Origin of the sequence: Pseudomonas sp. UBA6562, from assembly GCF_002434265.1 — a bacterium.
In the GTDB taxonomy this organism is placed as follows: domain Bacteria; phylum Pseudomonadota; class Gammaproteobacteria; order Pseudomonadales; family Pseudomonadaceae; genus Aquipseudomonas.
In genome coordinates this window covers 798,957-855,570 of record NZ_DJJS01000006.1, presented here as the reverse complement: position 1 = coordinate 855,570, position 56,614 = coordinate 798,957, and the positions used below count along the sequence as shown (strand labels likewise).

At 61.9% G+C, this 56,614-nt stretch carries 50 protein-coding genes and 4 pseudogenes (2 of these 54 only partly in view); 33 read left to right on the top strand and 21 right to left on the bottom strand.

Annotated features, from left to right (window positions below; all coding sequences use genetic code 11):
* Both B4M43_RS11355 and B4M43_RS11350 read left to right on the top strand, forming a co-directional pair.
* Positions 1-407, top strand: the 3' end of a protein-coding gene (locus B4M43_RS11355) for a DUF637 domain-containing protein (RefSeq protein WP_296267047.1). 8,014 nt of this gene lie to the left of the window's left edge; 407 of the gene's 8,421 nt are visible here — the last part of the coding sequence; its start codon lies beyond the left edge, outside the window; it ends in the stop codon at positions 405-407.
* The gene (locus B4M43_RS11350) at positions 407-712 is read left to right on the top strand and encodes a DUF3630 family protein (protein ID WP_296267046.1); all 306 of its coding nucleotides are present in this window, start codon (positions 407-409) and stop codon (positions 710-712) included. Before B4M43_RS11355 ends, B4M43_RS11350 begins: the two co-directional genes overlap by 1 nt.
* Before the next feature lie 1,049 nt (positions 713-1,761).
* Here the strand turns inward: B4M43_RS11350 and B4M43_RS11345 are convergent.
* Positions 1,762-2,022, bottom strand: coding sequence for a hypothetical protein (locus tag B4M43_RS11345; RefSeq protein ID WP_296267044.1), 261 nt, complete (start codon positions 2,020-2,022; stop codon positions 1,762-1,764).
* 271 nt (positions 2,023-2,293) lie between these two features.
* On the opposite strand from B4M43_RS11345, the pseudogene B4M43_RS11340 reads away from it, so the two are divergent.
* Together B4M43_RS11340 and B4M43_RS11335 are read left to right on the top strand one after the other, a co-directional pair.
* Positions 2,294-6,880, top strand: a pseudogene (locus B4M43_RS11340) (hemagglutinin repeat-containing protein); the annotation flags it as partial.
* The gene (locus B4M43_RS11335) at positions 6,877-7,362 is read left to right on the top strand and encodes a pentapeptide repeat-containing protein (protein ID WP_296267043.1); all 486 of its coding nucleotides are present in this window, start codon (positions 6,877-6,879) and stop codon (positions 7,360-7,362) included. The pseudogene B4M43_RS11340 and the gene B4M43_RS11335, both read left to right, overlap by 4 nt.
* A 134-nt stretch (positions 7,363-7,496) precedes the next feature.
* On the opposite strand, the gene B4M43_RS11330 is transcribed toward B4M43_RS11335, so the two are convergent.
* A protein-coding gene (locus tag B4M43_RS11330) for an IS5 family transposase (protein WP_296267041.1) occupies positions 7,497-8,350 on the bottom strand; the annotation gives its coding sequence in 2 pieces (ribosomal slippage) (positions 7,497-8,002 and positions 8,002-8,350; 855 coding nt in all).
* A gap of 60 nt (positions 8,351-8,410) precedes the next feature.
* Between B4M43_RS11330 and B4M43_RS11325 the strand changes: the two are divergent.
* The 9 genes and pseudogenes from B4M43_RS11325 to cfaB all read left to right on the top strand — a co-directional run.
* Positions 8,411-8,890 (top strand): annotated as a pseudogene (locus tag B4M43_RS11325) (IS5 family transposase); the annotation flags it as partial.
* A 46-nt stretch (positions 8,891-8,936) separates the two neighbouring features.
* Complete coding sequence (locus tag B4M43_RS11320) at positions 8,937-9,503, top strand: hypothetical protein (protein ID WP_296267039.1); 567 nt, start codon at positions 8,937-8,939, stop codon at positions 9,501-9,503.
* An 888-nt stretch (positions 9,504-10,391) separates the two neighbouring features.
* Positions 10,392-10,661, top strand: a pseudogene (locus B4M43_RS11315) (IS5/IS1182 family transposase); the annotation flags it as partial.
* Between the two features lie 334 nt (positions 10,662-10,995).
* Positions 10,996-11,253: pseudogene (locus tag B4M43_RS11310) on the top strand (hemagglutinin repeat-containing protein); the annotation flags it as partial.
* 40 nt (positions 11,254-11,293) lie between these two features.
* Positions 11,294-11,818, top strand: coding sequence for a hypothetical protein (locus B4M43_RS11305; RefSeq protein WP_296267036.1), 525 nt, complete (start codon positions 11,294-11,296; stop codon positions 11,816-11,818).
* Positions 11,819-12,497: 679 nt separating this feature from the next.
* Positions 12,498-12,803 (top strand): cyanide-forming glycine dehydrogenase subunit HcnA, encoded by a 306-nt coding sequence (hcnA, locus tag B4M43_RS11300; protein ID WP_296267034.1) that lies wholly within the window; start codon positions 12,498-12,500, stop codon positions 12,801-12,803.
* A complete protein-coding gene (gene hcnB / locus B4M43_RS11295) occupies positions 12,800-14,194 on the top strand; it encodes a cyanide-forming glycine dehydrogenase subunit HcnB (RefSeq protein ID WP_296267032.1) in 1,395 nt (464 codons plus the stop codon). The genes hcnA and hcnB overlap by 4 nt, the downstream gene beginning before the upstream one ends.
* Before the next feature lies 1 nt (position 14,195).
* A complete protein-coding gene (gene hcnC / locus B4M43_RS11290; protein WP_296267030.1) occupies positions 14,196-15,434 on the top strand; it encodes a cyanide-forming glycine dehydrogenase subunit HcnC in 1,239 nt (412 codons plus the stop codon).
* Positions 15,435-15,530: 96 nt separating this feature from the next.
* Positions 15,531-16,715 carry a C17 cyclopropane fatty acid synthase CfaB gene (gene cfaB / locus B4M43_RS11285; RefSeq protein ID WP_296267028.1) on the top strand — a complete coding sequence of 395 codons (1,185 nt, stop codon included), beginning with the start codon at positions 15,531-15,533 and terminating at the stop codon, positions 16,713-16,715.
* 2 nt (positions 16,716-16,717) lie between these two features.
* Here cfaB and cls read toward each other — a convergent pair whose 3' ends face one another.
* Positions 16,718-18,157, bottom strand: coding sequence for a cardiolipin synthase (cls, locus tag B4M43_RS11280; protein ID WP_296267026.1), 1,440 nt, complete (start codon positions 18,155-18,157; stop codon positions 16,718-16,720).
* A gap of 127 nt (positions 18,158-18,284) precedes the next feature.
* Here cls and B4M43_RS11275 point away from each other — a divergent pair, with 127 nt between their 5' ends.
* Positions 18,285-18,812, top strand: a complete 528-nt coding sequence (locus tag B4M43_RS11275; protein ID WP_296267024.1) for a DUF3617 domain-containing protein — start codon at positions 18,285-18,287, stop codon at positions 18,810-18,812.
* Position 18,813: 1 nt separating this feature from the next.
* On the opposite strand, the gene folE2 is transcribed toward B4M43_RS11275, so the two are convergent.
* On the bottom strand, positions 18,814-19,704 hold the full coding sequence (gene folE2, locus B4M43_RS11270) for a GTP cyclohydrolase FolE2 (RefSeq protein WP_296267023.1): 891 nt from the start codon (positions 19,702-19,704) through the stop codon (positions 18,814-18,816).
* A 25-nt stretch (positions 19,705-19,729) separates the two neighbouring features.
* On the bottom strand, positions 19,730-20,110 hold the full coding sequence (locus tag B4M43_RS11265) for a glutamine synthetase (protein ID WP_296267021.1): 381 nt from the start codon (positions 20,108-20,110) through the stop codon (positions 19,730-19,732).
* Between the two features lie 110 nt (positions 20,111-20,220).
* On the opposite strand from B4M43_RS11265, the gene zigA reads away from it, so the two are divergent.
* From zigA to B4M43_RS11250, 3 genes are read left to right on the top strand one after another with little or no spacing between them, the layout of a single operon-like run.
* Positions 20,221-21,429, top strand: a complete 1,209-nt coding sequence (zigA, locus tag B4M43_RS11260) for a zinc metallochaperone GTPase ZigA (RefSeq protein ID WP_296267019.1) — start codon at positions 20,221-20,223, stop codon at positions 21,427-21,429.
* Positions 21,426-22,058: a DUF1826 domain-containing protein gene (locus tag B4M43_RS11255; protein WP_296267017.1), complete on the top strand. Its 633-nt coding sequence runs from the start codon at positions 21,426-21,428 to the stop codon at positions 22,056-22,058. The genes zigA and B4M43_RS11255 overlap by 4 nt, the downstream gene beginning before the upstream one ends.
* A 40-nt stretch (positions 22,059-22,098) precedes the next feature.
* Positions 22,099-23,067, top strand: a complete 969-nt coding sequence (locus tag B4M43_RS11250) for a CobW family GTP-binding protein (protein ID WP_296267015.1) — start codon at positions 22,099-22,101, stop codon at positions 23,065-23,067.
* Positions 23,068-23,070: 3 nt separating this feature from the next.
* On the opposite strand, the gene B4M43_RS11245 is transcribed toward B4M43_RS11250, so the two are convergent.
* Complete coding sequence (locus B4M43_RS11245) at positions 23,071-23,475, bottom strand: DUF3301 domain-containing protein (protein WP_296267013.1); 405 nt, start codon at positions 23,473-23,475, stop codon at positions 23,071-23,073.
* 114 nt (positions 23,476-23,589) lie between these two features.
* On the opposite strand from B4M43_RS11245, the gene pdxY reads away from it, so the two are divergent.
* A complete protein-coding gene (gene pdxY / locus B4M43_RS11240; protein ID WP_296267011.1) occupies positions 23,590-24,462 on the top strand; it encodes a pyridoxal kinase PdxY in 873 nt (290 codons plus the stop codon).
* On the opposite strand, the gene B4M43_RS11235 is transcribed toward pdxY, so the two are convergent.
* A complete protein-coding gene (locus tag B4M43_RS11235) occupies positions 24,459-24,944 on the bottom strand; it encodes an acyl-CoA thioesterase (RefSeq protein ID WP_296267010.1) in 486 nt (161 codons plus the stop codon). The genes pdxY and B4M43_RS11235 overlap by 4 nt on opposite strands.
* 309 nt (positions 24,945-25,253) lie before the next feature.
* Here B4M43_RS11235 and B4M43_RS11230 point away from each other — a divergent pair, with 309 nt between their 5' ends.
* Entirely contained in the window at positions 25,254-27,017 is a 1,764-nt protein-coding gene (locus B4M43_RS11230; RefSeq protein WP_296267008.1) for a cation:proton antiporter, read from the top strand.
* Positions 27,018-27,065: 48 nt separating this feature from the next.
* Here B4M43_RS11230 and B4M43_RS11225 read toward each other — a convergent pair whose 3' ends face one another.
* The 3 genes from B4M43_RS11225 to uvrD form a co-directional block, all read right to left on the bottom strand.
* On the bottom strand, positions 27,066-27,473 hold the full coding sequence (locus B4M43_RS11225; RefSeq protein WP_296267006.1) for an SMI1/KNR4 family protein: 408 nt from the start codon (positions 27,471-27,473) through the stop codon (positions 27,066-27,068).
* A 116-nt stretch (positions 27,474-27,589) separates the two neighbouring features.
* A complete protein-coding gene (locus B4M43_RS11220; protein WP_296267004.1) occupies positions 27,590-28,438 on the bottom strand; it encodes a Tim44 domain-containing protein in 849 nt (282 codons plus the stop codon).
* Between the two features lie 154 nt (positions 28,439-28,592).
* Complete coding sequence (uvrD, locus tag B4M43_RS11215) at positions 28,593-30,776, bottom strand: DNA helicase II (RefSeq protein ID WP_296267003.1); 2,184 nt, start codon at positions 30,774-30,776, stop codon at positions 28,593-28,595.
* Between the two features lie 214 nt (positions 30,777-30,990).
* Between uvrD and hexR the strand changes: the two genes are divergently transcribed.
* Positions 30,991-31,857, top strand: a complete 867-nt coding sequence (gene hexR / locus B4M43_RS11210; protein ID WP_296267000.1) for a transcriptional regulator HexR — start codon at positions 30,991-30,993, stop codon at positions 31,855-31,857.
* 126 nt (positions 31,858-31,983) lie between these two features.
* A complete protein-coding gene (locus B4M43_RS11205; protein WP_296266998.1) occupies positions 31,984-32,199 on the top strand; it encodes a PA3496 family putative envelope integrity protein in 216 nt (71 codons plus the stop codon).
* Here the strand turns inward: B4M43_RS11205 and B4M43_RS11200 are convergent.
* Complete coding sequence (locus B4M43_RS11200) at positions 32,144-33,103, bottom strand: LysR family transcriptional regulator (RefSeq protein WP_296266996.1); 960 nt, start codon at positions 33,101-33,103, stop codon at positions 32,144-32,146. The two genes, B4M43_RS11205 and B4M43_RS11200, sit on opposite strands and share 56 nt — an antisense overlap.
* A 188-nt stretch (positions 33,104-33,291) precedes the next feature.
* On the opposite strand from B4M43_RS11200, the gene B4M43_RS11195 reads away from it, so the two are divergent.
* Positions 33,292-34,707: an acetyl-CoA carboxylase biotin carboxylase subunit gene (locus B4M43_RS11195; protein ID WP_296266995.1), complete on the top strand. Its 1,416-nt coding sequence runs from the start codon at positions 33,292-33,294 to the stop codon at positions 34,705-34,707.
* A 94-nt stretch (positions 34,708-34,801) separates the two neighbouring features.
* The gene (oadA, locus tag B4M43_RS11190; protein WP_296266993.1) at positions 34,802-36,610 is read left to right on the top strand and encodes a sodium-extruding oxaloacetate decarboxylase subunit alpha; all 1,809 of its coding nucleotides are present in this window, start codon (positions 34,802-34,804) and stop codon (positions 36,608-36,610) included.
* Between the two features lie 487 nt (positions 36,611-37,097).
* Here oadA and B4M43_RS11185 read toward each other — a convergent pair whose 3' ends face one another.
* The gene (locus B4M43_RS11185; protein WP_296266991.1) at positions 37,098-37,919 is read right to left on the bottom strand and encodes an amino acid ABC transporter permease; all 822 of its coding nucleotides are present in this window, start codon (positions 37,917-37,919) and stop codon (positions 37,098-37,100) included.
* Positions 37,916-38,737, bottom strand: a complete 822-nt coding sequence (locus tag B4M43_RS11180; protein WP_296266990.1) for an ABC transporter substrate-binding protein — start codon at positions 38,735-38,737, stop codon at positions 37,916-37,918. Before B4M43_RS11180 ends, B4M43_RS11185 begins: the two co-directional genes overlap by 4 nt.
* A gap of 105 nt (positions 38,738-38,842) precedes the next feature.
* Here B4M43_RS11180 and B4M43_RS11175 point away from each other — a divergent pair, with 105 nt between their 5' ends.
* Positions 38,843-39,742 (top strand): homocysteine S-methyltransferase family protein, encoded by a 900-nt coding sequence (locus B4M43_RS11175; RefSeq protein WP_296266988.1) that lies wholly within the window; start codon positions 38,843-38,845, stop codon positions 39,740-39,742.
* Between the two features lie 3 nt (positions 39,743-39,745).
* Here the strand turns inward: B4M43_RS11175 and B4M43_RS11170 are convergent, their stop codons facing one another.
* Entirely contained in the window at positions 39,746-40,192 is a 447-nt protein-coding gene (locus B4M43_RS11170) for a GNAT family N-acetyltransferase (RefSeq protein WP_296266986.1), read from the bottom strand.
* 12 nt (positions 40,193-40,204) lie between these two features.
* On the bottom strand, positions 40,205-40,834 hold the full coding sequence (locus tag B4M43_RS11165; protein WP_296266984.1) for an FMN-binding negative transcriptional regulator: 630 nt from the start codon (positions 40,832-40,834) through the stop codon (positions 40,205-40,207).
* A gap of 91 nt (positions 40,835-40,925) precedes the next feature.
* Between B4M43_RS11165 and B4M43_RS11160 the strand changes: the two genes are divergently transcribed.
* On the top strand, positions 40,926-42,455 hold the full coding sequence (locus B4M43_RS11160) for a PLP-dependent aminotransferase family protein (RefSeq protein ID WP_296266982.1): 1,530 nt from the start codon (positions 40,926-40,928) through the stop codon (positions 42,453-42,455).
* A gap of 139 nt (positions 42,456-42,594) precedes the next feature.
* Here B4M43_RS11160 and B4M43_RS11155 read toward each other — a convergent pair whose 3' ends face one another.
* From B4M43_RS11155 to aspA, 4 genes are all read right to left on the bottom strand, one after another.
* Positions 42,595-43,701: a polyamine ABC transporter substrate-binding protein gene (locus B4M43_RS11155; protein ID WP_296266980.1), complete on the bottom strand. Its 1,107-nt coding sequence runs from the start codon at positions 43,699-43,701 to the stop codon at positions 42,595-42,597.
* A gap of 2 nt (positions 43,702-43,703) precedes the next feature.
* Positions 43,704-44,747 (bottom strand): histone deacetylase family protein, encoded by a 1,044-nt coding sequence (locus B4M43_RS11150; protein WP_296266978.1) that lies wholly within the window; start codon positions 44,745-44,747, stop codon positions 43,704-43,706.
* 112 nt (positions 44,748-44,859) lie between these two features.
* Positions 44,860-45,852, bottom strand: coding sequence for an AraC family transcriptional regulator (locus B4M43_RS11145; protein ID WP_296266976.1), 993 nt, complete (start codon positions 45,850-45,852; stop codon positions 44,860-44,862).
* Between the two features lie 168 nt (positions 45,853-46,020).
* Entirely contained in the window at positions 46,021-47,445 is a 1,425-nt protein-coding gene (gene aspA, locus B4M43_RS11140; protein WP_296266973.1) for an aspartate ammonia-lyase, read from the bottom strand.
* A gap of 180 nt (positions 47,446-47,625) precedes the next feature.
* On the opposite strand from aspA, the gene B4M43_RS11135 reads away from it, so the two are divergent.
* The 5 genes from B4M43_RS11135 (at position 47,626) to B4M43_RS11115 (ending at position 51,256) form a co-directional block, all read left to right on the top strand.
* Positions 47,626-48,531 carry a LysR substrate-binding domain-containing protein gene (locus tag B4M43_RS11135; RefSeq protein ID WP_296266971.1) on the top strand — a complete coding sequence of 302 codons (906 nt, stop codon included), beginning with the start codon at positions 47,626-47,628 and terminating at the stop codon, positions 48,529-48,531.
* 216 nt (positions 48,532-48,747) lie between these two features.
* Positions 48,748-49,239 carry a 5-(carboxyamino)imidazole ribonucleotide mutase gene (gene purE, locus B4M43_RS11130; protein ID WP_296266970.1) on the top strand — a complete coding sequence of 164 codons (492 nt, stop codon included), beginning with the start codon at positions 48,748-48,750 and terminating at the stop codon, positions 49,237-49,239.
* Between the two features lie 11 nt (positions 49,240-49,250).
* Positions 49,251-50,336, top strand: a complete 1,086-nt coding sequence (locus B4M43_RS11125; protein WP_296266968.1) for a 5-(carboxyamino)imidazole ribonucleotide synthase — start codon at positions 49,251-49,253, stop codon at positions 50,334-50,336.
* 90 nt (positions 50,337-50,426) lie between these two features.
* Positions 50,427-50,672 carry a GlsB/YeaQ/YmgE family stress response membrane protein gene (locus B4M43_RS11120; RefSeq protein ID WP_296266965.1) on the top strand — a complete coding sequence of 82 codons (246 nt, stop codon included), beginning with the start codon at positions 50,427-50,429 and terminating at the stop codon, positions 50,670-50,672.
* 50 nt (positions 50,673-50,722) lie between these two features.
* Positions 50,723-51,256: a DUF3299 domain-containing protein gene (locus tag B4M43_RS11115; protein ID WP_296266964.1), complete on the top strand. Its 534-nt coding sequence runs from the start codon at positions 50,723-50,725 to the stop codon at positions 51,254-51,256.
* Between the two features lie 30 nt (positions 51,257-51,286).
* On the opposite strand, the gene B4M43_RS11110 is transcribed toward B4M43_RS11115, so the two are convergent.
* Both B4M43_RS11110 and B4M43_RS11105 read right to left on the bottom strand, forming a co-directional pair.
* Positions 51,287-52,180, bottom strand: coding sequence for a D-hexose-6-phosphate mutarotase (locus tag B4M43_RS11110; protein WP_296266962.1), 894 nt, complete (start codon positions 52,178-52,180; stop codon positions 51,287-51,289).
* A 36-nt stretch (positions 52,181-52,216) separates the two neighbouring features.
* On the bottom strand, positions 52,217-52,615 hold the full coding sequence (locus tag B4M43_RS11105) for an acyl-CoA thioesterase (protein WP_296266960.1): 399 nt from the start codon (positions 52,613-52,615) through the stop codon (positions 52,217-52,219).
* Positions 52,616-53,029: 414 nt separating this feature from the next.
* Here B4M43_RS11105 and B4M43_RS11100 point away from each other — a divergent pair, with 414 nt between their 5' ends.
* The 3 genes from B4M43_RS11100 to B4M43_RS11090 form a co-directional block, all read left to right on the top strand.
* The gene (locus B4M43_RS11100) at positions 53,030-54,319 is read left to right on the top strand and encodes an MFS transporter (RefSeq protein WP_296266958.1); all 1,290 of its coding nucleotides are present in this window, start codon (positions 53,030-53,032) and stop codon (positions 54,317-54,319) included.
* A 165-nt stretch (positions 54,320-54,484) separates the two neighbouring features.
* Positions 54,485-55,468: a phosphate ABC transporter substrate-binding protein PstS gene (locus B4M43_RS11095; protein ID WP_296266956.1), complete on the top strand. Its 984-nt coding sequence runs from the start codon at positions 54,485-54,487 to the stop codon at positions 55,466-55,468.
* Between the two features lie 136 nt (positions 55,469-55,604).
* Positions 55,605-56,614, top strand: the beginning of a protein-coding gene (locus B4M43_RS11090; protein WP_296266954.1) for an ABC transporter permease subunit. The gene runs 1,279 nt beyond the window's last position; 1,010 of the gene's 2,289 nt are visible here — the first part of the coding sequence; its start codon is at positions 55,605-55,607; its stop codon lies off the right edge, out of view.

Sequence of the window (56,614 nt, the reverse complement as noted above, 5' to 3'; positions counted from 1 at the left end):
ATGCTTTGGATGGTTTGGTGCGGCATGATACTACGCTAGGTACAAAAGGCACGCCTGCTTGGGACAACGCTGTATCTAAAGCTGACGGGGATTTTGGGTATCTCCCACCTGTGCGGCAAAACTATGTCAAGGATGTTTATGACTTACAAGGTGCTGTCGACAATATGCGAGCTAGCGGTGCCAGCGTAGAAGAAGTCGCAAAATATGCATATAGTGCTAGAAACGAATTGAAATTAAAATATAGGCAGTATACGCCTCCAGAGATGCTTGACATTATCGATAAAAGAAATTTGGAACGATATGGTAATAAGATTGGACCGGAATTTGACGATTTGGTTAAAAAGGGGAAAACCTTTGATCAAATAATTGAGAGTTCCACGCGAGCTGGCGGCGGAGATCTTTTCTAATGAAAAAATTTATTGACAAAAAAGTATTTTCTCTTGGTCGCATGAAGAACGAGAGGTTGTATGCGGAGCTGAATTCTGATGTGGGGTGGGAAGGTTTCCCTAAATATGCTGAAGAATTTGTTAATTTATTTTATGGAAGTGTTATCAGTAGAAGTGATTCTGTCGATACTAGAGTGTGGGAGGTGATTATAAAAGGTGGGCTCCTACGCTTAGTGTATGAAGACTTTCCTGTGATGGTTAGTCTAGAGTCACAAGATAAAGAAGGGGATAGATTTATCAAAGATTTAAAAGACATCTTAAGCTAAATTTGGTCTTTTTGATGAAAACTACTGTCGTTTTTTCATAAGGTAGAAGCTTAGATAAATGGAGTCGAGTAATAATTTTGAGCAACAAGTACAGGTCTTAAACGCACTTATGAAAATTATGCATGATTCTGCGAATGGTCCATACGAAGAGATGTGTTGCGAATTCGAATATGAGAGATATAAGGGAGGCTGGTCCGTAGGATCTAAATGCTCTTTAATTCGTGACGGGCTATTCTTGAGCGAGCTTCTAGACGATCCTGAAGATAACGCATCTGGCTACGTGCATGAGTTGCATGAATTGATGAAAGCTCACACAGGCGGTGATTGGAAAAAATTCATCTTGTCTATCGACAGTAGTAGAAAAGCCAATACCAAGTTCATGTATTAAATAGATAAGTGGCGGTCGCCAAAACTGCGTGCAACAACTCCATCTTAGGTAAGGTGTAACAATGTCTTATATTGAGTCTAGCATCAAAGAACACGTAGCCATTCAAACCGGAAATTGCCAAGCCCTTAGCCGGCGCGAAATTACTGGTTTTCTGGTGCGCAGCCACCCACGGTTAGTCGCTAGTTGCGTAGAAGTACCGACATCCTTTCTGCACTCAATTGCGTGGACTTAGATTCCATCTGCTCAACAAGCCCTTTTAAGCACGATTTTCCGTTTCTCAGTAGGAACGAAACCTTAATGCAGAACGTGCCCCACTTGTATCTAATCGTACATATCTTTATACAGAATTAGATGTCTGACGAAAATATTGCGATTGATATTAAAATTGGACGAAAATTTTAATCCAGAAAATACTGGGTTTTCGACCCTCTAAACCAACTAATTAAATTTGATGCTCTTAGATTGTTTTTGAGTTCGGGGAAAATTTTTTCTGGCGATGAAATTCTGTTTTTCAGGGTGTTAGTTTTATATATGCGCCATTTGCGGATTTCTAGTAAATGATATACTCTAATTCTTAATTTGATTGACAAGATTTGCTCTTTAATAATCTGGCGTAGGTAAGTGGGCAGTAATATTCCGACTGCCCACTCTGAGATTAACTCTAAGGATTTAGCTTTCTGCTGACTACATCCAACAAGTCGCAGCCGTCTCTCAATTGAGTCGCTAGTAGCTTTACCCAAGAATCTATTGAACGCATTTCTTCGTTTATGCCTTCGAGGCATGCAAGGCTTTCCAAAGCTTCGGTCACCGTACGAATACGATATACAGCAGTATCATGAAGAACATGAACAGGCGCCTGCGCATCAATCAACAGCGCAGGAATATTCGAATCAAGGCCGGTAAGCGGAATATATCGATTCATCCTGAGACTCTCTACCTGAGTGATAAATGCCATCACTCAAACGTCGCCAAACGGATGGGTGACAGCTGTACGTAGGTTGGCGAACCGGCAGTAGAGAAAACCGGCAGACCCGAAGGTCTCCCACGCACAGCCGTCATAAAACGACTTTGCAGGCGCACACGTAGCTGCAAAAAAGCAACAAGCTTGCGCATCTCTCTACCGTCAGGTCGCCAAACCTGAGTCGCCTGTGAGCGACGGGCGGACTATAAACTCTTCGCCTACATGCCTCAACGCACCAAACGCTCAGCGCTTCCTCGCCGATGGCCTGGTCAGCGACTACGACCAGTACCGCTACCTGATGGACAACGCCCTGGCCAGCAAGGACGCCCTCAACCTGAGCCTGGGCGTAGCCCTGACCGGCGCACAGGTCGGCGCGCTGACCCACGACATCGTGTGGATGGAAAACCGCGTCGTCGAAGGCCAGACCGTACTGGTGCCGACCCTGTACCTGGCCCAGGTGGACGCCCGCAACGTGCGCGGCAGCAGCCTGATCCAGGGCCGCGACCTGAACCTGATCAGCGGCGGGGATCTGGTGAACGTCGGCACCCTGCGCGCCAGCCGCGACCTGAGGGTGAGCAGTGGCGGCAGCATCTACCAGGGTGGCTTGGTGGAGGCGGGCAACAACCTGCAATTGATCGCGCAGGACAGCATCCGCAACGCCATGGCGGGGCAGATTCGCGGGGAGAACGTGAGCCTGGCGGCGGTGCGCGGTGACGTCACCAACGAGCGCACGGCGATTCAGGTGCGCGATGGGGCGGGGTACCGCACGGTGACGGATGCTGGGAGCGGGGTGAGTGCTCGGCAGGATCTGGCGGTGAGTGCCGGTCGGGACGTTACCAACTACGGCACGTTGCAGGCTGGGCGGGATGTGGCGTTGCAGGCGGGTAACGATGTAAGCCTGCTGGCAAAAACCGACAACACGCAAAAGCACGAGTCCTTCGAGGGCGGCCACCGCTACGTCGTCACCACGCAGGCCAAGCAGCTGTCCTCCAACGTCAGCGCCGGCAGTGATTTGAACACCGACGCCGCCCGCGACATCAACGTCGTCGCCAGCCGCGCCAACGCCGGGCAGAACCTGGCGCTCGACGCTGGGCAAGACGTGAACATCGCTTCGGCCCAGGATGAAAACGCCTACTACTTGTTCAAGAAGAGCAGCGGCTCGTTTGGCCGCAAGAAAAAGCATCAGGAGGAAACCTACGATTCCACCAATGTCGCCTCGGTAATCGAGGCCGGCCAGGACCTGACCATCAACACCCGTAAGGCTGCCGACGGCAGTGTCGGCATCAACGGCGGTCGCGACGTCAACATCGTCGGCAGCCAGCTGTCGGCGGGCAATGACCTGATCCTGGGCGCCACAAACGACGTCTCGGTCAATTCTGGCGTCGAGCAGCACGGCACCTACAGCAAGACCACCAAATCCGGTGCCTTCGGCCTGTCGAAGAGCGGCAAGAGCCAGATGACTCGTAACGTCGATCAGGTCGGCAGCGAACTGACTGCCGGCAATGATGCGGTGATTGCGTCCGGTCGCGATGTAAACCTGCGGGCCAGTAACCTCAATGCCGAGAACGACGCGGATATCAGAGCGGGCTTGGTCGATCAAAACGGTGACATCAACCTGCTGTCGGCCAACAACGAAGCCTCCAGCCACCAAGAGAAATACAAGAAGAAAACCGGCCTTTCTCTGTCCGGTGGCTTCCTGTCGTTCTCCTCGGCCAAGGAAGCGGGCAACGAAGCGCAGGGCCGCACGGCCGTGGGCAGCCAGATCACGGCCATGCGCGATGCCTACCTGCGCAGCGAGCGGGACATCAACGTAGTCGGCAGCCGTGTGGATGCGGCGGGCGACGTCGGCCTGCAAGCCGGGCGCGACGTCAACGTGCTGGCGGCGCAGAACACCCACTCCAGCCAGGATTGGAAAAGCAAGAAGCAGTCCGGTATCGGCATTTCCTCGGACGACAACGGCGTTTCCCTGTTCGCCGGCTCCGAGCGCAACAAAGCCAAGGACCGCCTGACCCAAGAGACCAGTGCCGCTAGCCAGATCAGCGCCGGTGGCGATCTGGACGTGGGCGCCAAGCGCGACATCAACCAGGTCGGTTCGGACCTGCAAGCCTTCAATGACATCAACCTGGCCGCCGGTCGCGACGTCAATGTCGACGCCGCCAGCGAATCGCAGGTGACCGAGCGGGAACGCGAGCGCTCGCGCAACGGCCTGACGGCGACCATCAACCATAACTTCGGTAGCACCAAAGATGCCGTCAGCGGTGCCGGCAAAGGCGAGGACGCTACCAGCAAGGCCTCGAGCACGTTGCGGGCTGTGGACAGCATTTCGCAGTTCCTGAGCGGGCCTACGGCCGATGCGAAGTTCGGCAACAGCAAGGAAAGCAGTCGCCAAGTCGTGTCGCAAACGAGCAATCGCGGCTCGACGCTGGATGCCGGCAACGACTTGAACATCGCTGCCAACAACGATGTGCGTATCCGCGGCGGGCAGTTGCAGTCGGGGCGCGACATCAATATTCAGGGCCGTGACGTCACGCTCGATGCGGCCAAAGGCAGTTATGGCGAAGAGAGCAGTGAAAAGAAAAGCTGGAGCGGCATTCATGGCGGCACCAGCGGTGGCTTCAAGTTGGGTGTGGGCGGTAGTCGTGGGGTGGCTGATAGCGATCAAAGCCAGGGCTCTTCGACGGTCACGAGTTTGCAGACTGGACGCGATGCCAACCTCAAGGCGAGCAACGACCTGAACTTGATCGGTACGCAGGTGCAAACCGTGCGGGATATCAATCTTCAGGCGGGTAATGACCTCAACATCAGGGCGGCGCAGAACGACAGCGCCAGCTCCAGTAGCCGTCGTAGTGGCGGGGGTGAAGTGGGGCTGGCGGTGGGCTCGGAGGGTGTTGGTCTTTATGCCAGCGTCAACTTGGGTAAAGGCAATCTGAAGCGTGAGGGCCAGCAACAGCAGGAAGCCTATTTGTATGCCGGCAACCAGCTAGCTTTCACCAGCGGTCGGGACAGCAACATCGCGGGTGCTACGTTGCGCGGCAATGAGGTCGTCGGGCGCGTTGGCCGCGATCTGACCGTCACGTCGCTGCCCGATACCGGCAAGGCCGAGGGCAAGGAATACGACCTCAGCGCGACGGTGGTGGTGGGACCAGGTAGTGGCTTGAGCGGTTCGGCCGGCTACGGGCGAACCAACGGCAGCAAGAACTGGGTGGAAAAGCAGACCAGTATTACGGCGCAGGATGGGCTGGATATCCGTACGCAGAACCACACCCAACTCGACGGTGCGCTGATTGCCTCAGACACCGGTCAATTGAAGCTGGATACGGATACGCTTGGGTTCAGTGACATTGCCGGTAAGGACAAGGAGCACGGGTATTACCTCAATGTCGGTGGCTCGTACGGTATTGGCAAGGACACTACGCAAGACCCGAGTCAGGTAGGCAAGGGCGATCAGGGCCAGAACGGCTGGAGCGTGGAGGGCTGGAACTACAACAAGGATCGCCAGCAGGTCGTGCGGGGCACGGTGGGTGCGGGTGATGTAGTGGTGCGCGCGGACAACGCAGGGCAGGACTCGACCGCTGGTTTGAACCGGGATGTGAGTAGGGCTTATGAAGTCACGAGTGACGATGAGCATCGGACTGATATTTACGTTACAAAAAGCTCTACAGAGGCCTTAGCCAATCCAGGTCGAACAGCAGATCAATGGCGTAAAAACGCTGCGCTTTACGGTGAAAACAGCCGCAACGCTACGGAAGAGTTGGCCAACATACTGGCTATCACTGCACGACTTCCAGTAGATGTTGCTACGGGTCAAGGGACCGCTCCTGCATGGAGTGCGGTCACGCTCACCGAAGTAACACAGGAGCTAAGAAGTAAGGATGAGAACAAGAGAGCCATAGGTGTCAGAAAGGTTCTCTCGGTAATTTCTCACGGCAATCTAGGAGCGCGCGGTGAGGCGCTTGTTGCGCGAGTGACCGAGCTTGGTACTGATCGTCCTGATGAAGCTATACATGTTCTAAATCTGCTGAATACGCTTAATCCGCCCGTAGAGGCATTCAATATCGTGCCGGCGTTAGCGGTAGGCGGTGTGGCCGCAGTTGCGTTAAGCGCCGCACTATTGAATCCCCAGTCTCAAGATAATATGCGAGGGGCAGCGAACGCGGTCGCGCAATCTGTTGCTAACTCGGGTCAGTCCGCTACACAACAGGTCAGTACTTCCATAGAAATTTGGAAATACCTGTTTGGTACAGCCTTCCCGGTGCACCTGCTGGATAAGGAGAATTCTAAGCTCGCGAACCCCATTGCCAATGCACAGGATACAAACTCGTCGAGCGGAGGCTATGCTGCCGGGGATAGACCTGATAGCTTGGGAACAACGGGTGGGAGTGGGATAGCCGAGCAGGCGCCTAGTGGGTATTCGAGGCCTGAAGAGAAGCTTCCGGCATCTGAGGTGATGTATCAGGATTCTGCTGATAGTGCAAAAGCTATTGAAACAGCAGGAACGCCTCTGGTATCAAAGGGTTCAGAAGTAACACCTGAAGTTATTCAAAAAGCATTGCAAGGTGATACTGCTATTAGTGCGCAAGGTGCTGTGTCATTACCTGCAGTGCAAAGATACGTTGACCGGCTTCTTAATGGTGATGTTGCTCCGGCAATCAAAATGGATGGCGATATAATTATCGATGGGAATCACAGATATATAGCAGCCAAAATATTGGGTCGAAACTTGGATGTTACGTTTGGGACCTTGTCTCCTAATAAGGTCGGCCAAACCAAGCCTGTGTCTGAACTGAAGGTGGATCAAGTGGATTGGGGTAATAGATGATAACTATTAATTTCGAAACTGGTGAAAAACTAGATTTGCCCTTGGCTAGTCTTGCGAAATCAAATTTAAAAGGGTTAGAGCTGCATCGTGCAGTTTTTGACGGTTTAGATCTAACACAAGCCGATTTTACGGGTTCAAACTTGAGAAATGCTTCTTTCAGTTGTTCTCTGTTGAATAGCGTTGTGCTAAATGGCGCGACACTTATGAATGCGAACTTTATTGGTGCGAAGATGAGGTGCGTGCATCTTCTTGATGCTATAGCGGCTTATGCTGATTTTTCAGGGGCGGATCTTTCAATGGCTAATTTAGAAAATGCGGATATTGGTGGTGCTAGCTTTGTAAATTCTAATTTGCGAGATGTTAATCTTAATGTTAGAAGAATAGATGGTGCTGTTTTTATTGGTGCAATATACAATGGAGGGACAATTTGGCCTGAAGGATTTATACCGAAAAATTTTGGCGCGATTAGGTGTCAAGATTAATGTTTTCGTCGTGTGAGGGGGGTGCCAAGTTCTGGACCAGCGCGAGATTGCTGGTCTGCTGGGACGCAACTCTTTTAGGGTCAGCTGCGATTTGCGTAGAATACCGACATCCTTTCTGCACCCAACCGAGCGACCTAGGGTTTGTCTGAAAAGTCAGCCCGCAAGCACTTCTCGATGCAAGCCAGTGTGACCATGGCTTTGAAGCTGCTCGCCAGCTTGTCGTATCGCGTACACAACCGACGTTTTTCCTTGAGCCAACTGAACAGCCTCCCAATCACGTTGCGCTTTTTATACTGTGGCCGGTCGAATAGTCGAGGCAGGCCTGGTCGAGGCTTGCGGTGCATTTTGCGCAAGGGAATGATCGGCTGCATGCCGTAACGATCACAGTACTGACGCAGCATCTGGCTGTCATAGCCCTTGTCCGCCAGTACATAACGGCAGCGCTTACGCGGACGACCCCGGCTACCCGGCAGGCTGATCTGCTCCAGTAACGGCATGAAGTAGCGCGAGTCGGCTTCTTCACCGGGCGACAGCATGACGGTCAGCGGGAAGCCGTTACTGTCGCAGGCCAGATGTATCTTGGTCGTCAATCCGCCCCTGCTACGGCCGAGGCAGTGGTGGTGCGGTTCCTGCGGGCCCCTTTTTTTCCGGCACCGCTGGCCGCTCGGGTAGCTCGAACCGATGTCGAGTCAACCATCCAAGTATCCAGATCGATAAAGCCGTCTTCACGTAAACGCAGGTGCAAATGGCGCAGAACCTGCTCGAAAGTACCGTTGTCGCGCCATTGTCGGAAGCGCTGATAAACGGTCTTCCAGGGCCCAAAGCGCTCTGGAAGATCGCGCCATTTGGCGCCTGAGCACAAGATCCAGAAGCTGCCGTTAAGCATCTGACGGTCATCGCGCCTTGGACGCCCCATACGTTGAGGAGGAGAAACGATGGCTTCGATCATTGCCCAGCGTTCAGATGAGATTTCGTAACGGCCTACCATGACGACCCTCCCAGCAACCAGGGCGGGTCATTTTAGCCAAAGCGACTTTTCAGACAAAACCTAGGCCGCAGTCGAGGTGGCCTGACGACCAAGATCCACATGCTCTGCGACGCCAACGGGGTACCGTTGCGCTTCCTTCTTTCTGGCGGTCAAGCCAGTGATATCAGCTATGCACAGCCGCTGCTTGATGGTGTCAGCATACCTTGCGCCCAGCGCGAGCGACCTCGTAAACGCTGCAAGTGGCTGCTCGCCGACAAAGGCTATGACGCAGAGGCACTGCGCCAATACTGCGACCGCTGCCGCATACAGCCTGTCATTCCGATGCGCTCGATGAAGCGCAAGCCTAAGCCAGGCTTGTCCAGGTTGTTCGACCGGCCCAAGTATCGACAACGCAATGTCATCGAGCGCATGTTCGGCTGGCTGAAAGAGAATCGCCGACTGGTGACGCGCTTCGACAAGCTTGCAAAAAGTTATGCATCGATGGTCTCGCTGGCTTGCGCCATGCGGTGTCTACGACGACTTATTTCGTACAGTGCCTAGTGCGCTGGCGGCTTCCGCAAGTAGCGCCATGGGGGTTGGTAGCACTATGGTAGCAGCCAGCGCGGCTACGGCCACGACTGCGGCGACTTCGGCAGGCCTCGGCAACATCATGGCAACCGCAGCACTGACCTGCATGGCGAGCACTGGAACGGTAAGTTTCATCAACAACAAAGGCAACTACCCCAGCAAAAAAGTGAGGTGTGAAAAGAGTAGTGATCGGGAGGCATTAGAAAAAATTCTGGGTGGAAAAATCGAACAGTCGAACTCTCGAAATGTACCTGGTTTTGTGGTTGTGGATGGGCAGCAAGTTATTTATTTTTCAGACGATGGAAAAAACAAATTCCGAAAAAAATTTAATAATATTACGTGTTTTTCTGAGAATCCGAATGCTGTTCGTGGAGGGGTAAATGATCGCGGATGCAAAATCACACCGCCCTCGGGGCCTATTTTTTACGCGATTTTGTATCATGGTGATCTTGACGGTTGGAGAAAAGATATTGAGACAGGGGCAATTGGCCTTGGTCTGTTACTCGCCCAAATCGAAGATGACCAACTGGTTATTTCCGATGGCCGCTCGATTCCTTTACCAGATTGCAAAATAGAGTTTTCTTGAATATTATTTATACTCGACACCGGCCTTGCGTCGGTGTTGTCTTATCTGTGTTAGTCATTTTCTTAATTGCTCGTTTGGTTGTTTGTGATCTACGATTCTGCGGCAACAGTCGTAAGTTCTGACCGTAGTGCGGTGTTGCTTAAATGGCTGGTATATATGATCTCTATGGTGCAAAACCTATATCAAGAGCACACGCTCTGGGAGTTTCACATGTACATTTCGGAGTTAAAGACCCTGTGGTTGGAAAACATACTTCTAATAACCATGTTCCCTAGGCGGACTAGGATATGCATATGTCTATCGTTCGGAAGGATATTGTTATAACTTGCGAATATTCTGGCTGGGAAATTCTTATTGAGGACGACCGTAGTGGCGACACCGGAGGGTATTATATTTACTTGAAGAAAGTCGATGTTGAGGGGTTTGACTACCGGTTTTAGCATGAGGCAGGGCTGCAGGCTCAGCGAGTTGATTTTGAGGTGGAGTGGATAGTTTAGCAAGTCAGTTGGCATGAACTTTATTTCGCCGTTGGTGCAAAAGCGCAGGTGAAGTTGCCTCTATAGGCGGAGAGTCCTGTGTTTATAACTGGGTGGTTGATGGCGTAACTCATTATGTCGGAATAATCGACGACATAGTTAAGCGTAGTCAAGCTAAACTCATAGAAAAAGGTATCACGATTGATAAAATATAGGATTTACAGAACCATTCACGTGCTGACGAACAGGCAGTTGAGCAAATACTGATCAATTACCATGACCTTGGTAAGGATGGCGGCACGTTAGTCGATAAGAGCAATTTTATACCGTCTGTCAAAAACACCGACTAAAGAATTTCTAAACAAGTCCCAAATGTAATGGAATACGCCTGCCCTTTCGATCCGAGACTCCCATCAGCCAGATGAGTTTTTCCGATTTCGAGTATGCCGGCAAGCGCAAGCAGACACGTCGCGAATACTTCCTCGCCGAGATGGAGGTCGTGCCTTGGGCAGGTCTAAAGGGCCTGATTGAGCCGTTCTACCCCAAGGCTGGCGGCGGCAGAAAACCTTATTGCCAAATCACGCACATGCGCCAGTTTGCGCGCCTGACCTTAAGCGCTCCGATACCTGAAGACACTATGATCATGAACTTCCGGCACCTGCTGGAAAAACATCGACTGGCCCCAGCATAGGGATCAAGAATGATTGCTGAAGATTTCATACTGGTAAAAGAAATTTTTTTCAAAAATAAATAACGGTATTACTGAAGGGTATGATTACTTACGTTTCGAAGCTGAAGCGGGAAGCGGCTACATTGCCACAGAATTTACAATTGAAAAAAATGGAATCGAGGTTAATAATCCAAAAATAGATATCAACAATGCGATCTTATATAGTTTAGTGAAAAAACTTCAGGAAAGCGCTCAGCAACGCGGAGAATATTGGACTTCATTTGTTATGTCTCATAAGCAGGGCGAGCAGGTGAAGACAAAATTCAGATATGATAAAGATTAGGGTTTGTATGAAAGTTCAGCTTGCAAGAGCTTTTCGATACGGCCCGGCCTAACCATGGCCTTGAAGGTGCTTAACAGCCTGTGGTGTCCTTATATCAGCGTCAATATCGGCAAAGGCAACATGGAGCGCGAAAGACAGCAACAGCAGGAAGCGTACTTGTTTGCCGGCAATCAGCTGGCTTTCACCAGTGGTCGGGACGGCAAAATTGCTGGCGCTACATCACGCGGCAATGAGGTCGTAGGACGCGTTGGCCATGATTTGACGTTCCTGAAGAAATTTTTAACAACTTGGAGTTTGACCCATGAAGACTTTTGAAGGGGTTGTTTCAAAGAGTAATCTAGTGAAATTTATTTCAGGAAAAGGTTGCGAAGAATACTTTTCTTATGTAGGAAACTTTGTAACATTAGAGCAGTGTCTAGGTGTGATAAGTATCCTGTCTCCAGATTTCGTAGAGCAGGGGGGACACATTTTCTGGACTCCTGATGCAAGTAAGTACAATCCAGATGATCGTCCATTGATAGGGCTGAGTATTACAGATGAAGGTAAGCTGGAAAGGAGTACCAAGAGAAAGGACATTGAGCGATATAGAAATGTTTTTGCAATCAGTCAATTCTTTTCCAAATGGGAAGAATTTAAGATTCAACCCGTTAGTTCTGTAGAAGTTTCAAATGAGGAGCTTGAGCTTTGTCTAGTTTTTGCTGCTCAGATTGCAAAATACTGGAGAATAGCACTGTCAGAAAAATTCCAAGGCATGGATTTTGAGTTTGAAATTGGCAATGATCTTCTGGACGAGTATGGCGTATGCTTGACTTTTTGGCAGGTTTGATAGTCGCTATCAAATCTTTTTGGTTTAAAGTTTTGCTGCGTGTAGGCCTGACGTTTTAGTTAGGCGCCTATGTTCCGAACGTGAGTGATTAAAATGGTTTTTGGGAAAAATCTACCGGATTGGCTCGTAGCAAGTTTACGCATTGCGTTACTTGGAGAAATATATTCTGACATTAGAGCTATCGCTGTAGGGTATCACGAGAGCGGTTTTGTGCTAATAAGATACTATCTCGGCCGAGAAGCAACGGACTTTGACTTGGAAAGTCTAGAGGTCGTAGCTACAAACCTAGATACATTGGGAGGAAAAGAGCAAAAAATTAAAAGAATTGATATCCAATGTGTATGCTCGACAGGTGCTAAGCGAGATCTAGATCCGATTAGTGGATTTGTTTACTCTAGGCGAGAATACGAATAATTTATTTCAGGCTGAAATATCCATATTGGACCGTTCTGCTTGGCCTTCGACTCAAGCGTTTTTGTACAGTGCTTAACACCATCACCTTCCAAGACAGTGATAAATAAATTGCTACGTGTCCATTTTCTATCGTAGATCGCCCTGCCAACGCTGCTACCATCGTTTCAATCCCTATCCACCCAACCCCCGCTCCAAGTCAATTTTTCCTACAGACACCTCCCGTACCCTGTCCCCCTTCATCGACACGGACAGCAGGCAACACTTCATGGACCGAACCCTAGACATCCAACCCCTCCCACCCGAACAAATCCCTCTCCACATCAACGGCACCCCCGTCACCGCCGCCCCTGGCGAAACCGTCCTCAGCGTCCTCAACGCCGTCGGCCTGCGCCAACTTGCGCGCAACGACCACGGGCAGGTCAGCGGTGCCTTCTGCGGCATGGGCGTCTGCCACTGCTGTCTGGTCGCCATCGACGGCCGCCCCAAGCGTCGCGCATGCCAGACCCTGGTGCGTGCCGGTATGCGCGTGGAGACCCAGGTCAATGCCGTCGTCGGGGAGGTGCGGTCATGAGCGTGCGTCCGGTGATCGTCGGCGGTGGGTCGGCGGGGATGGCGGCGGCCATCGAGTTGGCGGGGGAGGGGGTGGGGTGCGTGCTCATCGACGAAGCGTCGCGCCCGGGTGGCGTGGTGTACCGCGGGCCGCTGCGGGCCGGGGTCGATCTGGGGTATCTGGGTGCGCGCTACAGCAAAGCGTTGAGCGCGCTGCATGCGCAGTTCGCGGCCTGCGCCGAGTACGTCGACCTGCGGTTGAACAGCCGGGTGGTGGGCGGCGACGAGCACAGCCTGATGGTGCTCGACGAACACGAGCGCTTGCAGCCGGTGGCCTACGAACAGTTGGTGTTGGCTGCGGGCTGCCATGAGCGCAACGTGCCGTTTCCGGGCTGGACCTTGCCGGGGGTGATCCTGCTCGGTGGCTTGCAGTTGCAGATCAAGAGCAACGTGGTCAAGCCGCTGGGCAGCACCTTGATCGCCGGCACCGGGCCGTTGCTGCCGCTGGTGGCCTGCCAGCTGCATGCGGCCGGGGCGAAGGTGGCGGGGGTGTACGAGGCGTGCGCCTTCAACCGCATCGCGCGGGAAAGCCTGGCGCTGATGAACAAACCGCAACTGTTCCTCGATGGCTTGAGCATGCTGGCGTACCTGAAGCTAAACGGCATCCCCATGCACTACGGCTGGGGCGTGGTCGAGGCGCGGGGCGAGGGTGAGTTGAGCGAAGTGAGTGTGGCGCCCTACGACCAGGCCTGGAAAGCCGACCTTAGCCGCGTGCAGCGCGAGTCGGTGCAAACCCTGGCGGTGGGCTACGGCTTCATCCCGCGCACGCAGCTCAGCCAGCAGTTGGGCCTGGCCCATGGCTTCAGCGCCGACGGTTATCTGCGCGCCGAGTGCAACGTGTGGCAGCAGAGCAGCCTGCCGCACATCCATCTGGCCGGCGACATGGCCGGCATCCGTGGCGGTGAGGCGGCGATGCTCACCGGGCGCCTGGCGGCGGTGTCGATCCTGCAGCAGCGCGGTGTGCTCGACGCTGCGCAGGCCATCGAGCGGCGCGAGCGCTACCTGGGGCAACTGGCGGGCATCAAGCGCTTCCGCTCCGGGGTCGAGCGCTACACCGCACGCGGGCCGGCGCAGATCGAGCTGCCGCAGGCCGACACGGTGATCTGCCGCTGCGAGCAGGTCACCCGCAGTGCCATCGATCTTGCGCTGGAGCAGGGCGTGCAGGACATGGCCGGGCTGAAGATGCGTACCCGGGTGAGCATGGGCGACTGCCAGGGGAGGATGTGCGTGGGCTATTGCAGCGACCGCCTGCGCGCCGCCACCGGGCGCGCAGACGTGGGCTGGCTGCGGCCGCGCTTTCCGGTCGATCCGGTACCGTTTTCGGCATTCAAAGACCTGGGCACGGAGGCCTGACATGAACAAGACCTACGACATCGTGATCGCCGGCGCCGGGGTGATCGGCGCCTCGTGCGCCTACCAACTGTCCAAGCGCGGCAACCTGCGCATCGCCCTGATCGACGACAAGCGCCCGGGCAACGCCACCCGCGCCTCGGCCGGCGGGCTGTGGGCCATCGGCGAATCGGTGGGCCTGGGCTGCGGGGTGATCTTCTTCCGCATGCTCTCGTCCCAGGCCAAGCGCCAGGCCCAGGGTGCGGCGGTGGCGGTGGATTCGAGCACGCCGCATATCCTGCCGCCGTGCTTCTTCGACCTGGCGTTGCAGTCCAATGCCCTGTACCCGCAACTGCACCAGGAGCTGATCGAGCGCCACGGCATGGACTTCAAGTTCGAGCGCACGGGCCTCAAGTACGTGATCCAGGACGACGAAGACCAGCTCTACGCCGAACACATCGTCAAGCACATCCCGCACCTGCAAGACCAGATCCGCTGGCTCGACCGCAAGGCCCTGCGCGACAGCGAGCCTGCGGTCACCGAACAGGCCAAGGGCGCGCTGGAGTTTCTCTGCGACCATCAGCTCAGCCCGTTCCGCCTGGGCGATGCGTACATGGAAGCGGCGCGCCAGAACGGCGTCGACCTGTACCTCAACACCCGCGTCACCGATGTGCTGCACCACAACGGGCGCATCAAGGGCGTGCGCACCGAGCAGGCCGGGGACTTCCACTGCGACACCTTGATCAACGCCGCCGGCGCCTGGGCCGCCGAGCTCAGCGAGTGGGCCACCGGCACGTCCATTCCGGTCAAGCCGGTCAAGGGCCAGATCGTGCTCACCGAGCGCCTGCCCAAGCTGCTCGACGGCTGCATCACCACCAGCGATTGCTACATGGCGCAGAAGGACAACGGCGAGATCCTCATCGGCAGCACCACCGAAGAGAAGGGCTTCGACGTCACCACTACCTTCCCAGAGATCAGCAGCCTGGTGCAGGGTGCCATCCGCTGCGTGCCGGCGCTGGAGCAGGTCAACCTCAAGCGCACCTGGGCCGGCCTGCGACCCGGTTCGCCGGACGAGCTGCCGATCCTGGGGCCGGTGGACGACATGCCGGGCTACTACAACGCCTGTGGGCATTTCCGTACCGGCATGCTGACCTCGGCGATCACCGGAGTGATGCTGGACAAGGCCCTGCACGACGAAGCCTTGCCGCTGGACATCACACCGTTCCTGGCGCGGCGCTTCGCCAAGGTGGCCACCCCGGCCTGAGTGGGCATTCGGGAAAGTCCGCACCAATGGACTAATCTCACTCCCGGAGGCGTCCCCTTGGCAGGGGCGCCCGTTCATTCATGGGAGGGGAGATTCATGTTTGGGCAACTTCCACCTGCGCTGCAAAACCTGCACTTGCCGCTGCGACTGAAACTATGGGACGGCCACCTGTTCGATCTGGGCCCTGACCCCCAGGTCACTTTGCTGGTCAAGGAACCACAGCTCATCGGGCTGCTCACCCATCCCAACCTGGATACTCTGGGCGCCGCCTTCGTCGACGGCAAGCTGGAGCTGGAGGGCGATATCGGCGAAGCGGTACGGGTGTGCGACGAACTGAGCGAAGCCTTCCTGAAGGACGGCGACGAGCCGCTGCCGGTGCGTGCCGCCCACGACAAACAGACCGACGCGGCGTCCATCGCCTACCACTACGACGTCTCCAACGCCTTCTACCAGCTGTGGCTGGACCGCGACATGGTCTACTCCTGCGCGTACTTCCGCGAGCCGGACGACACGCTGGACGAAGCGCAGCAGCATAAGTTCGACCACCTGTGCCGCAAGCTGCGCCTGCAAGCGGGCGACTACCTGCTGGATGTCGGCTGCGGTTGGGGCGGCTTGGCGCGTTTCGCGGCGCGCGAATACGGCGCGCGGGTGTTCGGCATCACCCTGAGCAAGGCGCAGTTGGCGCTGGCGCGGGAACGGGTGGAGGAGGAGGGGTTGGCGGCCCAGGTCGAGCTGCAACTGCTCGACTACCGCGAGCTGCCCCAGGACGGCCGCTTCGACAAGGTGGTCAGCGTCGGCATGTTCGAGCACGTCGGCCACGCCAATCTGGCGCTGTACTGTAAAACCCTGTTCGGCGCGGTGCGTGATGGCGGCCTGGTGATGAACCATGGCATCACCGCCAAGTGCGTGGACGGCCGGCCGGTGGGCAAGGGCGCGGGCGCCTTCATCAACCGCTACGTGTTCCCCAACGGCGAGCTGCCGCACCTGTGCATGGTCAGCCAGGCCAGTGGCGAAGCGGGCTTGGAAGTGGTCGATGTGGAAAGCCTGCGCCTGCACTATGCGCGCACCCTGAGCCTGTGGAGCCAGAACCTGGAGAACCAGTTGCACCGCGCTGCGGCCTTGGTGCCCGAACAGACGCTACGGATCTGGCGCCTGTACCTGGCCGGCTGCGCCCACGCCTTCGCCCGGGGCTGGATCAACCTGCACCAGGTGCTGGCCGTGAAACCCTATGCCGATGGCCGCCACGACCTGCCCTGGACCCGTGAAGACCTGTACCGCTGAAGCTAGAGGATCGGAGAGATCAGCCGCGCGATGCGCATGCCCAACTGATCGAGGCGGTGCGTGTTGCGGCGCTCCTGCGGGCTGATCTCCTGGGAGTGTTCGAAATCCTCCAGCAGCATCTGCTCCACCTCGTCGGCGAAAGTGCGGTCGATGGTCAGCAGCATGATTTCGAAGTTCAGGCGGAAGGAGCGGTTGTCGAGGTTGGCGCTACCGACGGCGCTGATTTCGTCGTCGACCAGCACCACTTTCTGGTGCACGAAACCCGGTTGGTAGCGGAAGACGCGCACGCCGGCACGCACGGCTTCGAGGGCATACAGCGTGGTAGCGGCGTAGACGATACGGTGGTCGGGGCGCGCCGGGATCAGGATGCGCACGTCCACCCCGCGCAGTACCGCCAGGCGCAGCGCGGCGGAAATGCCCTCGTCGGGAATGAAGTAAGGGCTGGTGATCCATACCCGTTTGGTCGCCGAGTGGATGGCTTCCAGGAAGAACAGCGCGCAGGTTTCCTGGGAGTCGGCCGGGCCGCTGGCCAGAACCTGGCACAGCACGCCATCGTCCGGATAGCTGTCTTGCAGGATCAGCGGCGGCAGGCGGCGGGTGGCCCAGTACCAGTCTTCGGCGAACGACTCCTGCAAGCAGGCCAGCACCGGGCCGGTCACCTGTACGTGGGTGTCGCGCCACGGCGACAGCTTCGGGTTGCCGCCCAGGTACTCGTCGCCCACATTGTGCCCGCCGACGAAACCGACCTTGCCGTCGACCACGACGATCTTGCGGTGGTTGCGGAAGTTGACCTGGAAGCGGTTGAACCAGCCGCGGCGGGTGGCGAAGGAAGCGACTTCCACACCGCCGTCGCGCAGGGTCTGGTCGTAGCGGCCGGGCAGGGCGTGGCTGCCGACCTGGTCGTAGAGCACGAAAATGCGCACGCCTTCGGCCGCTTTCTTCAGCAGCAGTTGCTGCAGTTCCTTGCCGATGATGTCGTTGTGGATGATGAAGAACTGCACCAGCACCGTGTCGCGGGCGCTCTCGATGGCCTCGAAAATGGCTTCAAAGGTGGCCTTGCCGTTCACCAGCAGCGCGATCTGGTTGTTGGCCAGGCAGGGCATGCGGCTGAGGCGCGGCATGGCACGCAGGGCGCGGTAGCTGTCCGACTCGCGCGCCGCCAGTGCCTCTTCCACCCAAGGCCGCCAGTCGAGGTCGGCCATGGCAGCGTGCAGCTCCTGGTTGGCCTGGCGCCGTGCCTTGACGTAGGCCGGGAACGAGCGCGCACCGAAGATCAGGTAGGGGATAAGCGTGAAGTAGGGAATGAACAGCAACGACATGGCCCAGGCGATCGCGCCTTGGGCGGTGCGTACGGTAAACAAGGCGTGCAGCGCGGCGGCGGTGCCGCAGACGTGGACGAAGCCGAGTAGATAGCCGAAGAAGTAGGGGCTGTGGTAATCCATGTAGGGCCTGCGATCCGTGGGCAATGATCTACAGACCACGAACCCGGGACGGCGTGCAACCCGCGCGGCGAAACGGCGTCTAAGCCTGGGTCCGGCTTGGGGCCGGTACCTTCAAGGAGCATCCACCATGAACATGCGTCTGCCACTGCTTGCCCTGGCCTTGGGCCTTTCCTCACCTGCGTTGCAGGCCCAGATGCTGCAGCCAGGCCTGTGGGAGCTGACCACCAGCGACATGCAGGTCGACGGCAAACAGCTGCCCGACATGGACTTCATGCTCGGCCAGCTGAAGAACCTGCCACCCGAACAACGGGCGATGATGGAAGGCATGCTGGCCAAGCAGGGCGTCACGATCGCCGGCAAGGGCGTGCGCTCGTGCCTGACCCAGCAACAGGTCAACACCAACGACATCCCGTTGCAAGACCCGCAGTCCGGCTGCACACAGAAGATCACCGAGCGTCAGGGCAACGTCTGGAAATTCCAATTCACCTGCCCGCGCGCGCAAGGCACGGGCACGGCGACCTTCCTCAGCGACCGTGAATTCGTCACCCAGGTGAGCGGTACGTTCAACGCATCGGGCGTGCAGCAGAAAGGCAGCATGAACACTCGCGCCACGTGGCAGGGCAGCGACTGCGGCAACATCCGCCCACGTACCTGACCTACCAACGCCACTGGCTCTCCGCCACCGCATCGTGGGCATGCAGGCTTTCTGCATGTTCCACGCGCAGGTGAAACGCTTGCAGCGTTCGTTCACCTGACAGTGCTTTATGCAGCCGGCGCGCTGCGTCTTCACAAAACATCGGATTCTGCCCGTTGGCCAAGGCGAAGGCCTGTTCGTCCGCGCGTTTCACGGCGGTCTGCACGGCCGTGCCCAATGCCCGTTCCAGGGTATCGATCAGCCGCACCGTCGGTAGTGATACGGCCGCTTCGGTCATTCGAACCTTGATAATCGCCCGGCTGCGCTGGCTGTGGGGCGTGGCGACGATGCCTTCGCTGTTGCCCAGCCAGTCCACGATGGCGGAATGGGACAAGTGATCGCTGGTCCCGAACCGGGCAACGAAGCGATCTTGGATCAGTTGCCGGGACAAGGCTGCCGAGCAAGGGCAGGTCGAGGAATAGGCGATTTCCACGGTGTGTTCCACGTGGAACATTCCATCGACGAGGCGCGCATCGATCTCGACGGGATAGTGTTTCCAGCCCGCCAAGGGGCTGATGAGGGCGGGACGCTTGAGCATGAGTTCGAAACGCAGCCGTACATAGGCGGCTTTTGACAAGCCTTCATGGCTGTGCAGAAAGGTCTGCAAAAGCCTGCGCAGAATTTCAGGTGTGAGTTCGGCGTTTTCCAACGCTTCCAGGGCCAAGTACAGGCGAGACATGTGGATGCCGCGCGCCTGGGCATCGTCAAGGCTGACGCCAGCATCGGCGGTGGCGTTCAAGCGTTGGTCGTGGAACTGGATTGGCAAAGCGATTCCATACATACCTACCCAACTCAGTGTTGTGGCGGAAAATGCGGTTTGGGCGGCAACGTCAGGGAGCACAAGGCTGGTCATAAAAACACCTGCTACGAAAAGGAAATCAACGGCAGCCGCCGATCAAGCTGCAATGCAGATTGAAACGTTGCCCAGTGGAGCTGGAAACCCGGCTGCTGGACGTCCAACCGACGCGCCGGCTGTAGCCCACCCAGGCTTCGCCGTCGGAGGCCAGGCCGGTGAAAAAGGTTAAGGGGCCGTGGCGCTCGTTGGTTTGCGACCACAAGCGTCTGCCCACTGCGTCGTAGCCGCGCAAGTACAGCGTGGTGCCGACGCTGCGCACGCTGTAATAGTTGCCGCGGCCATCCTTGCAGGCCACCAGCGTGGCGGAACGAGTGCATAGCGGCAGATCGGCGTGGGGCAAGGCGTGGGCCAACGGGCACAGCGAGAGCAACAGCAGCGGCACGAGCAAGGGACGCAGAAGCATGTCGGCACCAAAGGTTCTATCGGACAGAAACGGCTTTGCGCTATTGTATTGTTATATTATAACGTATTACAAACGCATCGTTCGAATGCGCCTGTCGATGAGGCCCACGCATGTCCAACCGTCTACCCGTCACCGTACTGTCCGGCTTTCTCGGCGCCGGCAAAAGCACGTTGCTCACCCATGTACTGCGCAATCGCGAGCAACTGCGCGTGGCCGTGATCGTCAACGACATGAGTGAAATCAACATCGACGCCAGCGACGTGCAGCGCAACGTCAGCCTCAACCGCGCCGAAGAGAAGCTGGTGGAGATGAGCAACGGCTGCATCTGCTGCACCTTGCGCGAAGACCTGCTCGAAGAGGTGGCGCGCCTGGCCCAGGAGGGACGCTTCGATTACCTGCTGATCGAATCCACCGGCATCTCCGAGCCGTTGCCGGTGGCCGAGACCTTCACCTTTCGCGACGAACAGGGCCGTAGCCTGTCGGACCTCGCCCGGCTCGACACCATGGTCACCGTGGTCGATGCGCTCAACTTCATGGCCGACTACCAAGGCGCCGAGGCCCTGGCCAGCCGTGGCGAGACCCTGGGCGAAGACGACGAACGCTCCATCAGCGACCTGCTGATCGAGCAGGTGGAGTTCGCCGACGTGATCCTGTTGAGCAAGATCGACTTGGTCAGCCAGCACGAGCGCGAAGAACTCACCGCCATCGTGCAGCGCCTCAACCCGCGCGCGCAGGTGCTGCCCATGGTCATGGGCCAGGTGCCGCTGGCGCGGATACTCGACACCGGGCTGTTCGACTTCGAGCAGGCCTCGCAGGCGCCGGGTTGGCTGCAAGAGCTGCGCGGCGAACATGTGCCCGAGACCGAGGCCTACGGCATCGCCGCCACCACTTGGCAGGCCCGCCGCCCCTTCCACCCGCAGCGCTTCTACGACTTCATCCACCAGCCGTGGCACAACGGTCGGCTGCTGCGCTCCAAAGGTTTCTTCTGGCTGGCCAGCAAGTACCAGGAAGCCGGCAGCTGGTCGCAGGCCGGCGGCATGATGCGCCATGGTCTGGCCGGACGCTGGTGGCGTTTCGTGCCGCGCGCGCAATGGCCGCAAGACCGCGACGAGGCCGCCGAGATCTTCAAGCACTGGACGCCCGACGTGGGCGATTGCCGTCAGGAGCTGGTGTTCATCGGCCAGGGCATCGACTTCGAACGGTTATCCACCGACCTGGAGGCCTGCCTGTTGAGCGAAAGCGAAATGGCGGCCGGCCCCATGGCCTGGCTGCGCCTGGACGATCCTTTCGGGCCCTGGACCGAGGAGGCGGCCGCATGATCGCCCAAGCGCGTTACCGCGACGTCTACCAAGTGTTCGACCGCTCGCCGCAGGTGCTGACCGAGATTTTGCGCGACGAGGTCAACCTGGCGGTCTGGCAGCGCCAGTTGCCGCCCCAGGTGGAAGACTTCGCCGCCTTGGTGATCGGCTTGGAGCGACCCCTATTCGACGAGCGCGTCATCGAGGTCGACGAGCAGCGTACGCCGGTGCTGTCGGGGCTGCTTGCAGGCGCTGCCGATGTGCATGGCTACGAAGCCTTCGTCGCCGACGTCACCTGGTTGGTGGAAGCCTACACCTGCCTGCTCGGGGCGCGGCGGGTGGGGGTGCGCTTGAAGGTGCTGGAAGGTGCCATGTGTCCGCGCCTCCATGTCGACCATGTTCCCTTGCGATTGCTGAGCACCTATGTGGGTGCGGGCAGCGAATGGTTGCCGGAGGGGTGCCTGGACCGTACGCGTTTGCAGGCCTCCCCAGCCCCTGTGGATAAGATTCAGAGGCTGTGTACAGGCGATGTAGCCATCCTCAAAGGCGAAAAATTCCAGGGAAATGAAGGGCATGGAATTATCCACAGATCGCCCGATACCTCTGTGGGCGAACGCCGTTTGCTGCTAAGTCTTGACTGGCTGGCATGATCCGCCATAGTTGGGGATAACTTTATCCACGGCTGCGACCATGCTCCAGAACATTCCTACCCATCTCATCGCCGGCCCTTTGGGCGCCGGCAAGACCAGCGTGCTGCGCTGCCTGTTGGCGCAGCGTCCGGCGCAGGAGCGTTGGGCGGTGTTGATCAACGAGTTTGGCCAAGTGGGGCTGGACGCCGCCTTGCTCAGCCGCGACGAGCCAGGGCTGCAAATCGCGGAAGTGGCGGGCGGATGCCTGTGCTGTGTCAACGGTGTGCCGTTCCAGGTCGGTTTGGGGCGGCTTTTAAGGCGCATCAAGCCACACCGGCTGTTCATCGAGCCCTCCGGCCTTGGCCATCCCCTGCAATTGCTGGAGCAGCTGCGCCAGGCGCCTTGGCGCGGCGTGCTGGCGGTTCAGCCGATGGTCATGGTGCTGGATGCGCAGGCATTGGCACGGGACGAACCCTTGCCAGAGGTCCATGCGCAGGCGCTGGGCGAAGCCGGTTTACTAGTTATCAACAAGTCGGACGCTGTGGGTGATTCGCAGCGGCTGTTGATAACTGCTGAGCTGCCTGAGATAGAGAGGTTGTGGACAAATCATGGGGAGATGGTTTTCCACAACCTGCCTTTTGCGGAATCGATTCATTCTGCTGCGAATTCGGCATTCGATGCGGCTGTGGATAATGCTCCGGGTAGGGGCACGCTGTGGAGAGATATCCACAACCCTATCGTGCAGACTTCCGCAGGCGAGGGCGGTTGGAGCATAGGCTGGCGTTGGCACCCGAGCCGGCAGTTTTCCAGCGAACGTATTCGGGCCATGCTCGAACGACAGCCTTGGAAACGCGCCAAGGGGGTTATCCACAGCGAGGCTGGATGGACATCCTGCAACGGCTTGGCGCCCGACCCTGTCAATTGGCAGACCAGCCACTGGCGCAACGACACCCGCCTCGAGCTGATTTTCGATCAGCCCCAAGATGCCGAATGTCTGACCCGGGCCTTCACCGTCTGCCTGCTACCGTAACCCTCAGGGCTGCCAGCGGTCGTGCTGGCGACGCCACTGCTGCATCTCCACGACGTTGTCGGCTTTGGGCACGCTGCTGGGCGGCGTTTGGGTATCGAAGGGGTAGGGCGCCAGCTCGATCTGCATCGTGTGGGCACCGAACTGCGTGACCACCCCCGGATGGCGTTGCTCGCCGGTCACGGTGAATTCGAAGTTGTAGATGCGCGCCAGGCGTTTTCTGCCCTTGGCGTCGCGGGCGAAACCGATGCGCTTGAGCGCCACGGCATCGTCGAGCAGTTCCAGGTCGAGCTTGGCGCAATGCTGCTTGACCCGTTCCAGCGCTTTTTCCCGCAGCCCGTGGTTGTGCCAGATCCACGCGCCGGCGCTGGCCAGCAGCATCAGGACGAAAAGGTTTTCCAGGGTCAACATGGGCTCGGCTCCAAACGGGACGGCGCAGCTTAACTGCGTCGCCGGCCTGTCGTACAGGTGGTCTTGGGGTTCATACTGCGCGGCGCGAATCCTCACCGTTTTGGAAATCCCTGCATGAAACGTACACCGCATCTGCTCGCCATCCAGTCCCACGTCGTGTTCGGCCACGCTGGCAACAGCGCGGCGGTGTTCCCGATGCAGCGCCTGGGGGTGAACGTCTGGCCGCTCAACACCGTGCAGTTCTCCAACCACACGCAGTATGGCCAGTGGGCCGGGGAAGTGCTGGCGCCGGCGCAGATTCCGGCGCTTGTGGAAGGCATCAGCGCCATCGGCGAGCTGGGCGAATGCGATGCCGTGCTGTCGGGCTACCTGGGCAGCGCCGAGCAGGGCCGGGCAATCCTGGCCGGGGTCGAGCGCATCAAGGCCAGCAACCCCAAGGCGCTGTACCTGTGCGACCCGGTGATGGGCCATGCGGAGAAGGGCTGCAGTGTGCCGGCGGCGGTCAGCGACTTCCTGCTGGAGCATGCCTTGGCCAAGGCCGACATCCTGTGCCCCAACCAACTGGAACTGGACACTTTCTGCGGCCGCCGTGCGCAATCCCTGGAAGACTGCGTCGGCATGGCCCGCAGCCTGCTGGCGCGCGGCCCCCAGGTGGTGCTGGTCAAGCACCTGGCCTATCCAGGGCGCGCCGCCGATGCCTTCGAGATGCTGCTGGTGACCGCCGAGCACACCTGGCACCTGCGCCGGCCGCTGTTGGCCTTCCCGCGCCAGCCGGTGGGCGTGGGCGACTTGACCTCGGGCCTGTTCCTGGCCCGCGTGCTGCTCGGCGACTCTTGGGTGCAGGCCTTCGAGTTCGCCGCTTCGGCCGTGCACGAAGTGCTCTTGGAAACCCAGGCCTGCGCCAGCTACGAGCTGCAACTGGTGCGCGCCCAGGACCGCATCGCCCACCCGCGGGTGCGCTTCGAGGCCACGCCGCTGGCGGTTTAAACGCCGTCGGTTTTCAGGTCTTTGTAGCGCTGCTCCAGTTCCTGGCGGATCTGTCGGCGCTGCTGGCCTTGCAGGAAACGCCGCTTGCTTTCGCTGTCCTGGGGCTGGCGGGGCGGCACCGGCACCGGGCGGCGCTGGTCGTCGACCGCGACCATGGTGAAGAAGCAGCTGTTGGAATGGCGCACCGAGCGCTGGCGGATGTTCTCGGTCACCACCTTGATCCCCACTTCCATGGACGTGTTGCCGGTGTAGTTGACCGAGGCCAGGAAGGTCACCAGCTCACCGACGTGCACCGGCTCGCGGAAGATCACCTGGTCCACCGACAAGGTCACCACATAGCTGCCGGCATAGCGGCTGGCGCAGGCGTAGGCCACTTCGTCGAGATACTTGAGCAGCGTGCCGCCGTGGACGTTGCCGGAGAAGTTGGCCATGTCCGGTGTCATCAGGACAGTCATCGTCAACTGGGCGTTTCCAGGTTCCATAAGCGGCTCTTGAGGGGGTTGCGTGGATCGGGGCGGTGTAGTCGAAGGCACAGGCTTCCCCTTCATCGTGTGGATTCTGATACCGGACGCTGGGCGTCACGGGCGCGTCACGCCCGGCCTTTCAAAGGCCCTGGGCAAGCGATCTGTTTCGGCATATTGCACCGGCCGTTCGCGGCAGGGTGCGATGTTACCCTGACTGCGCCCATGCAACATGGGCTTACCATTCCCAGAACACTTTGTACTCGGCATCGCCCATGGCCTGGGCAGCGCTGGGACCGGTTTCGTGCATCGAACAAGGAGAACCACGCCATGCATGCCATCAGCTTCATCCAGGATCTGGCGGTGATCATGCTGGTCGCCGGGGTAGTGACGATCCTGTTCCACCGGCTCAAGCAACCGGTGGTGCTCGGCTACATCGTCGCCGGCTTCATCATCGGACCGCACACCCCGCCCTTCGGCCTGATCCACGACGAAGACACCATCAAGATCCTGGCCGAACTGGGGGTGATCTTCCTGATGTTCTGCTTAGGGCTCGAGTTCAGCCTGCGCAAGCTGTTCAGGGTGGGCGCCACGGCGTTCATCGCAGCGTTTCTGGAAATCGTCCTGATGATCTGGATCGGTTTCGAGATCGGCCGCTGGTTCGGCTGGAGCACCATGGATTCGCTGTTCCTCGGCGCCATCCTGGCGATCTCTTCGACCACCATCATCGTCAAGGCGCTCAACGACCTGAAGATGAAGAACGAGCGCTTCGCGCAACTGATCTTCGGTGTGCTGATCGTCGAAGACATTCTCGGCATCGGCATCATCGCCTTGCTGTCGGGCATCGCCGTCAGCGGCACGGTCAGCTCGGGCGAGGTGTTCTCCACGGTCGGCAAGCTGTCGCTGTTCATGGTCGTGGCGCTGGTCATCGGCATCCTGCTGGTGCCGCGCCTGCTGGCCTACGTGGCCAAGTTCGAAAGCAACGAAATGCTGCTGATCACCGTGCTGGGCCTGTGCTTCGGCTTCTGCCTGCTGGTGGTCAAACTCGAATACAGCATGGTGCTGGGCGCCTTCCTGATCGGCGCGATCATGGCCGAGTCGCGCCAGCTGCTGAAGATCGAACGGCTGATCGAGCCGGTGCGCGACCTGTTCAGCGCGATCTTCTTCGTCGCCATCGGCCTGATGATCGACCCGCAAGTGCTGGTCGACTACGCCTGGCCCATCGTGGTCATCACCTGTGCGGTGGTGCTCGGCAAGATGCTGTCGTGCGGCATGGGCGCGTTCATCGCCGGCAACGATGGCCGCACCTCGCTGCGGGTGGGCATGGGCCTGTCTCAGATCGGCGAGTTTTCCTTCATCATCGCGGCGCTGGGGATGACACTCCAAGTGACCAGCGACTTCCTCTACCCGGTGGCCGTAGCGGTATCGGCCATCACCACCTTGCTCACGCCGTACCTGATCCGCGCCGCCGACCCGTTGTCGCTGAAGCTGGGCAGGGCGATGCCCAAACGTCTCGGCCGGGTGCTGTCGCTGTATGGCGAGTGGCTGCGCAGCATCCAGCCGCAGGGCGAGGGCGCGATGTTGGCGGCGATGATCCGGCGCATCCTGTTGCAGGTGGGGGTGAACCTGGCGTTGGTGATCGCCATCTTCTTCAGCGGCGGCTACTTCGCCAACCGCCTGGGCCTGTGGCTTAGCCAGTGGGTGAGCGATGTCGGGCAGCAGAAGGGGCTGATCTGGGGCGCGGCGCTGCTGCTGTCGCTGCCGTTCCTGATCGCCGCGTACCGCAAGCTCAAGGCGCTGTCGATGCTGCTGGCGGAAATGGGCGTCACGCCCGACATGGCGGGGCGGCATACCCAGCGGGTGCGGCGGGTCGTCGCCGAGGTCATTCCGCTGCTGTCGTTGCTGGTGATCTTCTTCCTGCTCTCGGCGCTGTCGGCCAGCATTCTGCCGACCAGCGAGCTGCTGCTGATCATCGCAGTGGTGGCGGCCGTGGTGGTGGCGGTGCTGTGGCGCTGGTTCATCCGCGTGCACACGCGCATGCAGATCGCCTTGCTGGAGACGCTGGAGAACAACCGCGACCAGTCCCACTCCTGAGAGGCACGAAGGCCCCGTGATACGGGGCCTTCTTCATGCTGCCGGGTATCAGCTTTCCAGCCAGACGTCCCGCGCCCAGTGCCAGACCGACTCCCAGCTCTCTTCGAGGACCAGTTCCTCTTCGCCGCTCCACAGCACCACGGTGCCGTCTTCTTCCACGCAGTAGTAGTCGTCCCCGTCCTGGCACAGCGGGATGAGCTCACGCGGCACGCCGATATCCCAGGCATTGGAGGCCACGTCGGGCAGGTAGGTGTGCGACTGCGGGTCGGTGACGGTGACCGGCTCCAGGGAGCCATAGACCACGTCGCTGACGTGCAGCAGGAATTCCTTGAACACGAAAGGAATGTTGATGAACAGTTGTTCTTCGATTTCGACCAGCTGGTCTTCGTCGGGAAGCTCCAGGGGCACGGGCACGGGCTCGTTGGCTTCACGGAGCTGTTCGATCACTTCTTCCACGGTTTACATCCTCTAACCTGGTTGGCAATGCAGCGGGTTATACCCTAGTCACCCGCTGGGCTTAAAGCAAAAAACCCCCGGGAGCGACCCGGGGGTTTTGTGTGGAGCGCTCTGGATCAGCCGTTCTGGCGGATACCGGCGAGCAGCCAAGGCTGGTTTTCGCCCTGTGCGCGCTGCATGTGCCAGCTTTCGCTGAACGCCTCGCCCTGCTCGAAGCGCGAGGTCTTGGCCACGCCACGGAAGGTCAGGGTGGCGATGGTCATGTCGGCACGGTCGTCGACACCGTCGAGCTGCACGTCGAGGTCGTCGATGTAGGTCGACTTGAAGCCCTCGGCTTCGCTGGCGCGTTCACGCTTGAGCGACTCGAGCAGTTGCGGGGTGACGAACTCGGCGATCTTGTCCATCTCGTTGCCGTCCCAATGCTGCTGCAAGGTCTGGAAATGCGAGCGGGCAGCGGCCAGGAAGCTGGCTTCGTTGAACCAGGCCGGGGCGTTGATCGTCGGCGCCGGGGCGGCGCTGCCACCACCGAAGGTAGGCTGCTGTACGGGCTGGTGCGCTTCGCGCTGGTACGGCGCGTGGCCGGCAGGGGCCATGTCGGCCTGCTGCTTGCGGCGGCGGGCGGCGATGAAGCGGAACACCAGGAAGGCGATCAGGCCCATGATCAGGATGTCGAACAGCTGCATGCCCTGGAAGCCATCACCCATGAACATGGAAGCCAGCAGGCCGCCGGCGGCGATACCGGCCAGAGGGCCGAGCCAGCGCGAAGCGCCGCTGGCCGCCGCAGGGGCGCGGCCTGGTGCGGTGGCTGCGGCACCTGGAGCAGGCGAGGCAGGGGCTGCCTGGCGAGTCTGGTGCATGGGCGCGGCGCCTGAGCTCTTGCCGCCGCCGAACCGCTTGGCGTTGGCATCGACGCTCAGCGTCAGGCCAAGGCACAGGGCCAAGGCGATGCTAAGAAAACGTTGCATAAGTGGGATTTCCCGTCTTGTGGATTGCACGCGCGAATGGTGCACAGGTTGCTAGACCGCTGACCAGCGCCGGAGTGTTACGAGCTTTTGCCTAAATCTATGAAAGGCCAATCTGACAGGGGCGTAGGAAAACTCCTCAGCCCCCGTCATCCGATCAGACCGGCTCGAGTTTGGCGTAGCCCAACATCAGCCATTTGCTGCCTTCGTCGAAGTTGACCTGCACCCGCGCCTGGGCACCGGAACCCTCGAAGTTGAGGATGACGCCCTCGCCGAACACCGAGTGCTGCACGCGCTGACCCAGGGTGAAGGCGGTCTGCGGAATGCTGGCGTTGGCGAACAGGCTGCTGGCCGGCGTGGCGGTGGCACCGAAAGGGCGGCTGACCGAATTCGACAGACGCACTTCCTGCACCAGCCCAGGCGGAATTTCGCGTACGAAGCGCGACACCTTGTTGTAGGTTTCGCTGCCATACAACCGGCGGGTCTCGGCGTAGGTCATCACCAGCTGGCGCATGGCCCGGGTGATGCCCACATAGGCCAGGCGGCGTTCCTCTTCCAGGCGCCCCGGCTCTTCCAGGCTCATCTTGTGCGGGAACAGGCCTTCTTCCAGGCCCACCAGGAACACATGGGGGAATTCCAGGCCCTTGGCGCTGTGCAGGGTCATCAGCTGCACGCTGTCTTCGTGCTCTTCGGCCTGGGCGTCGCCGGCCTCCAGCGACGCGTGGCCGAGGAAGGCCGACAGCTCGGTGAGTTCGGCGTCTTCGGCGCTGGGCACGAAGTTGCGCGCCGCGCTGACCAGTTCCTCGAGGTTTTCCACCCGTGCCTGGCCCTTTTCGCCTTTCTCTTCCTGGTGATAGACGATCAGCCCGGACTGCTCGATGACCGTTTGCGTCATCAGGTACAGCGGCATGTCGGCCACTTTCGCCGCCAGTTGCTCGAGCAGCTCGATGAAGGCGCCCAGGGCGCCGGCCGCGCGGCCCTTGAGGCCCTTGCCGGCGAGCAGTTGGCACATGGCCTCCCACATCGACACCTGGCTGTGGCGGGCGTGTTCGCGGATGGCCTCGACGGTCTTCTCGCCGATGCCGCGCGGCGGCACGTTGATCACCCGCTCCAGCGCCGCATCGTTGCCACGGCCTTCGAGCAGGCGCAGGTAGGCCATGGCGTTCTTGATCTCGGCGCGCTCGAAGAAGCGCTGGCCGCCGTAGATGCGGTAGGGGATGCGCTCGCGCAGCAGCGCCTCTTCGAGCACCCGCGACTGGGCGTTGGAGCGGTAGAGGATGGCGATGTCGTTGCGCTTGCTGCCCTGCTTGATGATGCTCTCGATGGTCTCGACCACGTAGCGCGCTTCGTCGTGCTCGTTGTAGGCGGCGTACAGGGTCAGCGGCTCGCCTTCGCCCATGTCGGTCCACAGCTCTTTGCCCAGACGCCCGCTGTTGTTGACGATCAGGGCGTTGGCGGCTTTGAGGATGCCGCCGGTGGAGCGGTAGTTCTGCTCCAGGCGGATCAGCTCGGCGTCGGGGAAGTCGGCGGTGTACTGGTGGATGTTCTCGATCTTGGCGCCGCGCCAGCCGTAGATCGACTGGTCGTCGTCGCCCACCGCCATGAGGCTGTCGCCGCCCTTGGCCAGCAGGCGCAGCCAGGCGTACTGCACGGCGTTGGTGTCCTGGAACTCGTCCACCAGCAGGTGACGGAAGCGCCGCTGGTAGTGCTGCAGCAGGCTGGGGTTGTCGCGCCACAGGTCGAGGGCGCGCAGCAGCAGCTCGGCGAAGTCGATGACCCCGGCGCGCTCGCAGGCCAGCTCGTAGGCGGTGTAGACCTCGCGCATGGTGGCCAGGAACAGGTCGCCGCCGGCCTGGATGTGTTGCGGGCGCAGGCCTTCGTCCTTCTGCCCGTTGATGAACCACTGCGCCTGGCGCGCGGGCCATTTCTGCTCTTCCAGGCCCAGTTCGCGCATCACCCGCTTGACCAGGCGTTGCTGGTCGTCGCTGTCGAGGATCTGGAAGTTCTGCGCCAGGCGCGCTTCCTGCCAGTGCGCGCGCAGCAGGCGGTGGGCCAGGCCGTGGAAGGTGCCGACCCACATGCCGGCCGGGTTGATACCCATCAGCTGTTCGATCCGCTGGCGCATTTCGGCGGCGGCCTTGTTGGTGAAGGTCACCGACAGGATCGAATGCGGCGAGGCGTGCTCGACCTGGATCAACCAGGCGATGCGATGCACCAGCACGCGGGTTTTCCCGGAGCCGGCGCCGGCCAGCACCAATTGCCGCCCGACCTTGGCCGCTACGGCCTGGCGCTGGGCGTCGTTGAGGGAGTTGAGAAGCAGAGAGAGGTCGTCGTTAGGCATCCGGCCATTCTAGGGCCGGGGCAGGGGCGGGGCAAACGCCCGGAGGCGAATTATTCGCGGTAGGAGGCAGCCGTTGATCGCCTTGAGGTCGGCGGGCGCAGGCCGCAGGGCCTGGACAAAGTGCCAGGTGGGTTTAACTGGGCGCTTCGGCAGGCATGTAGTATAACTACAAGAAAGCTACATTCTGCCTGTCGATCCTTTGCGAGTCCCGCCCGTGAATCTGCTGCAACACATCACCCAATCGCGCCATCTGCTGCGTAAATCCGAGCTCAAGGTCGCCGACCACGTGCTGCTGGACCCCGCCGCCGTCATGCACAGCTCGATGGCCGACCTGGCGCACAACGTCGGTATCAGCGAGCCGACCATCGTGCGTTTCTGTCGGGCGATTGGTTGCACCGGGTTCCAGGACCTCAAGCTCAAGCTGGCGCAAAGCCTGGCGGCGGGCGCCAGCTTCGGGCAGTTCGCGATCCATGAAGACGATTCGGTCGCCGACTACAGCCTGAAGATCTTCGACACCACCCTGCATACTCTCATGGAAGTGCGCGAGCACCTGGACCCGGAAGCGCTGGAGCGGGCCGTGCAGGCCATGGCCCAGGCCCAGCGCGTGGAGTTCTACGGTTTCGGCGCGTCCGGCGCGGTGGCGGCCGATGCCCAGCACAAGTTCTTCCGCTTGCTGCTCAGTGCTGCGGCCTATTCCGACCCGCACATGCAGGCGATGTCGGCGGTCACCCTCAAACCCGGCGACGTCGCGGTGTGCATTTCCCAGTCCGGCCGCTCCAAGGATCTGCTGATCACCGCCAACCTGGTGCGCGAAACCGGCGCCAACCTGATCACCCTGTGTCCGAGCCAGACGCCGCTGGCCGAGCTGTCGACGGTCAACCTGGCCATCGATGTGCACGAAGACACCGAAATCTACACCCCGCTGACCTCGCGCATCGCCCACCTGGTGGTCATCGACGTGCTGGCCATGGGCGTGGCCATGGCCCGCGGGCCGAGCCTGGTCAACCACCTCAAGAGCGTCAAGCGCAGCTTGCGCAGCCTGCGGCTGTCGCCTAAGTCGATCAAAACGGTCGAAGATTGAGCCGACGCGGCTCGTCGCAAAAATCCGCTTAAACGGCGCATTTCACGATTCTGTCACCGGTCTGGCATCAAACCGTCAAGGCCCTGCGCCAGGCTGAGCTCCCGCATCCATTCTGGGAGACAGGCCATGGTTCGTGAACAAGACGGTTCGTACCCACCCAACGCCAAGTCGCGCAAGCAGCAAGAGCGCGACCAGCGCCGCATGGAATACCGCCGTGCCATCGAAAGCTACTGCGACCAGCGCCAACTGCTGCACGACATCGCCTACTTCCCCGACGCGCCCGAGATCAGCCCCTGGCAGGTGACGGCGGCGTCCCCGAGAAGCGTTCGACAATCCCACTGATCAGCGCCCGCTCGCCGCGGATGAACGCTGCGAAGGCCAGGGCCACCGGCGACTGGCGCTTGGCCTTGGACTGCACCACGCACCAACTGCGGTACAGCGGCAACTCCTCCACCGCCAGCTCCGTAAGCAGGCCCCGCGCCAGCTCCAGGCTCACCGCATGCCGCGTCAGCAGGGCGATGCCCAACCCCGCCACCACGCACTCGCGCTGCGCTTCGCCGGAGGCCACCTCCAGCGTGTCGGTGAAGTGCACGCGCTTTTCCTTGAAGTACTCCTCGCAGGCCTTGCGCGTGCCCGAACCTTGCTCGCGCACCAGCAGGGTGTAGGGCTCCAGGTCCTGCAAGCGCAGCGTTTCACGTTGGCTCAACGGATGGTCGTTAGGCGCCACGGCGACGATCGGGTTGTTCAGGAAGGGCAGGAAATCCAGGCCCATGTCCTGGGGCACCATCGACATGATCAGCAGGTCGTCGCGGTTGTCCGACAGGCGCCGGATGGCCTGTGCGCGATTGACCACCGTCAGCGTCAGGTTCACCTCCGGGTGGCGCTGCTTGAAGGCGGCGAACACGTGCGGCACGAAGTACTTGGCGCTGGATTCGATCGCCAGCTTCAACTGGCCCTGCAGCGAACCCTGCATGTCCGACAGTTGCATGTCGAAGCTTTCCAGGCGGCCGAAGATGTCGCGGCTGGCGCGTTGCAGGGCTTCGGCCGCCTCCGTGAGGTAGAGCTTCTTGCCGACGTACTCGAACAGCGGCTGCCCGACCAGCTCTTCGAGCTGGCGAATCTGCAAGCTGACGGCGGGTTGGGTCAGCGACATTTCTTCGGCGGCGCGGCTATAAGAGCGCAGGTCGCACACCTCATTGAAAATCTGCAATTGACGCAACGTCATACGCATCAATGACTTACGCATTTTATACAAGCCCGGGGCCATGAATTGTGCAGCGACTATAAGCTTTGCCTAATGCATGGCCTAACAAATATTGATTTTTGTTTATCGTCCCACAGCGCTACGTTGCAGACGCGACCGGCTGAAACATCCGGTCACGCGTCGAGCGCCTAGGCGGCTCGTTACGTTCCACGGCTTTGGGAAGACTCCAAGTGATAAAAAAAATCCTGATCGCCAACCGGGGTGAAATTGCGGTCCGCATCGTGCGGGCCTGTGCCGAGATGGGTATCCGCTCGGTAGCGATCTATTCCGATGCCGACCGCCACGCCTTGCACGTCAAGCGTGCCGACGAGGCCTATGGCATCGGCGCCGAGCCTCTGGCCGGTTACCTGAACCCGCGCAAGCTGGTGAACCTGGCGGTGGAGACCGGCTGCGACGCGCTGCACCCGGGTTACGGCTTCCTCTCGGAAAACGCGGAGCTCGCGGAAATCTGCGCCGAGCGCGGCATCAAGTTCATCGGCCCTGCCGCCGAGGTCATTCGCCGCATGGGCGACAAGACCGAAGCGCGCCGCGCCATGATCGCCGCCGGGGTGCCGGTCACCCCTGGCACCGAAGGCAACGTGGCGGACATCCACGAGGCCCTGAGCGAAGGCGAGCGCATCGGCTACCCGGTGATGCTCAAGGCCACCTCCGGCGGCGGCGGGCGCGGCATCCGCCGCTGCAACAGCCGCGAAGAGCTGGAGCAGAACTTCCCCCGGGTGATTTCCGAAGCCACCAAGGCCTTCGGCTCGGCCGAAGTGTTCCTGGAAAAGTGCATCGTCAACCCCAAGCACATCGAGGCGCAGATCCTCGGCGACAGCTTCGGCAACGTGGTGCACCTGTTCGAGCGCGACTGCTCGATCCAGCGCCGCAACCAGAAGCTCATCGAGATCGCCCCCAGCCCGCAGCTGACCCCGGAGCAGCGCGCCTACATCGGCGACCTGTCGGTGCGCGCGGCCAAGGCGGTGAACTACGAGAACGCCGGCACCGTGGAGTTCCTGCTCGCCGATGGCGAGGTGTATTTCATGGAGATGAACACCCGGGTGCAGGTCGAGCACACCATCACCGAAGAAATCACCGGCATCGACATCGTCCGCGAGCAGATCCGCATCGCCTCGGGCCTGCCGCTGTCGGTCAAGCAGGAAGACATCGTCCACCGCGGCTTCGCCTTGCAGTTCCGCATCAACGCCGAAGACCCGAAGAACAACTTCCTGCCCAGTTTCGGCAAGATCACCCGCTACTATGCCCCCGGCGGGCCGGGCGTGCGCACCGACACGGCGATCTACACCGGCTACACCATCCCACCGTTCTACGACTCCATGTGCCTGAAACTGGTGGTCTGGGCGCTGACCTGGGAAGAAGCCATGGACCGCGGCCTGCGCGCCCTGGACGACATGCGCGTGCAAGGGGTCAAGACCACCGCCGCGTACTACCAGGAAATCCTGCGCAACCCGGAATTCCGTAGCGGCCAGTTCAACACCAGCTTCGTCGAAGCCCACCCCGAACTGACCAACTACTCGATCAAGCGCAAACCCGAAGAGTTGGCCCTGGCCATCGCCGCCGCCATCGCCGCCCACGCAGGCCTATGAGATTCGAGCGGCATGCGCCTGGCCGCAGGTCGAAGCCGGTCCGCGTCGACCGGCCGCTCGCAGCCAAAGAGCCTGCCGCTCAAAGGAGATAAGAATGTCCAAGAAGATCCACGTAACCGACACCATCCTGCGCGACGCCCACCAGTCGCTGCTGGCCACGCGCATGCGCACCGAAGACATGCTGCCGATCTGCGACAAGCTCGACAAAGTCGGCTACTGGTCGCTGGAAGTCTGGGGCGGCGCCACCTTCGACGCCTGCGTGCGCTTCCTCAAGGAAGACCCGTGGGAGCGCCTGCGCAAGCTGCGCGCCGCGCTGCCCAACACGCGCCTGCAGATGCTCCTGCGCGGGCAGAACCTGCTCGGCTATCGTCACTACAGTGACGATGTGGTCAAAGCCTTCGTGGCCAAGGCGGCGGTCAACGGCATCGACGTGTTCCGCATCTTCGACGCCATGAACGACGTGCGTAACCTGCGCGTGGCCATCGAGGCGGTGAAGGCTTCCGGCAAGCATGCGCAAGGCACCATCGCCTACACCGTCAGCCCCGTGCACACCATCGAGGCCTTCGTCACCCAGGCCAAGCAGATGGAAGCCATGGGCTGCGATTCGATCGCGATCAAGGACATGGCCGGCCTGCTCACCCCCTACGCCACCGGCGAGTTGGTCAAGGCGCTGAAGGCCGAGCAGTCGCTGCCGGTGTTCATCCATTCGCACGACACCGCGGGCCTGGCCGCCATGTGCCAGCTCAAGGCCGTGGAAAACGGCGCCGACCACATCGACACTGCCATCTCCAGCTTCGCCTGGGGCACCAGCCATCCCGGCACCGAGTCGATGGTCGCGGCGCTCAAGGGCAGCGAATACGACACCGGCCTGGACCTGGAGCTGTTGCAGGAAATCGGCCTGTACTTCTACGCCGTGCGTAAGAAGTACCACCAGTACGAAAGCGAATTCACCGCCGTGGACACCCGCGTGCAGGTCAACCAGGTGCCCGGCGGGATGATTTCCAACCTGGCCAACCAGCTCAAGGAGCAGGGCGCATTGAGCCGCATGGGCGAAGTGCTGGCCGAGATCCCACGGGTGCGCGAAGACCTGGGCTTCCCGCCGCTGGTGACCCCAACCTCGCAGATCGTCGGCACGCAGGCGTTCTTCAACGTGTTGGCCGGCGAGCGCTACAAGACCATCACCAACGAAGTGAAGCTGTACCTGCAAGGCGGCTACGGCAAAGCGCCGGGCGTGGTCAGCGAAAGCCTGCGGCGCCAGGCCATCGGCAGCGAAGAGGTGATCGACGTGCGCCCGGCCGACCTGCTCAAGCCGGAGATGGCCAAGCTGCGCGGCGACATCGGCGCCTTGGCGCACTCGGAAGAAGACGTGCTGACCTTCGCCATGTTCCCCGACATCGGGCGCAAGTTCCTCGAAGAGCGCGAAGCCGGCACCCTCACGCCCGAAGTGCTGCTGCCGATCCCGGAAGCCGGCGCCGTGGCCGCGCCAGGCGGCGAGGGCGTGCCGACCGAGTTCGTCATCGACGTGCACGGCGAGACCTACCGCGTCGACATCACCGGCGTCGGCGTGAAGGCCGAGGGCAAGCGCCACTTCTACCTGTCCATCGATGGCATGCCCGAAGAAGTGGTGTTCGAGCCGCTCAACGAGTTCGTCGGCGGCGGCGGCAGCAAGCGCAAGCAGGCCAGCGCCCCAGGCCACGTCAGCACCAGCATGCCGGGCAACATCGTCGACGTGCTGGTCAAGGAAGGCGACACGGTCAAGGCCGGCCAGGCGGTGTTGATCACCGAGGCCATGAAGATGGAAACCGAAGTCCAGGCGCCGATCGCGGGCAAGGTCGTGGCCATCCATGTGGCCAAGGGCGATCGGGTGACGCCGGGGGAGATTCTGGTGGAGGTGGAAGGCTGATAGCGGCCTGCACTAAAGGTCATGAAGGGAAAGCGCAGGCTGGTGCCGGTCAGTTGAAACCGTATTGATGCTTTGTTTCTGGTCAAGCCTCCAGCAGATGCTTTTCGCTGAAGCGCTTGGCCGCATCAAGCGGCTGATCGTTAAGAAATGGCGACCCCCATCCAGAATTTGAGTTTCTACCCCTCGTTGACGCGCCAAGCCGGTCGCTTAACGAACGCGTAACCTTCAAGAGCTTGCTTACCCTGTGGGAGCGGCTTGAGCCGCGATGGCCTGCACCGCAGGCCCAAGCCAGCCACCGCGGTCTGTCAGGGAAGCGTGTCGCCTGGATTGGGCCGGCTTTGCCGGCCATCGCGGCTCAAGCCGCTCCCACAGGTTTGCGTATTCTTCGGAAATTCTCGTCCCTTGTTAGGGACGATCTCAATCGCGTGGTGAAGCGGTCTAGTCGTATCCGGTGAGGTTCAGTCGGGCTCGCTCGCTCGACAAGCGCCTAGCGCTGATACCCCTTGCCGAAATGCCGCTCCAGCCTTGCCTGCACCAACTCCAACGCAATCGACAACAGCCAGTAGATCACCGCCGCGGTAGTCAGCATTTCCAGGTAGCGGTAGCTGGAGCGGCCGTAGGATTGGGCCAGGAACATCACTTCCCACACGCCCATCACCGACACCAGCGACGAGTCCTTGAGCATGGAAATGAACTGGTTGGCCGTGGGCGGAATGATGGTGCGCATGGCCTGCGGCAGGGTGACGTGCCAGAAGATCGTGCCGGGGCGCATGCCCAAGGCCAGGGCGGCCTGGCGCTGACCCTGCGCGACGCCGATGATGCCGGCGCGGAAGATCTCGCTGAGGTAGGCGCCGTAGTTCAGCGACAGGGCGATGATGCCGGCGCTGATCGCGCCCGGCACCAGGCCGATCTGCGGCAGGCCCAGGTAGATCAGCAGGATCTGGATCAGCAGCGGCGTGCCGCGGAAGAACGAGGTGTAGAAGCTGGCGACGCCCAGCAGCACCGCGCTGCGCGACAAGCGCGCCAGCGCCGCGGCGAAGCCCAGGGCCACCGACACCCCGATCGAGCACAGGCACAGGAACAGCGTCAGCGCCGCGCCTTGCAGGAAGCCATTGGGGCCGAGCTTGAAGCCCGCCAGGTTGGGAAACTTCTCGACGATGATCGCGAACTGCAGGTCGAAGCTGAGGAAGAACCCCACGAACACCGCCAGCAAGGCCAGCCAGGTCAGGTACAGGCGCGTGCGGAAGCCGAACAGGCGCGGGCCTGGCGTGTTCGCGCCAGGCCCCGATTGAGGTCGATGGCTACTCATTTACTGATGTCGGCACCGATCCACTTCTGCGACAGGCGCGCCAAGGTACCGTCGGCCTTGAGCTCGGCGAACACCGCACGCACCTTCGCGTCCCACTCGGGGTCGCCCTTTTCGATGGCCACCGAGTTGGGCTCTTCGTACAGCGGCGCGCCGGCCAGCTTGAAGCGTTTGTCCTGGTTCAGGCGCGGCTGGGCGGTGACCAGGTTGGTGAGGATGGCGTCCAGGCGCACGCCGGCACCCAGGCCCAGGTCCTGGAAGGCCACGTTGTCGGTGTCGTAGGGGGCGATCTGCACCATGTCGAAGGGGTAATCGATCTTCTTGTCTTCGGCGCCTTCGATCACCAGGTTCTTGTTCAGGTAGCTTTCATAGCTCGACGCGCTGGTCAGGCCGACCTTCAAGCCATTGAGGTCCTTGGCCGAGTGGATGCGCTCGTCCTTGGCGTTGACCACGATCACGGCAGGCGAGGCGTAGTACTGCACCGGGAAGTCGAACACCTGCGCGCGCGCCTTGCTCGGCGTCATCGAGCAGATGCAGATATCGTAGCGGCCGCTCCAGCGCCCGGCGGCGATCACGTCCCAGGAAGGCGTTTCCAGGCGCAGCTTGACGCCCAGCTTGTCGGCCACGGCTTTGGCCACGTCCACGTCGAAACCGTCCAACTGGTTCTGCGCGTTGAGGAAGGAAAACGGCGGATAGCTCTCCATCAGCACGTTGACCAGCTCCTTGCGCGATTCCACCCGCTCCAGCGTTTCGCCCGCGTGGGCTTGGGTCACGACGCTCAAGGCCAGCAGGCCTGCACTCAGAAGGGCGGGAAAACGCATGGATATACCTGAAATAGTTTTAAAAAATTCGAATGGCGATATTTAATAGTTATAACTATTAAGTCACTAGTGAATTTTATTCATATCGATAGCAGTGGAAATTATATGAGCGAACGTCCGTTAATCATTCTCGACGGTGGCATGGGCCGCGAACTCCAGCGCCGTGGCGCACCGTTCCGTCAGCCCGAGTGGTCGGCATTGGCCTTGAGCGAGGCGCCGGAAGCGGTGGTGGCGGTCCATAGCGCTTACATCGAAGCGGGCGCCAGCGTCATCACCAGCAACAGCTACGCCGTGGTGCCGTTCCACATTGGTGAGGCGCGTTTTGCCGCCGAAGGCCAGGCCCTGGCTGCGACTGCAGGCCAACTGGCCCGCGCTGCCGCCGACATCGGCGCGCAGCCGGTGCGCGTGGCCGGCTCGCTGCCGCCGCTGTTCGGCTCCTACCGTCCCGACCTGTACACCGCCGAGCGGGTCGACGAGGTGCTGACGCCTTTGCTGCGCGGTCTGGCGCCCTACGTGGACCTGTGGCTGGCCGAGACCCAGAGCGCCATCGCCGAGGTGCAGGCCATCCGCGCGCGCCTGCCGCAAGACGGCAAGCCGTTCTGGGTCTCCTTCACCTTGCAGGACGAAGACACCGACGACACCCCGCGCCTGCGCTCCGGCGAGCCGGTCAGCGCAGCGGCCGAGGCGGTGGCCGAGCTGGGCGTGCAGACCTTGCTGTTCAACTGCAGCCAGCCCGAAGTCATCGGCGCGGCCATCGATGCGGCCAGAGCGGTGTTCGAGCGCTTGGGCGCGGACATCGCCATCGGCGCCTACGCCAATGCCTTCCCACCGCAACCCAAGGACGCCACGGCCAACGACGGCCTGGACGAACTGCGCGACGACCTCGACCCACCCGGCTACCTGCGCTGGACCCAAGACTGGCGCGCCCGTGGCGCCAGCCTGCTGGGCGGCTGCTGCGGCATCGGCCCGGAGCACATCGCCCAGCTCAAGGCCAACCTGCGCTGAGCCCTACAGGTTGCGGCGGAACTGGATGAACCCCGGCCGCTCCGCCACCTGCTCGTAGAGGCCGATGGCGGTGGCGTTGGTCTCGTGGGTCAGCCAGTGCACCTTGCCGCAACCGGCCGCCTTGGCCGTGTGGTAGACGTGCTCGATCAACTGCCGACCGATGCCCAGGCCGCGCTGCCGGGCATCGACGTACAGGTCTTGCAGGTAGCACGAGTGGCCGATGCTCCAGTTGGAACGGTGGTAGATCCAGTTGACCATCCCCACCGCTTCGCCATCGACCCAGGCCAGCGCCGAATGGGTCGGCTCGCTGGGATCGAGCAGGCGTTGCCAGGTGCTGGCGCTGATCTCGTCGGCCAGGTCGGTTTCGTAGAATTTCAGGTACGCCTGCCACAGGGCCAGCCAGTCGGCGTGGTCGTCGGCGGTGACGGGGCGTAGGGTGACGTTCGGCATGTGGGTGCTTCCTTAGAGAGGGCGCATCTGCGCCGCGAGTGCGTTGTTCAAAGGATCGGGGCTGGCGCTCAGCGCATCGCGCACGCCGGCGAGGTCTGCGGCCGAGCGGTTCTGGCTGAGCTTGCGCGCGCCTTGCAAGCGGGTGATGGGCAGGCGGATGCCGACGATGGCGCGCAGCATGCCTTCGAGGTAGTCGGCGGGTGCGTCCGTCACGTTCCAGGGCACTGGCCGTGAGCGTTCGTGGCGCTCGCTCAATTCGCTGACGATGGCCAGCAGTGGCGCCGCCTGGTGGATCACCTCGACCGGGCCGTGGGCATGCACGGCGGTGTAGTTCCAGGTAGGCACCACCTTGGGGTTGTTAGCCTTGCTCGGGTAGTAACCGGGGCTGACATAGGCGTCGGGGCCGGGAAACACCAGCAGCGCTTCGAGATCGTGCGCGAAAGCGCGCCACTGCGGGTTGGCGCGGGCAAGGTGCGCGTAGACCGTGCCGAACGGGCCTTCGTCGGTTTTCACCAATACCGGCAGGTGGGTCGCCTGTAGCCCTTCGGGGCCCTGGCTGACGAGTACCGCCAACCGTGTTTCCAGCATGTGCCTGTGCAGAAGTTCGAGATCGTGTTCCTGATGGGGTTTGCTCGCATACATGGCGCCGGATCCTTGTGCAGTGCGGTCATCCTAGGCAGGCTAATGGTTCGTTATAAGCACCATTACCTATCGATTTCATAGGACCAATCCTGTGCGCCAGCTTACCCACGCGTTGCCCTTCGACCCAGCCGGGCTCGTACTCGACCGCCGCCGCGGTCTCAGCCAGCAGCTTTACCAAGCCCTGCGCGAGCGCATGCTGGATGGCCGCCTGGGCAGCGGCACGCGGTTGCCGGCCACTCGAGACTTGGCGCAGATGCTGGGGCTGTCACGCAACAGCGTGATGCGCGCCTACGATCAGCTATATGCCGAAGGCTTCATCGAAAGCCGGGTGGGCGACGGCACGTACGTCAGCCACCTCGAAAAACTATCCACACATCTGTCCACAGGGTTATCCCGTGGGTTATCAACAGGTTTATCCACATTTGGCGAATCTGATACTGAGCATTCATCCAGTTCGAGCGATCTCGATGAACCCCTGAACCGGTTAAAAAACCATCGCCTGCCACTGCCGCGCGCAGGTCAACCACGGGCTTTTCGCGTGGGCGTTCCGGCCTTCGATCTGTTCCCGTTCGACGTGTGGGCCAAGCTGCAAGCGGGTTTCTGGCGAAATCCCGACCCTGCGCAGCTCGGCTATGGAGACCCGGCAGGCGAACCTGCCCTGCGCGAACTGATCGCCACTTACTTGCGCCGTTCGCGTGGCCTCACCTGCACCGCTGAGCAAATTGTGATCACCAGTGGTTCGCAGCAAGCCATCAGCCTTTGTGCACAGCTGCTGGTACGGCCTGGCGACCGTGTCGCTGTGGAAAACCCAGGCTACCGCGCTGCAGGCAATGCCTTCGCCCTGGCCGGCGCCCGCGTGCTGGGCGTGCCGGTGGACGAGGACGGGATGGACTGCGCGCATCTGGCCGCGCTCGGCGACTGCCGCTTGGCCTATGTCACGCCCGCGCACCAATACCCCACCGGCGTCACCCTGAGCCTGGCCCGGCGCCTGGAACTGCTGGCCTGGGCCGAGCGCCAGGACGGCTGGGTCGTCGAAGACGACTACGACGGCGAATACCGCTACAGCGGCGCGCCCCTGGCGCCGTTGGCGGCGCTGGACCGGCAGGGACGTGTGCTGTACATCGGCACCTTCGGCAAGGTCGCCTTCCCGGCCTTGCGCCTGGGCTACCTGGTGTTGCCGCCGCGTCTGGTGCAGCCCTTCAGCCAGGCCAAGGCCTTGGCCGTGCGGCATTCGGAGGTCGGCAGCCAATGCGTCATGGCGCAGTTCATGGCTCAAGGGCATTTCCAGCGCCACATCCGCCGCATGCGCAAGGCGGCGCTGAGTCGGCGCAACGTACTCAAGGCCGGTTGGCCGGCGGACGTGCCCGGGCTGGCGGCCATGCCCGACATCGCGGCAGGGCTGCATGTGAGGTTGGTTGTGGATAACTTTGCCAGGGAGCAGGAACTGGTCGCACAGGCGGCCGCGGTGGACGTCGAGATCAATCCGCTGAGCGGTTATTGGCTCGAAGACAGCCACACGCCGCTCGATGCCCGGGCGGGTCTGGTGCTGGGCTTCGCAGCGGTGCCGGAAGGGCAGGTCGCCGAGGCCTTGATGCGCTTGCGCAAGGCCTGGCGTAGGTAGGTGACCAAGGCTTGCGGGCGATGCCTGCCGGCCTCGACGAATGTGTCCAGAAGCGTGTAACGCCTATCGGATGCGCCTGGCGGCGGCTCGACGCCGTGCGCCAAGCCCATCCAGTCGAGCCGCCATCCTGCTCTGCGCTTCAGGTGCCCGACTTGATCCGTGTCCAGGCCCGCGTCCGTGCCCGTTCGGCGTCACGCGGCAAGGGCTTCAGGGTGTACAGCTTGGCCATCGCCTCGGCGGTCGGGTACAGGTTGGGGTTGTTGCGGATGGCCGGGCTGACCTTGTCTGTGGCGTCCTTGTTGGGGTTGGGGTAGCCGACGAAATCGCTGATCGGCGCGATCACCTCGGGGCGCAGCAGGTAGTCGATGAAGGCGTGGGCGTCGTCCGGGTTGGCGGCGTTCTTCGGAATGGCCAGCATGTCGAACCAGATCGGCGCGCCCTCCTTGGGCAGGCGCATGTCCACCACCACGCCGTTGTTGGCCTCGCGCGCGCGGTTGGCGGCCTGGGAGAAGCTGCCCGAGTAGCCGACCGCCACGCAGATGTCGCCGTTGGCGATGTCGGCCATGTATTTGGAGGAGTGGAAGTAGGTGATGTAGGGGCGGATCTCCAGCAGCAGGTCCTGGGCCTTCTTGTAGTCGGCGGGGTTGCTGCTGTTGGGGTCCAGGCCCAGGTAGGCCAGGGCCAGGGGCAGGATCTCCGAGGGCGAGTCGAGCAGCGCCACGCCGCAGCCCTTGAGCTTGGAGAGGTTCTCCGGCTTGAAGATCAGGTCCCAGCTGTCCACCGGTGCGGCCTCGCCCAGCGCGGCCTTGACCTTTTCCGGGTTGAAGCCGATCAGCACCGTGCCGTACATGTAGGGCACAGCGAATTTGTTGCCCGGGTCATTGCCTTCGATCAGCTTCATCAGGGCCGGGTCCAGGTGCTGCCAGTTGGGCAACTTGCTGCGGTCCAACGGCTGGAACACCCCGGCCTCGATCTGCTTGGCCAGGAACACGTTGGACGGCACCACCACGTCGTACCCGGAATTGCCGGTCAGCAGCTTGGCTTCCAGGGCCTCGTTGGTGTCGAAGATGTCGTAGACCAGGTTGACCCCACTGCTTTGCTTGAAGTCGGTGAGGGTCTGCGGGGTGATGTAGTCGAACCAGTTGTACACGCGCAGGGTGCGCTGTTCGGCCTGGGCGCCTTGCGCGCCGCCGAGCAGCAGGCCGGCGGCGAGGAGCGGGGCGAAGACAGAGGTGCGTCGCAGCATGTTCAGGCTCCCGATGATTGCGCGCGCTGGAAACCTTCCAGCACATTGACCGCGTTGATACCGATTTCCGCCACCGCGTAACCCCCTTCCATGACGAACAGGGTCGGCTTGCCGAGCTGGGCGATGCGCTCGCCCATGGCCAGGTAGTCGGGGCTGTCGAGCTTGAACTGCGAGATGGGGTCGTCCTTGAAGGTGTCTACGCCCAGGGAGACCACCAACACGTCCGCGTCGAAGCCGGCGATGCGCTCGCAGGCCTGGTCCAGGGCCGCGCTCCAGGCCGTCCAGTCGCTGCCGGCTGGCAGGGGATAGTTGACGTTGTAGCCGAGGCCTGCGCCTTCGCCGGTTTCGTCGGCATAGCCTAGGAAGAACGGAAATTCGGCCTGGGGGTCGCCGTGGATCGAGGCGAACAGCACGTCGTTGCGGGCGTAGAAGATGTCTTGCGTGCCGTTGCCGTGGTGGTAGTCGACATCGAGGATGGCCACCTTGCGCCGGCCTTGGTCGAGAAAGGCCTGGGCGGCGATGGCGGCGTTGTTCAGGTAGCAGTAGCCGCCCATCACCTCGGCGGCGGCATGGTGCCCCGGCGGGCGGCAAAGGGCGAAGGCGGCAGGGGCGCCTTGTTCGATGGCGGCCTGGGCGGTCAGCGCGACTTGCGCGGCGCTGTAGGCGGCCTGCCAGGTGCCGGCGGTGATCGGGGCGCCGGCGTCGAAGCTGTAATAGCCCAGTTCGCCCAGCAGGCTGGTGGGCTTGAGCGCGCGCAGGGTGCGCGCCGGCCAGGTGAAGGGCAGCAGGTCGCCGTCGCGGCCCAACTGCGCCCAGCGCGCCCAGGCGCCTTCGAAGAAGTCCAGGTAGGCGGCGCTGTGGATGCGTTGCAGCGGTGCTCGGCCGAAGTCGGTGGGGCCGCGCACTTCGCCCAATTGGCGCGTCTTGACCCGTTCGAGCACGTGGTCGGCCCGCGACGGCATCTCGAAGCACGGCATCAGCTGGCCGTCGATCAACTCGCAGCGGCCGTGGTGCAAGCGGTGGTCATCGGAATAGATCGTCAGCATGTGGGGTCTCCGGTTCGCTGGTGTGCGGCCATTGTGCTGGGCGCGGCGCGCGAGCCTGGACGGTGCGGGTGGCCAAAAAGGGATGGATATGGCCAAGCCATGCGCCTGCCGATCAGCCGCGGTAGTGCCGCGGCGCCATGCCGCTCCAGCGCTGGAAGGCGTGCCGGAAGCTCGCCGTCTCGCTGAAGCCCAGGGTTTCGGCGATGCGGTGAATCGGCACTTGCTCTTCGGTCAGCAATTGCTTGGCGCGTTCGAAGCGCAACTCGTCGAGCAGTTGCTGGTAGCTGCTGCCCAGGCTGTGCAGGTGCCGGCGCAGGGTGCGCGAGGAGCAGTTCATCTGCCGCGCCAAACCCTCCAGCCCTGGCGCGGCATCGAGCTGTTGCTGCAGCAGTAGACGGATGCGCCCGAGCCAGGCCTGGCGCCCGGTGAATTCCAGGTTCAGGCGTCGGCAGCGCTCGGCCATGGCCTGGTGCGTGATAGGGTCGGCCAGGGGCAGCGGTGTGTCCAGCCAGTGGCGGTCGAAGGCGAAGGCGTTGTCGTCGGCCTGGAAGGTCAGCGGGCCGGCGAAGGTTTGCGCGTAGGCCGGTCGATAGGCCGGACGTGGGTGCTGGAAGCGCGCGCCCAGCAGCGGCAGCGGGCGGCCGAGCAGGTCGTCGCAGATGACCTTGAGCGACACCAGGCAGAACTCGGCGTTGAAGGCCGCCAGGCCCGGTGCGTCGTGGTGCTCGCTGGCGCTGAGCCAGACCCGTGGCCCGTCCTCGACCAGGCGCAGTTGGAACATTGTTCCCAGCAGTGCCGGAAAGTGCAGCGCCAAGCGCAGGGCGTCACCCAAAGTGGCACTGGAGAGCAGGGCATAGCCGAGCATGCCGTAGCTCGACACATGCATGCGCCGCCCCAGTTCCAGGCCGATGTCGGCACGCAGGGCCACGGCGTTGGCACATACCTGCAACTCCTGCTGGGTGGTGATGCGTGCGTCGGCGCGGCCCAGGTCGGCGGGGGTGATGCCGCTGCCGTCGAGCAGCAGGCGCGCATCGACGCCGCGTGCGGCGAACGTCGTGAGGATCAGCGAAACCGCGTTGAGGGTGGTGAGGTGGCTGTGCAGCATGCTGGCTGTCCGCGTGGGCTGGAAAAATTGAGCGAGCAAGTTGCGTGCCGTGGCGCCGCCGAAGCGTTTCGAGCATAAAAAAAGGGCCCGGCGCAGGTAAGCGCGGGCCCTCGAAAGGTGGGGAGGTGTCTAGTCCCCCCGACCTGGTGAGACGCGTGTTGCGGTCGGTTACGCCTTCAGCGGCACCAGACGGGGGGCGATCATGTTTTCCGGGCGCAGGATGTCGTCGAGCATCGCTTCGTCCAGCAGCTGTTCCTCGCGCACCAGTTCCAGCACGCCGCGGCCGGTTTCCAGGGCGACGCGGGCGATACGGGTGGCGTTTTCATAGCCGATGTACGGGTTCAGCGCGGTGACCAGGCCGATGGAGTGCTCGACCAGTTCGCGACAGCGCTGTTCGTTGGCGGTGATGCCGACGATGCAGTGCTCGCGCAGCATGTCCATGGCGCGTTGCAGCAGGCGGATCGAGTCGAAGATCTTGTAGGCGATCAGCGGCTCCATCACGTTGAGCTGCAGCTGGCCGCCTTCGGCCGCCACGGTCAGCGCCAGGTCGTTGCCCATGATGGCGAAGGCCACCTGGTTGACGGCCTCCGGGATCACCGGGTTGACCTTGCCCGGCATGATCGAGCTGCCCGGCTGGCGTGCCGGCAGGTTGATCTCGTTGATGCCGGTGCGTGGGCCGCTGGACAGCAGGCGCAGGTCGTTGCAGATCTTCGACAGCTTGACCGCGGTGCGCTTGAGCATGCCGGAGAACAGCACGAAGGCGCCCATGTCGGAGGTGGCTTCGATCAGGTCGGCAGCCGGCACCAGCGGCTGGCCGCTGATCAGCGCCAGACGTTGCACGGCCAGGGCCTGGTAGCCGGGGTCGGCGTTGATGCCGGTGCCGATGGCGGTGCCGCCCAGGTTGATTTCGGTGAGCAGTTCCGGGGCCAGCGAACGCAGACGGTTGAGGTCTTCGGTCATGGTGGTGGCGAAGGCGCGGAATTCCTGGCCGAGGGTCATCGGCACGGCGTCTTGCAGCTGGGTGCGGCCCATCTTCAGGACGTGGTTGAACTCTTCGCCTTTGGCAGCGAAGGCCTGGATCAGGCTGTCGAGGCTGGCCAGCAGCGCGTCGTGGCCCAGCAGCAGACCCAGACGGATCGCGGTGGGGTAGGCGTCGTTGGTCGACTGCGCCATGTTCACGTCGTTGTTGGGGTGCAGGTACTGGTACTCGCCCTTCTGATGGCCCATGGCCTCCAGCGCGATGTTGGCGATGACTTCGTTGGCGTTCATGTTGGTCGAGGTACCGGCCCCGCCCTGGATCATGTCGACCACGAACTGCTCGTGGTAGTCGCCCTTGATCAGGCGGCCGCAGGCGGCGCTGATGGCGGCGTGCTTGGCATCGCTCAGGTGGCCCAACTCACGGTTGGCGTCGGCGGCGGCCTGTTTGACCATGGCCAGGCCCACGACCAGCTTCGGGTAGTGCGACAGCGGCACGCCGGAGAGGTGGAAGTTGTTGGCGGCGCGCAGGGTCTGGATGCCGTAGTAGGCATCGGCAGGGACTTCCAGGGTGCCAAGCAGGTCTTTTTCGACGCGGAACGATGCAGCAGCGGACATGATGGATATCATCTCGAGTTGGCCCCGGCATGTGCCGGAATGGCGCCAATCCTAGGCCTGCGCGGTTTTTGCGGCCAATGCTGATGCACGCTAACCTATGCACAAACGGCATACCGATTGATGTGACGCGGATTGATCAACGAGCGTGTTCCATTTTGGTGCGCGCGGGAGACGAGCTTCATGAACCTCGAGAGCAAATGGCTGGAAGATTTCAGCGCCCTGGCGGCCACCCGCAGCTTTTCCCAGGCCGCCGAACGGCGCTTCGTCACCCAGCCGGCCTTCAGCCGCCGCATCCGCAGCCTGGAGGCCGCGCTGGGCCTGACCCTGGTCAACCGCTCGCGCACACCCATCGAGCTGACCGAGGCCGGGCAGCTGTTTCTGGTCACGGCGCGTACCGTCGTCGACCAGTTGGGCGAAGTGCTGCGCCATTTGCACCATCTCGAGGGCGGGCAGGGCGAGGTGGTGCAGATCGCCGCCGCCCACTCGCTGGCCTCGGGGTTCTTCCCGCATTGGGTGGCGCAACTGCGCAACGATGGCCTGAACATCGCCACGCGCATGGTCGCCACCAACGTCGGCGAGGCCGTGCATGCCCTGCGCGAAGGCGGCTGCGACCTGATGCTGGCCTTCTACGACCCCGATGCCGCCTTGCAGATGGACGCCGAGATCTTCCCTTCGCTGCACATGGGCACCACGGAAATGCTGCCGGTGTGCGCTGTGGGCGACGACGGCAAACCGCTGTTCGACCTGGAGGGCGACACCAGCGTGCCGTTGCTGGCCTACAGCGCCGGCGCGTTCCTCGGGCGCTCGGTCAGCCTGCTGCTGCGCCAGCGCAGCCTGCGCTACACCACGGTGTGCGAGACGGCCATGGCCGACAGTCTGAAGAGCATGGCCCTCGAAGGCATGGGCGTGGCCTGGGTGCCGCGCCTGTCGATGCGCGGCGAGCTGGAGCGCGGCGAGTTGGCCATTTGCGGCGCGGCGCAGTGGCACGTGCCGCTGGAGATTCGCCTGTACCGCTGCGCCCTGGTGCGCAAGGCCAACGTGCGGTTGCTGTGGCGCAAGCTGGAGTCGGCCGGCAGCCAGGGCTGAGGCGCTGCGATGAAGTGGAAAAGTTGTCTCGCGAGACAGCTTGCCCTTTGATCCGCTCTGTGCTTGCGGGGGTGTGCGGTCCGTACCGCACTAGGCTATAATCCCGCGCCTTCGGCCGCCCTGGTCGATCAGAATCCATACGACAAGCCACGCCGGTTCCCTGCGTGGCTTGTTGCTTTTAGCGCGCCGGCAGGCGCTTGCAGGAGAGGCTCGACGATGAGTGCACTGGTTGGCGTGATCATGGGCTCCAAGTCCGATTGGTCCACCCTTAGCCACACCGCCGATATGCTGGAAAAACTCGGCATTCCCTACGAGGTGAAAGTGGTCTCGGCCCACCGTACCCCGGATCTGCTGTTCCAGTACGCGGAAGAGGCCGAAGGCCGTGGCATCGAGGTGATCATCGCCGGTGCCGGCGGCGCGGCGCACCTGCCGGGCATGTGCGCGGCCAAGACCCACCTGCCGGTGCTGGGCGTGCCGGTGCAGTCTTCGATGCTCTCGGGCGTCGACTCGCTGCTGTCGATCGTGCAGATGCCGGCCGGCGTGCCGGTGGCGACGCTGGCCATCGGCCGCGCCGGGGCGGTCAACGCCGCACTGCTGTCGGCCAGCATCCTGGGCGCCAAGCACCCGCAGTTCCACGCCGCGCTCAAGCAGTTCCGCACGGAGCAGACCGACACCGTGCTGGACCATCCCGATCCGCGCCAGGCCTGAGGCTCACATCCATGAAAATCGGTGTAATCGGTGGCGGCCAGCTCGGCCGCATGCTGGCCCTGGCGGGCACTCCGCTGGGCATGAACTTCGCTTTCCTCGACCCCGCGCCGGACGCCTGCGCCGCCCCCCTGGGCGAGCACCTGCGTGCCGACTACGGCGACCAGGACCACCTGCGCCAACTGGCCGACGAAGTCGACCTGGTGACCTTCGAATTCGAGAGCGTGCCGGCCGAAACGGTGGCCTTCCTCTCGCAGTTCGTCCCGGTCTACCCCAGTGCCGACGCCCTGCGCATCGCCCGCGACCGCCTGTTCGAAAAGAGCCTGTTCCGCGACCTGGGCATTCCCACCCCGGCCTTCGCCGACATCCTCTCCCAGGCCGACCTCGACGCCGCGGTCGCCAGCATCGGCCTGCCGGCCGTGCTCAAGACCCGCACCCTGGGTTATGACGGCAAGGGCCAGAAGGTGCTGCGCAGCGCCGCCGATGTGGTCGACACCTTCGCCGAACTGGGCAGCGTGCCATGCCTGCTGGAAGGCTTCGTGCCGTTCACCGGCGAAGTGTCGCTGGTGGCCGTGCGCGGCCGCGACGGCGAAACGCGCTTCTATCCGCTGGTGCACAACACCCACGACAGCGGCATCCTGCGCCTGTCGGTGGCGAGCGACGCACACCCCTTGCAGGCGCTGGCCGAAGACTACGTCGGCCGGGTGCTGGAACGGCTCGACTACGTGGGCGTCATGGCCTTCGAGTTCTTCGAAGTCGACGGTGGCCTGAAAGCCAACGAGATCGCACCACGCGTGCACAACTCCGGGCACTGGACCATCGAAGGCGCCGAGTGCAGCCAGTTCGAGAACCACCTGCGTGCCGTGGCCGGGCTGCCGCTGGGCTCCACCGCCAAGGTCGGCGAGAGCGCCATGCTCAACTTCATCGGCAGCGTGCCCGACGTGGCCAAGACCGTGGCCATCGACGACTGCCACCTGCACCACTACGGCAAGGCCTTCAAGGCCGGACGCAAGGTCGGCCACGCCACCCTGCGCTGCGCGGACATGCCCACTCTGCGAGCCAAGATCGCCGAGGTAGAGGCTTTGATCGCGGCGAATTGAACCTCGCCGGCCTTCCTGCCCTCTGACAAGACACACGCCAACGGCCCATGCGGCCGTCGGTGCGTTTCATTTATCTAGGAGGGATCGCCAATGGGCATCATCGGAACTATCTTCATCGGCCTCATCGTCGGCCTGCTGGCGCGTTTTCTGAAGCCCGGCGACGACAGCATGGGCTGGATCATGACCATCCTGCTGGGTATCGCAGGTTCGCTGGTCGCCACCTACGGTGGCCAGGCACTGGGTATCTACCAGGCAGGGCAAGCGGCAGGCTTCTTCGGTGCGCTGGTCGGCGCCATCATCCTGCTGGTGATCTACGGCCTCATCAAGAAGCGCTGATTGCAGATAGAATGCCCGGCAATTCATCCCACTGAGTTGCCGAGCATTCCATGCGCGCGTTCCTGCTCTTCCCGCTTATCCTGGTCAGCACCCTGGCCCACGCCGAACTCCCCGAAACCGACTGGCTGGACCTGATGCCCAAGTCGGACCAGAAAGCCCTCGAAGCCATGCCCGAGATCGACCACGACTCTCCCGAGGCCATGGGCACCTTCACCGCCAAGGGCGGCTTGAAGCAGAGCAAGGGCTTGCCCGCCGTGATGTATTCCACCAAGACCGTCGCCACGATGGATGGCAAGCGCATCCGCCTGGGCGGCTATCCGGTGCCCTTGGAAAGCGACGCCAAGGGCAACAGCACACTGTTCTTCCTCGTGCCCTATCCGGGCGCGTGCATCCACGTTCCGCCACCGCCGCCCAACCAGCTGGTGCTGGTGCGTTATCCGAAAGGGCTGAAGATCGACGACATCTACACGCCGCTGTGGGTCACCGGGCCGTTGAAGGTGGAGAAGGTCAACAACGACCTGGCCGATGCGGCCTATGCGCTGGATGCGCAGAACGTGCGGGTGGTGGAAGACGCGGACCTCTGAGCGAGGCCCGCCGGCGCGGCTTGGACGCCGTTACAGCGATTCGCTGCCGATCGTGACCGACAGGCTGTGACGGGCGCCGGGCGCGAGGGTCAGCGCGTCGTGCCAGGCGTTGGCGGTTTCGATGCAGAGCATGCCTTGCCAAGCCTCGTTGCCCATGTCGGGCAAGGCGGCCGCGCGTTCCGTCCATGGGTTCCAGACCACGGCCGAGTGCGAGCCCTGAGTGTGCAGGGTGATGCGCCGGTCATGCTGCGGATCGACGATGCTCAGGCGCTCGGGCGGGTCGAGGTAGATGCGGTCGGTTTCGCCGGCGAAGGCGAGGGCGCCTTGCTGGGTGCGCTGCTCCCAATCGGCGAGGGTCTCGATGTAGGCCAGCCCCTCCACGCCTTGCACCTGCACCTGGCGCACGTCGCCCACGGCGAAGTAGGTGTGCAGCGCCTGGCTCAGGGTGACCGGCTGCGGGCCGAGGTTGCGGTTGCTCAGGGTCACTTGCAGGGTGTCGCCCAACGCCACGCTCAGGCGCAGTTCGACGCTGTGCGGCCAGTCGGGCAGCGCGCCTTGCGCCTCGGGCAGGTCGAATTCGAGGTGGACGGTGTCGCCACGCTCCTCGATGCCAAGCAGTTGCCAGTCACGGCCGCGTGCCAGGCCATGGGCCGGTGGCGGCTCGCCGCTGTACATCGCCTGCACGGTTTCGGGGTTGCGCCGCAGATCGCCGAACCACGGCCAACAGACCGGCACCCCGCCGCGCACCGACTTGCCCTGCTTGAACAGGGCTTCGTCGCTGAGCCACAGCAGCGGCGCTGCGCCACTGCGTTGGTAGCGCAGGATCTGCGCACCTTGCCGGGCGACGACCAGCTCGGCCTGGGCGGTGGTGATGCGCCAGCACTCGAGTACGCCCAGCGTGAGGGTTTCGACGGTAGTGGTCATGCGGGATCCTGTAGGTGGCTGGCGAACCGGCAGTGTTCAGCGTTGCGGCACGGCGCGGGTGCGGCCGCTGCTGTCGATGGCGACGAAGACGAACACCGCTTCGGTGACCTTGCGCCATTCGCCGGACTGCGGATCGTCGCTCCACACCTCGACCATCATCTGGATCGAGCTGCGGCCGATCTCCAGGGTCTGGGTGTAGAACGACAACTGCGCGCCGACGGCGACCGGCACCAGGAACGCCATGCGGTCGATGGCCACGGTCGCCACGCGGCCGCCGGCGATGCGGCTGGCCATGGCGGTGCCGGCCAGGTCCATCTGCGCCACCAGCCAGCCGCCGAAGATGTCGCCAAAGCCGTTGGTTTCCCGCGGTAGTGCGGTGATCTGCAAGGCCAGGTCGCCTTGCGGGATAGGATCTTCTTGTTCGAGCTCAATCATGCCGAGGGGCCTCTGACCCGTGACGCTTCGTGAGAGGGCGTAGCAGGTGCTGTGTGAAACGCGCGGTCGCCGATGGGCGACGGTTCGGGCAAGCCTCGAAGGCGCGGTGTGAACGACGAGGGCGGTCACATACTACGCCCATTTCTTAAGGGCGCGCGGGCTACTGCGACACAGCACGACACGCCTGAGCATACCGACCGATGTTTTCGCGCAACGTCCCACATAAATGGCAGCCTTTTCCTACGAATTGCTAAGTATATAGAGCGTTGCAGTGGGCAACGACCTGAGTTTCTTGAAGATGGCTGGCTCGTTAGCTTCCTATGAGTCGGTGCGGCCAATTTGCTATCTTCCTCGCTCGCCCATTCCAGAAGCCGCGCCTCACGCGGCCTGCATGCCCAACAAGAGTGCAAAACGATGACCAGCGTGCCCCCTTCCACCGAGCAGCCCGCGCGCCCGCTCACCCGCAACGATTACAAGACCCTGTCCCTCTCGGCCCTGGGCGGCGCGCTGGAGTTCTACGACTTCATCATCTTCGTGTTCTTCGCCACGGTGGTGGGCAAGCTGTTCTTCCCGCCCGAGATGCCCGAATGGCTACGTCTGATGCAGACCTTCGGCATCTTCGCGGCCGGTTACCTGGCGCGCCCCCTAGGCGGCATCGTCATGGCCCACTTCGGCGACCTGCTGGGGCGCAAGAAGATGTTCACCCTGAGCATCTTCATGATGGCCGTGCCCACGCTGATCATGGGCCTGCTGCCCACCTACGCGCAGATCGGCCTGTGGGCGCCGATGCTGCTGCTGTTGATGCGGGTGATCCAGGGCGCGGCCATCGGCGGTGAAGTGCCGGGGGCCTGGGTGTTCGTGTCCGAACACGTGCCGGCGCGCAACACCGGCTACGCCTGCGGCACCCTGACCGCAGGGCTGACCGCGGGCATTCTGCTGGGCTCGCTGGTGGCCACGCTGATCAACTCGGTGTACACCGCCGAAGAAGTGGCCGACTACGGCTGGCGCATCCCGTTCCTGCTGGGCGGCGTGTTCGGCCTGTTCTCGGTGTACCTGCGCCGCTGGCTGCACGAGACCCCGGTGTTCGCCGAGATGCAGCAGCGCAAGGCCCTGGCCGAAGAGCTGCCGTTGCGCGCGGTGCTGCGCGACCACCCGCGTGCGGTGCTGCTGTCGATGCTGCTGACCTGGCTGCTGTCGGCCGGCATCGTGGTGGTGATCCTCATGACCCCGGCGCTGTTGCAGACCTTCTACGGCGTCAGCCCCACCGACTCGCTGAAAGCCAACAGCCTGGCGATCATCCTGCTCAGCCTGGGCTGCATCGGCACCGGCTGGCTGTGCGACCGCTTCGGCGCCGGGCGCGTGCTGGTGGTGGGCAGCCTGCTGCTGCTGGCCAGCTCCTGGACCTTCTACCACAGCCTGGCCACGCACCCCGAGCTGCTGTTCGCGCTGTATGCCGTCACCGGTCTGTGCGTCGGTGTGATCGGCGCGGTGCCCTTCGTCATGGTCAAGGCGTTCCCGGCTGCGGTGCGCTTCACCGGGCTGTCGTTCTCCTACAACGTGGCCTACGCGATCTTCGGCGGCCTGACGCCCATGGTGGTGACCGCGCTGCTCAAGTTCAGCCCTATGGCACCGGCGTATTACGTGGCGGGGTTATGTGGGTTGGGGTTGGCGATCGGGCTGTACCTGTTGGCGGGGAAACGCTGAAACCTTCGTTCCTGCCGGGTCGAGAACATCGAAAAAGGCCATCCTGCAGTGCGGTGATGGCCTTTCATCTATTTGTCACATAGGCGTCATATCGTGGTCACACGGCCCTTCGATACTGGCCCCCGTTCTGACCCGAACCCCTCGATATTCTGCTAGGAGCAAGGCATGAAACTGAAGCGTTTGATGGCGGCCCTGACATTTGCCGCCGCTGGCGTTGCCACCGCCAATGCGGTCGCCGCTGTCGATCCCTCGATCCCGACCTACACCAAGACCACCGGTGTGTCGGGCAACCTCTCCAGCGTTGGTTCCGACACCCTGGCGAACTTGATGACCTTGTGGGCCGAGGCCTATAAAAAGGAATACCCGAACGTCAACATCCAGATCCAGGCCGCCGGTTCCTCCACTGCGCCGCCGGCGCTGACCGAAGGCACCGCCAACCTCGGCCCGATGAGCCGCAAGATGAAGGACGTCGAGCTGCAGGCCTTCGAGCAGAAGTACGGCTACAAGCCCACCGCCATCCCGGTGGCCGTCGACGCCCTGGCCGTGTTCGTGCACAAGGACAACCCGATCAAGGGCCTGACCATGGCCCAGGTCGACGCCATCTTCTCCTCCACCCGCCTGTGCGGCGCCAAGGCCGACGTCAAGACCTGGGGCGACGTGGGCGTGACCGGCGACCTGGCCGGCAAGCCGCTGCAGCTGTTCGGCCGCAACTCGGTGTCGGGCACCTACGGCTACTTCAAGGAAGAAGCCCTGTGCAAAGGCGACTTCAAACCCAACGTCAACGAACAGCCGGGCTCGGCGTCGGTGGTGCAGTCGATCAGCAGCTCGCTCAACTCCATCGGCTACTCGGGCATCGGCTACAAGACCGCCAGTGTGAAGACCGTGCCGCTGGCCAAGAAAGAAGGCGGCGAGTTCATCGAAGACAACGAAGAGAACGCCCTGAACGGCAAGTACCCGCTGTCGCGCTTCCTCTACGTCTACGTCAACAAGGCGCCGAACAAGCCGCTGGCCCCGCTGGACGCCGAGTTCATCAAGCTGGTGCTGTCGCAGGCCGGTCAGCAGGTGGTGGTGAAGGACGGTTACATCCCGCTGCCGGCCAAGGTCGTCGAGAAGACCCTGAACGACCTGGGCCTGGCCCACGCCAAGTAATCGAGCACCCCGGAAGGGCCGCCTGGCGGGCCCTTCCACCTCTTCTTCAGTCCGTAGCCAGCACCCCTGAGCCGCGGGCTTTTTTGCGTCACTGCACTGTCATGTTTCTGTCATACGGGACCGCTAGGGTGTGCGCATGAATGATCTGGCCAACTCCACCATGACCCAAAATTCCCCTCCCGCGCGGATTGATTTCAATACGCCGGAAATGCAACGCAAACGCCGCGTGCGTGCCTTCAAGGACCGCCTGACCCGCTGGTACGTCCTGGTCGGCGGGCTGGCCGTGCTGGCGGCCATCACGCTGATCTTCTTCTACCTGGCCTACGTGGTGCTGCCGCTGTTCCAAGGCGCCGAGCTGACCCGCAAGGACGCCCTGACGCCGACCTGGCTGCAGCAAGATGCCGGCAAGCCGCTGATGATCGCCCTCGAAGAGCAGAACCTGGTCGGCATGCGCGTGTCCGACAAGGGCCAGGTGCTGTTCTTCGACACCAAGAGCGGCGCCGAACTCAAGCGCGTCGAGCTGCCGATTCCGGCCGGCGTGCAGGTCACCTCCATCGGCAGCGACCAGCCCGGTAGCCCGCTGGTCGTCCTGGGCCTGTCCAACGGCCAGGCGCTGCTGTTCCACCACAGCTACAAGATCACCTACCCGGACGGCAAGAAGGCCATCGCCCCCGGCGTCGACTTCCCCTACGGCGAACAGCCGTTCGTGCTCGACGAGCAGGGCCGGGCGCTGGAGCACGTCAGCGTCAACCTCAACGGTGAGAACCTGCTGCTGGCAGGCTCGGTCGGCGCCAGCCTGCAAGTGGTGCAGATCACCCGCGAAGAAAACATGATGACCGGCGAGGTCACCAGCGAGCAGAACCGCATCGCCTTGCCGCAGATGTCCGAGCCGGTCAAAGCCCTCTACGTCGATCCGCGCCAGCAATGGCTCTACGTGGTCAACGGCCGCGCCACGGCCGACGTGTTCAGCCTGCGCGACAAGAGCCTCAACGGCCGCTACAAGCTGCTCGAAGACGGCCAGGCCGAAATCACCGCCAGCGGCCAGCTGGTCGGCGGCATCTCGCTGATCTTCGGCGACTCCAAGGGCGGCTTGAGCCAGTGGTTCATGGCCCGCGACCCCGACGGCGAGCAACGCCTGAAGCTGAT

Bases quoted from the DNA above. Each gene is read 5' to 3' on its own strand.
- B4M43_RS11350 (WP_296267046.1), top strand. From the start codon at position 407: ATGAAAAAATTTATTGACAAAAAAGTATTTTCTCTTGGTCGCATGAAG.
- B4M43_RS11345 (WP_296267044.1), bottom strand. From the start codon at position 2,022: ATGAATCGATATATTCCGCTTACCGGCCTTGATTCGAATATTCCTGCG.
- B4M43_RS11335 (WP_296267043.1), top strand. From the start codon at position 6,877: ATGATAACTATTAATTTCGAAACTGGTGAAAAACTAGATTTGCCCTTG.
- B4M43_RS11320 (WP_296267039.1), top strand. From the start codon at position 8,937: ATGGTAGCAGCCAGCGCGGCTACGGCCACGACTGCGGCGACTTCGGCA.
- B4M43_RS11305 (WP_296267036.1), top strand. From the start codon at position 11,294: ATGAAGACTTTTGAAGGGGTTGTTTCAAAGAGTAATCTAGTGAAATTT.
- hcnA (WP_296267034.1), top strand. From the start codon at position 12,498: ATGGACCGAACCCTAGACATCCAACCCCTCCCACCCGAACAAATCCCT.
- hcnB (WP_296267032.1), top strand. From the start codon at position 12,800: ATGAGCGTGCGTCCGGTGATCGTCGGCGGTGGGTCGGCGGGGATGGCG.
- hcnC (WP_296267030.1), top strand. From the start codon at position 14,196: ATGAACAAGACCTACGACATCGTGATCGCCGGCGCCGGGGTGATCGGC.
- cfaB (WP_296267028.1), top strand. From the start codon at position 15,531: ATGTTTGGGCAACTTCCACCTGCGCTGCAAAACCTGCACTTGCCGCTG.
- cls (WP_296267026.1), bottom strand. From the start codon at position 18,157: ATGGATTACCACAGCCCCTACTTCTTCGGCTATCTACTCGGCTTCGTC.
- B4M43_RS11275 (WP_296267024.1), top strand. From the start codon at position 18,285: ATGAACATGCGTCTGCCACTGCTTGCCCTGGCCTTGGGCCTTTCCTCA.
- folE2 (WP_296267023.1), bottom strand. From the start codon at position 19,704: ATGACCAGCCTTGTGCTCCCTGACGTTGCCGCCCAAACCGCATTTTCC.
- B4M43_RS11265 (WP_296267021.1), bottom strand. From the start codon at position 20,110: ATGCTTCTGCGTCCCTTGCTCGTGCCGCTGCTGTTGCTCTCGCTGTGC.
- zigA (WP_296267019.1), top strand. From the start codon at position 20,221: ATGTCCAACCGTCTACCCGTCACCGTACTGTCCGGCTTTCTCGGCGCC.
- B4M43_RS11255 (WP_296267017.1), top strand. From the start codon at position 21,426: ATGATCGCCCAAGCGCGTTACCGCGACGTCTACCAAGTGTTCGACCGC.
- B4M43_RS11250 (WP_296267015.1), top strand. From the start codon at position 22,099: ATGCTCCAGAACATTCCTACCCATCTCATCGCCGGCCCTTTGGGCGCC.
- B4M43_RS11245 (WP_296267013.1), bottom strand. From the start codon at position 23,475: ATGTTGACCCTGGAAAACCTTTTCGTCCTGATGCTGCTGGCCAGCGCC.
- pdxY (WP_296267011.1), top strand. From the start codon at position 23,590: ATGAAACGTACACCGCATCTGCTCGCCATCCAGTCCCACGTCGTGTTC.
- B4M43_RS11235 (WP_296267010.1), bottom strand. From the start codon at position 24,944: ATGGAACCTGGAAACGCCCAGTTGACGATGACTGTCCTGATGACACCG.
- B4M43_RS11230 (WP_296267008.1), top strand. From the start codon at position 25,254: ATGCATGCCATCAGCTTCATCCAGGATCTGGCGGTGATCATGCTGGTC.
- B4M43_RS11220 (WP_296267004.1), bottom strand. From the start codon at position 28,438: ATGCAACGTTTTCTTAGCATCGCCTTGGCCCTGTGCCTTGGCCTGACG.
- uvrD (WP_296267003.1), bottom strand. From the start codon at position 30,776: ATGCCTAACGACGACCTCTCTCTGCTTCTCAACTCCCTCAACGACGCC.
- B4M43_RS11205 (WP_296266998.1), top strand. From the start codon at position 31,984: ATGGTTCGTGAACAAGACGGTTCGTACCCACCCAACGCCAAGTCGCGC.
- B4M43_RS11200 (WP_296266996.1), bottom strand. From the start codon at position 33,103: ATGCGTAAGTCATTGATGCGTATGACGTTGCGTCAATTGCAGATTTTC.
- oadA (WP_296266993.1), top strand. From the start codon at position 34,802: ATGTCCAAGAAGATCCACGTAACCGACACCATCCTGCGCGACGCCCAC.
- B4M43_RS11185 (WP_296266991.1), bottom strand. From the start codon at position 37,919: ATGAGTAGCCATCGACCTCAATCGGGGCCTGGCGCGAACACGCCAGGC.
- B4M43_RS11180 (WP_296266990.1), bottom strand. From the start codon at position 38,737: ATGCGTTTTCCCGCCCTTCTGAGTGCAGGCCTGCTGGCCTTGAGCGTC.
- B4M43_RS11175 (WP_296266988.1), top strand. From the start codon at position 38,843: ATGAGCGAACGTCCGTTAATCATTCTCGACGGTGGCATGGGCCGCGAA.
- B4M43_RS11170 (WP_296266986.1), bottom strand. From the start codon at position 40,192: ATGCCGAACGTCACCCTACGCCCCGTCACCGCCGACGACCACGCCGAC.
- B4M43_RS11165 (WP_296266984.1), bottom strand. From the start codon at position 40,834: ATGTATGCGAGCAAACCCCATCAGGAACACGATCTCGAACTTCTGCAC.
- B4M43_RS11155 (WP_296266980.1), bottom strand. From the start codon at position 43,701: ATGCTGCGACGCACCTCTGTCTTCGCCCCGCTCCTCGCCGCCGGCCTG.
- B4M43_RS11150 (WP_296266978.1), bottom strand. From the start codon at position 44,747: ATGCTGACGATCTATTCCGATGACCACCGCTTGCACCACGGCCGCTGC.
- B4M43_RS11145 (WP_296266976.1), bottom strand. From the start codon at position 45,852: ATGCTGCACAGCCACCTCACCACCCTCAACGCGGTTTCGCTGATCCTC.
- aspA (WP_296266973.1), bottom strand. From the start codon at position 47,445: ATGTCCGCTGCTGCATCGTTCCGCGTCGAAAAAGACCTGCTTGGCACC.
- B4M43_RS11135 (WP_296266971.1), top strand. From the start codon at position 47,626: ATGAACCTCGAGAGCAAATGGCTGGAAGATTTCAGCGCCCTGGCGGCC.
- purE (WP_296266970.1), top strand. From the start codon at position 48,748: ATGAGTGCACTGGTTGGCGTGATCATGGGCTCCAAGTCCGATTGGTCC.
- B4M43_RS11125 (WP_296266968.1), top strand. From the start codon at position 49,251: ATGAAAATCGGTGTAATCGGTGGCGGCCAGCTCGGCCGCATGCTGGCC.
- B4M43_RS11120 (WP_296266965.1), top strand. From the start codon at position 50,427: ATGGGCATCATCGGAACTATCTTCATCGGCCTCATCGTCGGCCTGCTG.
- B4M43_RS11115 (WP_296266964.1), top strand. From the start codon at position 50,723: ATGCGCGCGTTCCTGCTCTTCCCGCTTATCCTGGTCAGCACCCTGGCC.
- B4M43_RS11110 (WP_296266962.1), bottom strand. From the start codon at position 52,180: ATGACCACTACCGTCGAAACCCTCACGCTGGGCGTACTCGAGTGCTGG.
- B4M43_RS11105 (WP_296266960.1), bottom strand. From the start codon at position 52,615: ATGATTGAGCTCGAACAAGAAGATCCTATCCCGCAAGGCGACCTGGCC.
- B4M43_RS11100 (WP_296266958.1), top strand. From the start codon at position 53,030: ATGACCAGCGTGCCCCCTTCCACCGAGCAGCCCGCGCGCCCGCTCACC.
- B4M43_RS11095 (WP_296266956.1), top strand. From the start codon at position 54,485: ATGAAACTGAAGCGTTTGATGGCGGCCCTGACATTTGCCGCCGCTGGC.